The organism is Magnetospira sp. QH-2 (assembly GCF_000968135.1).
GTDB lineage: Bacteria > Pseudomonadota > Alphaproteobacteria > Rhodospirillales > Magnetospiraceae > Magnetospira.
In genome coordinates, this window is record NZ_FO538765.1 from 1 (window position 1) to 55,525 (window position 55,525).

55 protein-coding genes (1 of these 55 cut by a window edge) are annotated in these 55,525 nt (G+C 60.4%); 34 read left to right on the forward strand and 21 right to left on the reverse strand.

From position 1 onward, the window contains the following. Positions 1-148: 148 nt before the first annotated feature. From dnaA to gyrB, 4 genes are all read left to right on the forward strand, one after another. Complete coding sequence (gene dnaA, locus MGMAQ_RS00005) at positions 149-1,540, forward strand: chromosomal replication initiator protein DnaA (protein WP_046019904.1); 1,392 nt, start codon at positions 149-151, stop codon at positions 1,538-1,540. A gap of 154 nt (positions 1,541-1,694) precedes the next feature. Continuing rightward, complete coding sequence (gene dnaN / locus MGMAQ_RS00010; RefSeq protein WP_046019905.1) at positions 1,695-2,813, forward strand: DNA polymerase III subunit beta; 1,119 nt, start codon at positions 1,695-1,697, stop codon at positions 2,811-2,813. 55 nt (positions 2,814-2,868) lie between these two features. Further along, positions 2,869-4,056, forward strand: a complete 1,188-nt coding sequence (gene recF, locus MGMAQ_RS00015) for a DNA replication/repair protein RecF (protein ID WP_046022781.1) — start codon at positions 2,869-2,871, stop codon at positions 4,054-4,056. Positions 4,057-4,059: 3 nt separating this feature from the next. Next, positions 4,060-6,492, forward strand: a complete 2,433-nt coding sequence (gene gyrB / locus MGMAQ_RS00020; protein WP_046019906.1) for a DNA topoisomerase (ATP-hydrolyzing) subunit B — start codon at positions 4,060-4,062, stop codon at positions 6,490-6,492. On the opposite strand, the gene MGMAQ_RS00025 is transcribed toward gyrB, so the two are convergent. After that, complete coding sequence (locus tag MGMAQ_RS00025) at positions 6,476-7,648, reverse strand: MBL fold metallo-hydrolase (RefSeq protein WP_046019907.1); 1,173 nt, start codon at positions 7,646-7,648, stop codon at positions 6,476-6,478. The genes gyrB and MGMAQ_RS00025 overlap by 17 nt on opposite strands. After that, the gene (locus MGMAQ_RS00030) at positions 7,645-7,944 is read right to left on the reverse strand and encodes a helix-turn-helix transcriptional regulator (protein ID WP_046019908.1); all 300 of its coding nucleotides are present in this window, start codon (positions 7,942-7,944) and stop codon (positions 7,645-7,647) included. The genes MGMAQ_RS00025 and MGMAQ_RS00030 overlap by 4 nt, the downstream gene beginning before the upstream one ends. Before the next feature lie 148 nt (positions 7,945-8,092). Between MGMAQ_RS00030 and MGMAQ_RS00035 the strand changes: the two genes are divergently transcribed. The 3 genes from MGMAQ_RS00035 to MGMAQ_RS00045 all read left to right on the forward strand — a co-directional run bounded on the left by MGMAQ_RS00035 (position 8,093) and on the right by MGMAQ_RS00045 (position 10,691). Next, positions 8,093-8,491 carry a pentapeptide repeat-containing protein gene (locus MGMAQ_RS00035; protein WP_052715988.1) on the forward strand — a complete coding sequence of 133 codons (399 nt, stop codon included), beginning with the start codon at positions 8,093-8,095 and terminating at the stop codon, positions 8,489-8,491. 56 nt (positions 8,492-8,547) lie between these two features. After that, positions 8,548-8,784, forward strand: coding sequence for a hypothetical protein (locus MGMAQ_RS00040; RefSeq protein WP_046019909.1), 237 nt, complete (start codon positions 8,548-8,550; stop codon positions 8,782-8,784). Positions 8,785-9,257: 473 nt separating this feature from the next. Beyond that, positions 9,258-10,691, forward strand: coding sequence for a hypothetical protein (locus tag MGMAQ_RS00045; RefSeq protein WP_046019910.1), 1,434 nt, complete (start codon positions 9,258-9,260; stop codon positions 10,689-10,691). On the opposite strand, the gene MGMAQ_RS00050 is transcribed toward MGMAQ_RS00045, so the two are convergent. After that, positions 10,683-11,405, reverse strand: a complete 723-nt coding sequence (locus MGMAQ_RS00050) for a tetratricopeptide repeat protein (protein WP_046019911.1) — start codon at positions 11,403-11,405, stop codon at positions 10,683-10,685. The two genes, MGMAQ_RS00045 and MGMAQ_RS00050, sit on opposite strands and share 9 nt — an antisense overlap. A gap of 293 nt (positions 11,406-11,698) precedes the next feature. Between MGMAQ_RS00050 and MGMAQ_RS00060 the strand changes: the two genes are divergently transcribed. Further along, positions 11,699-12,427 carry a hypothetical protein gene (locus tag MGMAQ_RS00060; protein WP_046019913.1) on the forward strand — a complete coding sequence of 243 codons (729 nt, stop codon included), beginning with the start codon at positions 11,699-11,701 and terminating at the stop codon, positions 12,425-12,427. Positions 12,428-12,449: 22 nt separating this feature from the next. Here MGMAQ_RS00060 and MGMAQ_RS19090 read toward each other — a convergent pair whose 3' ends face one another. Together MGMAQ_RS19090 and MGMAQ_RS00070 are read right to left on the reverse strand one after the other, a co-directional pair. Beyond that, positions 12,450-13,079 carry a tetratricopeptide repeat protein gene (locus tag MGMAQ_RS19090; protein ID WP_052715990.1) on the reverse strand — a complete coding sequence of 210 codons (630 nt, stop codon included), beginning with the start codon at positions 13,077-13,079 and terminating at the stop codon, positions 12,450-12,452. Positions 13,080-13,139: 60 nt separating this feature from the next. Continuing rightward, positions 13,140-13,445, reverse strand: coding sequence for a hypothetical protein (locus MGMAQ_RS00070; protein ID WP_046019914.1), 306 nt, complete (start codon positions 13,443-13,445; stop codon positions 13,140-13,142). A gap of 145 nt (positions 13,446-13,590) precedes the next feature. Between MGMAQ_RS00070 and MGMAQ_RS20550 the strand changes: the two genes are divergently transcribed. Both MGMAQ_RS20550 and MGMAQ_RS00085 read left to right on the forward strand, forming a co-directional pair. After that, the gene (locus tag MGMAQ_RS20550; protein WP_148560765.1) at positions 13,591-14,445 is read left to right on the forward strand and encodes a hypothetical protein; all 855 of its coding nucleotides are present in this window, start codon (positions 13,591-13,593) and stop codon (positions 14,443-14,445) included. 174 nt (positions 14,446-14,619) lie between these two features. Continuing rightward, positions 14,620-14,880 (forward strand): hypothetical protein, encoded by a 261-nt coding sequence (locus MGMAQ_RS00085; RefSeq protein WP_046019917.1) that lies wholly within the window; start codon positions 14,620-14,622, stop codon positions 14,878-14,880. On the opposite strand, the gene MGMAQ_RS20135 is transcribed toward MGMAQ_RS00085, so the two are convergent. Further along, a protein-coding gene (locus MGMAQ_RS20135; protein ID WP_148560766.1) for an IS5 family transposase occupies positions 14,864-15,624 on the reverse strand; the annotation gives its coding sequence in 2 pieces (ribosomal slippage) (positions 14,864-15,301 and positions 15,304-15,624; 759 coding nt in all). The genes MGMAQ_RS00085 and MGMAQ_RS20135 overlap by 17 nt on opposite strands. A 37-nt stretch (positions 15,625-15,661) precedes the next feature. Between MGMAQ_RS20135 and MGMAQ_RS00100 the strand changes: the two genes are divergently transcribed. Continuing rightward, positions 15,662-15,982: a hypothetical protein gene (locus MGMAQ_RS00100; RefSeq protein WP_046019919.1), complete on the forward strand. Its 321-nt coding sequence runs from the start codon at positions 15,662-15,664 to the stop codon at positions 15,980-15,982. A 19-nt stretch (positions 15,983-16,001) separates the two neighbouring features. On the opposite strand, the gene MGMAQ_RS00105 is transcribed toward MGMAQ_RS00100, so the two are convergent. Then, the gene (locus tag MGMAQ_RS00105) at positions 16,002-17,063 is read right to left on the reverse strand and encodes a tetratricopeptide repeat protein (protein WP_158498732.1); all 1,062 of its coding nucleotides are present in this window, start codon (positions 17,061-17,063) and stop codon (positions 16,002-16,004) included. Between the two features lie 177 nt (positions 17,064-17,240). Between MGMAQ_RS00105 and MGMAQ_RS00110 the strand changes: the two genes are divergently transcribed. Together MGMAQ_RS00110 and MGMAQ_RS00120 are read left to right on the forward strand one after the other, a co-directional pair. Then, the gene (locus MGMAQ_RS00110) at positions 17,241-17,771 is read left to right on the forward strand and encodes a hypothetical protein (RefSeq protein ID WP_046019921.1); all 531 of its coding nucleotides are present in this window, start codon (positions 17,241-17,243) and stop codon (positions 17,769-17,771) included. A gap of 287 nt (positions 17,772-18,058) precedes the next feature. Further along, entirely contained in the window at positions 18,059-19,027 is a 969-nt protein-coding gene (locus MGMAQ_RS00120) for an IS30 family transposase (RefSeq protein WP_052715992.1), read from the forward strand. Here the strand turns inward: MGMAQ_RS00120 and MGMAQ_RS00125 are convergent. Beyond that, complete coding sequence (locus MGMAQ_RS00125; protein ID WP_046019923.1) at positions 18,975-19,859, reverse strand: SEL1-like repeat protein; 885 nt, start codon at positions 19,857-19,859, stop codon at positions 18,975-18,977. The two genes, MGMAQ_RS00120 and MGMAQ_RS00125, sit on opposite strands and share 53 nt — an antisense overlap. 147 nt (positions 19,860-20,006) lie before the next feature. Here MGMAQ_RS00125 and MGMAQ_RS20885 point away from each other — a divergent pair, with 147 nt between their 5' ends. Further along, positions 20,007-20,162, forward strand: a complete 156-nt coding sequence (locus tag MGMAQ_RS20885; RefSeq protein WP_158498734.1) for a hypothetical protein — start codon at positions 20,007-20,009, stop codon at positions 20,160-20,162. Positions 20,163-20,178: 16 nt separating this feature from the next. Here MGMAQ_RS20885 and MGMAQ_RS00135 read toward each other — a convergent pair whose 3' ends face one another. After that, on the reverse strand, positions 20,179-20,889 hold the full coding sequence (locus MGMAQ_RS00135) for a tetratricopeptide repeat protein (RefSeq protein WP_046019925.1): 711 nt from the start codon (positions 20,887-20,889) through the stop codon (positions 20,179-20,181). Positions 20,890-21,182: 293 nt separating this feature from the next. On the opposite strand from MGMAQ_RS00135, the gene MGMAQ_RS00145 reads away from it, so the two are divergent. After that, on the forward strand, positions 21,183-21,944 hold the full coding sequence (locus MGMAQ_RS00145; RefSeq protein WP_046019927.1) for a hypothetical protein: 762 nt from the start codon (positions 21,183-21,185) through the stop codon (positions 21,942-21,944). Between the two features lie 380 nt (positions 21,945-22,324). Then, complete coding sequence (locus MGMAQ_RS00150; protein WP_046019928.1) at positions 22,325-22,591, forward strand: hypothetical protein; 267 nt, start codon at positions 22,325-22,327, stop codon at positions 22,589-22,591. Here MGMAQ_RS00150 and MGMAQ_RS00155 read toward each other — a convergent pair. Beyond that, positions 22,583-23,305, reverse strand: coding sequence for a tetratricopeptide repeat protein (locus MGMAQ_RS00155; protein ID WP_046019929.1), 723 nt, complete (start codon positions 23,303-23,305; stop codon positions 22,583-22,585). The genes MGMAQ_RS00150 and MGMAQ_RS00155 overlap by 9 nt on opposite strands. Positions 23,306-23,513: 208 nt before the next feature. Between MGMAQ_RS00155 and MGMAQ_RS00160 the strand changes: the two genes are divergently transcribed. After that, complete coding sequence (locus MGMAQ_RS00160; RefSeq protein ID WP_082085178.1) at positions 23,514-25,517, forward strand: transglycosylase domain-containing protein; 2,004 nt, start codon at positions 23,514-23,516, stop codon at positions 25,515-25,517. Here the strand turns inward: MGMAQ_RS00160 and MGMAQ_RS00165 are convergent. Genes MGMAQ_RS00165 through MGMAQ_RS00180 form a run of 4 tightly spaced genes read right to left on the reverse strand, consistent with a single transcriptional unit; the run spans position 25,495 to position 30,931 of the window. Further along, positions 25,495-26,685 (reverse strand): multidrug effflux MFS transporter, encoded by a 1,191-nt coding sequence (locus MGMAQ_RS00165; RefSeq protein WP_046019930.1) that lies wholly within the window; start codon positions 26,683-26,685, stop codon positions 25,495-25,497. The two genes, MGMAQ_RS00160 and MGMAQ_RS00165, sit on opposite strands and share 23 nt — an antisense overlap. A gap of 7 nt (positions 26,686-26,692) precedes the next feature. Beyond that, positions 26,693-27,298 carry an isoprenylcysteine carboxylmethyltransferase family protein gene (locus MGMAQ_RS00170; RefSeq protein WP_046019931.1) on the reverse strand — a complete coding sequence of 202 codons (606 nt, stop codon included), beginning with the start codon at positions 27,296-27,298 and terminating at the stop codon, positions 26,693-26,695. 6 nt (positions 27,299-27,304) lie between these two features. Further along, on the reverse strand, positions 27,305-28,768 hold the full coding sequence (gene rfaE1 / locus MGMAQ_RS00175) for a D-glycero-beta-D-manno-heptose-7-phosphate kinase (RefSeq protein ID WP_046019932.1): 1,464 nt from the start codon (positions 28,766-28,768) through the stop codon (positions 27,305-27,307). 12 nt (positions 28,769-28,780) lie between these two features. After that, a complete protein-coding gene (locus tag MGMAQ_RS00180) occupies positions 28,781-30,931 on the reverse strand; it encodes a bi-domain-containing oxidoreductase (protein ID WP_046019933.1) in 2,151 nt (716 codons plus the stop codon). A 45-nt stretch (positions 30,932-30,976) separates the two neighbouring features. Here MGMAQ_RS00180 and asnB point away from each other — a divergent pair, with 45 nt between their 5' ends. Continuing rightward, complete coding sequence (asnB, locus tag MGMAQ_RS00185; protein ID WP_046019934.1) at positions 30,977-32,734, forward strand: asparagine synthase (glutamine-hydrolyzing); 1,758 nt, start codon at positions 30,977-30,979, stop codon at positions 32,732-32,734. Positions 32,735-32,802: 68 nt separating this feature from the next. Here the strand turns inward: asnB and MGMAQ_RS00190 are convergent, their stop codons facing one another. Then, positions 32,803-33,183 (reverse strand): co-chaperone YbbN, encoded by a 381-nt coding sequence (locus MGMAQ_RS00190; RefSeq protein ID WP_046019935.1) that lies wholly within the window; start codon positions 33,181-33,183, stop codon positions 32,803-32,805. A gap of 142 nt (positions 33,184-33,325) precedes the next feature. Then, positions 33,326-34,267: a UDP-glucuronic acid decarboxylase family protein gene (locus MGMAQ_RS00195; RefSeq protein WP_046022786.1), complete on the reverse strand. Its 942-nt coding sequence runs from the start codon at positions 34,265-34,267 to the stop codon at positions 33,326-33,328. Between the two features lie 138 nt (positions 34,268-34,405). On the opposite strand from MGMAQ_RS00195, the gene MGMAQ_RS00200 reads away from it, so the two are divergent. The 5 genes from MGMAQ_RS00200 to MGMAQ_RS00220 are packed head-to-tail and all read left to right on the forward strand — an operon-like array spanning position 34,406 to position 40,188. Then, on the forward strand, positions 34,406-35,683 hold the full coding sequence (locus MGMAQ_RS00200; protein WP_046019936.1) for an EAL domain-containing protein: 1,278 nt from the start codon (positions 34,406-34,408) through the stop codon (positions 35,681-35,683). A 10-nt stretch (positions 35,684-35,693) separates the two neighbouring features. Next, on the forward strand, positions 35,694-36,950 hold the full coding sequence (locus MGMAQ_RS00205) for a hypothetical protein (protein ID WP_252508661.1): 1,257 nt from the start codon (positions 35,694-35,696) through the stop codon (positions 36,948-36,950). Beyond that, a complete protein-coding gene (locus MGMAQ_RS00210; RefSeq protein WP_046019938.1) occupies positions 36,951-37,712 on the forward strand; it encodes an ABC transporter ATP-binding protein in 762 nt (253 codons plus the stop codon). It abuts the gene before it with no gap. After that, positions 37,709-38,527: an ABC transporter permease gene (locus MGMAQ_RS00215; protein WP_046019939.1), complete on the forward strand. Its 819-nt coding sequence runs from the start codon at positions 37,709-37,711 to the stop codon at positions 38,525-38,527. Before MGMAQ_RS00210 ends, MGMAQ_RS00215 begins: the two co-directional genes overlap by 4 nt. A gap of 2 nt (positions 38,528-38,529) precedes the next feature. Then, a complete protein-coding gene (locus MGMAQ_RS00220; protein ID WP_158498735.1) occupies positions 38,530-40,188 on the forward strand; it encodes a tetratricopeptide repeat protein in 1,659 nt (552 codons plus the stop codon). On the opposite strand, the gene cobT is transcribed toward MGMAQ_RS00220, so the two are convergent. Further along, complete coding sequence (gene cobT, locus MGMAQ_RS00225; RefSeq protein ID WP_046019941.1) at positions 40,166-41,197, reverse strand: nicotinate-nucleotide--dimethylbenzimidazole phosphoribosyltransferase; 1,032 nt, start codon at positions 41,195-41,197, stop codon at positions 40,166-40,168. The genes MGMAQ_RS00220 and cobT overlap by 23 nt on opposite strands. 98 nt (positions 41,198-41,295) lie before the next feature. On the opposite strand from cobT, the gene cobS reads away from it, so the two are divergent. From cobS to MGMAQ_RS00275, 10 genes are all read left to right on the forward strand, one after another. Next, positions 41,296-42,081, forward strand: coding sequence for an adenosylcobinamide-GDP ribazoletransferase (gene cobS, locus MGMAQ_RS00230; RefSeq protein WP_046019942.1), 786 nt, complete (start codon positions 41,296-41,298; stop codon positions 42,079-42,081). After that, a complete protein-coding gene (locus MGMAQ_RS00235) occupies positions 42,081-42,734 on the forward strand; it encodes a histidine phosphatase family protein (RefSeq protein WP_046019943.1) in 654 nt (217 codons plus the stop codon). Before cobS ends, MGMAQ_RS00235 begins: the two co-directional genes overlap by 1 nt. A gap of 2 nt (positions 42,735-42,736) precedes the next feature. Further along, complete coding sequence (gene cobU / locus MGMAQ_RS00240) at positions 42,737-43,267, forward strand: bifunctional adenosylcobinamide kinase/adenosylcobinamide-phosphate guanylyltransferase (protein ID WP_198409140.1); 531 nt, start codon at positions 42,737-42,739, stop codon at positions 43,265-43,267. Beyond that, a complete protein-coding gene (gene cobW / locus MGMAQ_RS00245; RefSeq protein WP_046019944.1) occupies positions 43,264-44,295 on the forward strand; it encodes a cobalamin biosynthesis protein CobW in 1,032 nt (343 codons plus the stop codon). The genes cobU and cobW overlap by 4 nt, the downstream gene beginning before the upstream one ends. 100 nt (positions 44,296-44,395) lie before the next feature. After that, on the forward strand, positions 44,396-44,773 hold the full coding sequence (locus MGMAQ_RS00250; protein WP_046019945.1) for a hypothetical protein: 378 nt from the start codon (positions 44,396-44,398) through the stop codon (positions 44,771-44,773). Between the two features lie 80 nt (positions 44,774-44,853). Then, on the forward strand, positions 44,854-48,588 hold the full coding sequence (cobN, locus tag MGMAQ_RS00255; RefSeq protein WP_046019946.1) for a cobaltochelatase subunit CobN: 3,735 nt from the start codon (positions 44,854-44,856) through the stop codon (positions 48,586-48,588). Beyond that, on the forward strand, positions 48,589-49,479 hold the full coding sequence (locus MGMAQ_RS00260; protein ID WP_046019947.1) for a DMT family transporter: 891 nt from the start codon (positions 48,589-48,591) through the stop codon (positions 49,477-49,479). It abuts the gene before it with no gap. Between the two features lie 106 nt (positions 49,480-49,585). Next, complete coding sequence (locus tag MGMAQ_RS19095; protein ID WP_158498736.1) at positions 49,586-51,253, forward strand: ATP-binding protein; 1,668 nt, start codon at positions 49,586-49,588, stop codon at positions 51,251-51,253. A gap of 69 nt (positions 51,254-51,322) precedes the next feature. Beyond that, positions 51,323-52,288: an ion transporter gene (locus MGMAQ_RS00270; RefSeq protein WP_052715999.1), complete on the forward strand. Its 966-nt coding sequence runs from the start codon at positions 51,323-51,325 to the stop codon at positions 52,286-52,288. Positions 52,289-52,382: 94 nt separating this feature from the next. Further along, on the forward strand, positions 52,383-52,850 hold the full coding sequence (locus MGMAQ_RS00275) for an SAM-dependent methyltransferase (protein WP_198409141.1): 468 nt from the start codon (positions 52,383-52,385) through the stop codon (positions 52,848-52,850). Here MGMAQ_RS00275 and MGMAQ_RS00280 read toward each other — a convergent pair. Continuing rightward, the gene (locus MGMAQ_RS00280) at positions 52,822-53,214 is read right to left on the reverse strand and encodes a DUF423 domain-containing protein (RefSeq protein WP_046019948.1); all 393 of its coding nucleotides are present in this window, start codon (positions 53,212-53,214) and stop codon (positions 52,822-52,824) included. The genes MGMAQ_RS00275 and MGMAQ_RS00280 overlap by 29 nt on opposite strands. A gap of 4 nt (positions 53,215-53,218) precedes the next feature. Beyond that, positions 53,219-53,470, reverse strand: coding sequence for a DUF1178 family protein (locus MGMAQ_RS00285; RefSeq protein WP_046019949.1), 252 nt, complete (start codon positions 53,468-53,470; stop codon positions 53,219-53,221). Positions 53,471-53,609: 139 nt separating this feature from the next. On the opposite strand from MGMAQ_RS00285, the gene MGMAQ_RS00290 reads away from it, so the two are divergent. Beyond that, the gene (locus MGMAQ_RS00290) at positions 53,610-54,911 is read left to right on the forward strand and encodes a diguanylate cyclase (RefSeq protein WP_065814667.1); all 1,302 of its coding nucleotides are present in this window, start codon (positions 53,610-53,612) and stop codon (positions 54,909-54,911) included. Here the strand turns inward: MGMAQ_RS00290 and MGMAQ_RS00295 are convergent. Both MGMAQ_RS00295 and msrP read right to left on the reverse strand, forming a co-directional pair. Further along, positions 54,892-55,488, reverse strand: coding sequence for a sulfite oxidase heme-binding subunit YedZ (locus MGMAQ_RS00295; RefSeq protein ID WP_198409142.1), 597 nt, complete (start codon positions 55,486-55,488; stop codon positions 54,892-54,894). The two genes, MGMAQ_RS00290 and MGMAQ_RS00295, sit on opposite strands and share 20 nt — an antisense overlap. Positions 55,489-55,498: 10 nt before the next feature. Further along, on the reverse strand, positions 55,499-55,525 hold the 3' end of the coding sequence (msrP, locus tag MGMAQ_RS00300; protein WP_046019950.1) for a protein-methionine-sulfoxide reductase catalytic subunit MsrP. The gene runs 921 nt beyond the window's last position; only the last 27 of its 948 coding nucleotides appear in the window; the start codon falls outside the window, past its right edge — the gene reads right to left on this strand; it ends in the stop codon at positions 55,499-55,501.

Genomic DNA, 55,525 nt, shown 5'->3' on the forward strand with positions numbered 1-55,525 from the left:
CGGACATCAATGAAAGCTTGTGCCATACACAGGCCGGGGTCCGAGACGGAATACAGGCCGGACTATCATGGTAGGACATGATCCCAAGGGGACCCGTAATGGGACCCGCCGGGGACCGAAGGCGCAGCGGTGAAGGGCGATTTTGACGATGAATGCTGACGGTAGCCATTTGGAAGGCCAATGGACGCGGGTCTGTACGCGCATGCGCGGCGAGATCGGTGAGGCGGCCTTTCGCAGTTGGCTGAAGCCCATGGCGGTACATGGTGCCGAATCGGGCATGGTGCGCCTGGCGGCCCCGACCCGATTCATGCGCGACTGGGTGCTGGATCACTATGCCGATCGCCTGCGGGCCTTCTGGGGCGACGAGAATCCAGAGATTCGCACCATTGACGTGGTGGTACAGCAAAGCCGTACGCCGTCGGTGCTCAAGGAATCCAGCGTGCCCGAATCGCCTGCCGCCGGTCGGGCCGAGGCCGGCGCGGCGCGGGCGTTGAATCAGATGCAGGCCGATGACGGCATTTCCGTGCCCTTGGACCCGCGTTTCACCTTCGACCGATTCGTCATCGGCAAGCCCAATGAGTTTGCCTATGCCGCTGCCCAACGGGTGGCCGAGACCAAGAATGTGGCCTTCAACCCGCTGTTTCTCTATGGCGGGGTCGGGCTGGGCAAGACTCACCTGATGCATGCCATCGCCGCCCATATCCGCGACAACGATCCCAATCGCCGGGTGGTCTATCTGTCGGCGGAAAAATTCATGTACCGCTTCATCCGCGCCCTGCGCGAACAGCGGGCGGTGGACTTCAAGGAGCATTTCCGCTCGGTCGATGTGCTGATGATCGATGACGTGCAGTTCATCGGCGGCAAGGAATCGACCCAGGAAGAGTTTTTCCACACCTTCAATGCCCTGGTGGATCAAGGGCGGCAGATCGTGGTCTCCGCCGACAAATCCCCGTCGGACCTGGAGGGCATGGAAGAACGCCTGAAATCGCGCCTGGGGTGCGGTCTGGTGGCCGATATCCATGCCACCACCTACGAGCTGCGTCTGGGCATCCTCGAATCCAAGGCCGAGCACCTGGGCATTCAGGTGCCGCAAAAGGTCTCCGAATTTCTGGCCCACAAGATCACCTCCAATGTCCGCGAGCTCGAAGGGGCACTCAATCGGGTCATTGCCCACTCTCAGCTGGTGGGTCGCGACATTTCGGTGGAAAGCACCCAAGAGGTGTTGCACGACCTGCTGCGGGCCAACAACCGCCGCATTACCATCGAAGAGATCCAGAAAAAGGTCGCCGAGCATTTCAATATCAAGATGGCCGATATGCATTCCGCCCGTCGGGCCCGGGCCGTGGCCCGCCCGCGGCAGGTGGCCATGTATTTGTCCAAGCAACTGACCAGCCGGTCACTGCCCGAAATCGGCCGTAAATTCGGCGGTCGCGACCATACGACGGTGATGCACGCGGTGCGCAAGGTGGATGAGTTATGCGACGGTGATGCCGGTTTCGCCGAGGACGTGGAACTGCTGCGTCGGATGCTGGGTGGCTGATCCCGGAATCTCGCCGAGTCGCCGACGTTTTTGCTTCGGAATTCAGAGCCTTTCCCCCTATAATGGGCCCCCTTTGCCGGTGCGCCGTTCAGGCTGTTGGTGAAGAGGGGTTATCGTCCATTTCTTCAGTTCATAGTCGGATCTTCTGATACCCATGAAAATCACTCTGGAACGCGCGGACCTGCTGAAGGTCTTGAGCCATGTGCAGAGCGTCGTGGAACGCCGCACCACCATTCCCATCCTGTCAAATGTCAAGATAGAGGCCGGAGATGGTCGCCTGGGCCTGAACGCCACCGACATGGATCTGGACATGGTGGAGAGCCTGGAAACCGACGTGGAGGCACCCGGTGCCACCACCGCGCCGGCCCATACGCTGCACGATATCGTCCGCAAGCTGCCCGATGGGGCCCAAGTCTCGCTGGAGACCTCCGGCGACGATTCCGAGCTGACCCTGAAAGCCGGTCGCTCGCGCTTTACCCTGGCCTGCCTGCCGACGACGGATTTCCCATTGATGGCCAGCGGCGATCTGCCCCATACCTTCGCCCTGTCGGCGGGGGAACTGCGCGGACTGATCGACCGGACCCGCTTTGCCATCTCCACCGAGGAAACCCGCTACTACCTCAACGGCATCTATTTGCATGCGGCCCAGCGCGACGGCGTGGATGTGTTGCGTGCCGTGGCCACCGACGGTCATCGCCTAGCCTCGGTCGAGGTGCCGCTGCCGCCCGGGGCCGCGGGCATGCCGGGCGTCATCGTGCCGCGCAAGACCGTCACCGAATTGCGCAAGCTGATCGACGAGACCGGCGACGATGTTTCGATCTCCCTGTCCGAGACCAAAATCCGCTTTGCCTTCGATTCGGCGGTGCTAACCTCGAAACTGATCGACGGCACCTTCCCCGACTATGAACGGGTGATTCCGCAGGCCAACGACAAGCTGGTGGACGTGGATCGTCGTTTGTTGGCCGAGGCGGTGGATCGCGTATCGGCCATTTCGGCGGAGAAATCGCGGGCCATCAAACTGGGCATCGTCGATAGCACGCTGACCCTGGCGGCCTCCAGCCCCGATGCCGGTTCGGCGACGGAGGAAGTGGAAATCGCCTATGGCGGTGACTCGGTGGAGATCGGCTTCAACTCCCGGTATCTGCTCGATATTTTGCAACAGGTCGAGGGCGATTCCGCTCAGATGGCTTTGTCCGATGCGGCTTCGCCGACCATTCTGCGCGATGCCGGGGACGCCAGCGCCATTTATGTGCTGATGCCGATGCGCGTATGAGGCCGATGCGCCCATGACCATTCGTATGGCGGCCGAACCCAGGGAGCGGGACCCCATGTCCGACGCCAAACCCCGGTCGATTCCGGATCCGGGCGAGGGCCGGAACAGGTTGGCAGTGGAACGCCTGACCTTGTCGGATTTCCGCTGCTATGCCTTTCAGCGCTTCGAGACCGGCGGCGACCCGGTTGTGCTCACCGGACCCAATGGCGCGGGCAAGACCAATGTATTGGAGGCCCTGTCCTTTCTGGTGCCGGGGCGAGGCTTGCGCCGGGTGCCGTTGAACGAGCCCAGCCGCGTGGGTGGCAAGGGCAACTGGGCGGTGGCGGCGCATCTGCAAACCCCGGTGGGCGGGGTGGATGTGGGTACCGGCCTGGAAACAAGCACCGAGGGCCGCGAGAAGCGCCTGGTCCGTATCGATGGCGAACCAGCACGCAATCAATCGGCTCTGGCCGAAGTGGTCAATGCCGTGTGGCTGACGCCGCAGATGGATCGGCTGTTCCAGGATGGCCCCGGCGCCCGGCGCCGGTTTCTCGATCGTTTGGTCTTTGGTTTCGATCCGGCCCATTCGGGGCGTCTGACCGGCTATGACCATGCTCTGCGCGAGCGCGGCAAACTGTTGCGCGATTCCCTGGACTCGGGGCGGCGTCCGGACGAGGCCTGGCTGGCGGGGCTGGAAGAGACGATGGCGGCGCGGGCCGTGGCCATCGTGGCGGCGCGCAAGGACATGGTCGAGCGATTGAACGATGCTTGTGCCTTGGCCAGCGGACCATTCCCCCGCGCCGGGTTGAGCCTGAATGGGACGCTGGAAGACTGGCTGGGCAATGCGCCGGCCTTGGACGTGGAAGAGCGATTGCGTCAGACCCTGGTCGGTTCACGCCCCACCGACGGGGAACGCGGCGGCGCCCCGGTGGGGCCCCATCGCTCGGACTTGGAGGTCCGCCACGGGATCAAGGATCTGCCTGCCCACCTCTGTTCGACGGGCGAGCAAAAGGCGTTGCTGATCGCCATTATCCTGGCCGATGCCCGCATGCGGGCCTTCGAGAGGGATGCGGCGCCGCTGGTCCTGCTGGACGAAGTGGGCGCGCATTTGGACGAAGAGCGGCGCGAGGCGCTGTTCGAAGAACTGTTCGGTCTTGGGGCTCAGGCCTGGATGACCGGCACCGATCCGGCCCTGTTCGCGCCCTTGCGCGGTCGGGCGCGGTTTTTTCATGTGGAAGACGGGGTTGCGGCCCCAAAGGATTGAGAGATGAGCGAGACCACCGATACCCCCGAAAACGCCGACGACTATGGCGCCGGATCCATCAAGGTCCTCAAGGGCCTGGAGGCGGTGCGCAAGCGTCCGGGCATGTATATCGGCGACACCGATGACGGCACCGGCCTGCATCACATGGTCTACGAGGTGGTGGACAACGCCATCGACGAAGCCCTGGCCGGTCATTGCGACACGGTGACCGTGACTCTCAACGCCGACGGCTCGGTGACGGTGACCGACAACGGTCGCGGCGTGCCGGTGGATATCCACGAGGAAGAAGGCGTTTCGGCGGCCGAGGTCATCATGACCCAGCTGCACGCGGGCGGGAAATTCGATTCCAATTCCTACAAGGTCTCCGGCGGCCTGCACGGGGTCGGCGTCTCGGTGGTCAATGCCCTGAGCGAAACCCTGGAACTGCGGGTATTCCGCGGCAATCAGGAATACTGGATGCGGTTCCGGCATGGCGATGCGGAAGCACCGCTGAAGATCTTGGGCCCCGCCAATGGCCAGACCGGCACCCATGTGACCTTCCTGCCCTCCAAGGAAACCTTCACCCAGACCGAATTCGACTTTGCCACTTTGGAACACCGATTGCGCGAACTGGCCTTTCTCAATTCCGGCGTACGGCTGTCTCTGACCGACGACCGTCATGTGGAGCCCAAGGCGGTGGATCTGCATTACGAAGGTGGGCTGGTGGAGTTTGTCCGCTATCTGGACCGATCCAAGAACGCCCTGATCCCGGAGACCGTCTCGTCCATGGGCGAAAAGGACGGGGTGACCGTGGAAATCGCGCTGCAATGGAACGACAGCTACCACGAGACCATGCTCTGCTTCACCAATAACATTCCGCAGCGTGATGGCGGCACCCATTTGGCCGGTTTCCGCGGCGCCCTGACCCGCACCATCAACAGCTACGCGACCAAATCGGGGATCACCAAAAAGGAAAAGGTCGGCATCACCGGCGACGATGCCCGCGAAGGCATGACCTGTGTGCTTTCGGTAAAGGTGCCGGACCCGAAATTCTCTTCGCAGACCAAGGACAAGCTGGTGTCGTCGGAAGTGCGCCCGATCGTCGAGAGCGTCGCCGGGGACCGCCTGGAACAATGGTTCGAGGAGCACCCCAACGAGGCCAAGCGGGTCATCGGCAAGATCGTCGAGGCCGCCGCCGCCCGCGAGGCGGCGCGCAAGGCCCGCGAACTGACCCGCCGTAAGGGGGCGTTGGATATCTCCACCCTGCCCGGCAAGCTGGCCGATTGTCAGGAGCGCGACCCGAAGCTCAGCGAACTGTTCATCGTCGAGGGTGATTCGGCCGGCGGGTCGGCCAAACAGGGTCGCGATCGACGGGCCCAGGCCATCCTGCCCCTGCGCGGCAAGATCCTCAACGTGGAGCGGGCCCGCTTCGACAAGATGCTCGGCTCGGCGGAAATCGGCACCTTGATCGCCGCCCTGGGCACCGGCATCGGACGCGAAGATTTCAACATCGAGAAATGCCGCTATCACAAGATCATCATCATGACCGATGCGGACGTGGACGGTTCGCATATCCGCACCCTTTTGCTCACCTTCCTTTATCGTCAGATGCCCGAAGTGATCGAGAAGGGCTATCTCTATATCGCTCAGCCACCCCTTTATCGGGCCAAGCGCGGATCGTCGGAGGTCTACCTCAAGGACGACGCGGCGATGGAGGAATACCTGATGAATACCGCCATTTCCGAAGGCGCTGTGCTGACCCTGGCCGATGGCCAACAGGTGGCGGGCGACGACCTGAAGGTCCTGGTGGAATCGGCCCGGGGCATGAAGAGCCTGCTCAACGGGCTGACCAACAAGGTGCCCCTGGCGGTGGTCGAGCAAGCCGCGATTGAGGGTATTCTGACCGAAGACCTGCTCACCGATCCATCCCGTGCCGCCACGGCCGCGACAGCGGTGGCCGCGCGTCTGGAATTCTTCGCCAGCGAGGCGGAAAAAGGCTGGCAGGGCTCGGCGGATAGTGCCGCTGTTCAGCTTTTGCGTACCCTGCGCGGGGTCACCGAGGTGCATCGTCTGGACAAGGCGATCTTGCATAGTGCCGAGGCCCGGCACCTGAACGAGGCGGCGGATGCCCTGCGTCAGACCTATGGCGCGGCGGCCAAGCTAATGATCAAGGAGCGGGAGCTGCCGGTCAATGGCCCGGTAGACCTGTTCGACGGCATCATGGAGGCCGGGCGCAAGGGCATTTCGGTGCAGCGCTACAAGGGTCTGGGCGAGATGAATCCGGAACAGCTTTGGGAAACCACGCTCGATCCCAATGTACGCTCCTTGTTGCAGGTGCGGGTCAGCCACGCCGACGAGGCCGAGGAGGTGTTCTCCACCCTCATGGGCGACGTGGTCGAGCCGCGCCGGGAATTCATTCAGTCCAATGCGTTGAAAGTGGTCAATTTGGACGTGTGACCGGGTTGAGGCCGCTGGAGATCAGCGGTGCCTGATCCGCTGTCTGCCAGGGGACCGGGGGCCACCAGCGGGTGACCGCGGGAGGCTGGGCGGGCTCGATGCTTTCTCCCGGTCGTGGAACCGCCACAGGCACCCCCGCCTGATCCGCCGCCGCCAGCAGGCGCTCCACCGGTTCCGTCCAGGCGTGAAGCGCCAGGTCAAAGGTTCCCCAGTGCACCGGGATGAACAGGCCGCTCCCCAAGGCACGACGGGCCTCGATGGCCTGTTCCGGGCCGATATGAACATCCGGCCATAGGGCATTGTAGGCCCCGATCTCCATGAGAACCGCATCAAATGGCCCCAGCCGCTTGCCGATCTCGCCAAAGGTCGGGAACATGCCCGTATCGCCGCTGTAGTAGATCCGATGCTTCGGCCCCGCAATGACCCAGCCGGACCACAGGGTTTTGTCCCTGTCCGCCATGATCAGCGAGCGACCGGAAAAGTGACGGGCCGGGGTGGCGGTAAAGGAAAGATCGCCCAGGGAAAATGTCTCCCACCAGTCCCGTTCGATGATCCGCTGCGGCGCCACGCCCCAGGTTCGCAAATGGCCGCCGACACCCAGGGGGACAATGTAGAGCGGGACCCGATCTCCGAGCGCCTGAACGGCCTCTTGGTCCAAGTGGTCGTAATGGTCGTGGGAAATGACCACGGCATCGATCTCGGGCAGGTCCGCCAGTGAAAGCGGGGGGCGGTGAAACCGCTTGGGTCCCATCCAGCGGAGCGGGGAGGCGCGCGTGCTCCATACCGGGTCGACCAGGATGCGGCGGTTTTCCATTTCCACCAGCAGGGTCGAATGACCGAGCCAGGTGATCCGCAGCCCGGTTTGGGGTGGCAGGGCGAAGTCGCTGGCCACACGATCCATCACCGGCAGGGGATCCCGGGGAACGGTATTTTCCGCTCCCCGCATCCATTTGAAGAGCATCTCCAAGAAGCTGGACTCGATGACCGGTCGTTCGTTGACGAATTTGCCGTCCCGCCACTGGGGCGAGGTGGTGATCGCCCCTTGCCCTTGCGCCTGGTCACTCGTGGACCCTTCGGCGCCCAGCCCCAGGGCCAATCCGCTTCCGGCCAAGCCGACCAGGCCCAGCACCGCCGCGAGTTTGGTCTTCCGCTTCATCGGGATCCCTCGATTCCAGCCAACAGGCCTTGCACTTCCGCCAAGGTTTCCTTGTTGATCCGCGCGACGAGATATTTGCCGCGCTTCTCGGTCACAATCAGGTCGGCGTTGGACAGTTCCTTGAGGTGATGGGAGATCGTCGGCGCGCTGAGCCGGAGCATGCTGACGATCTCGCTCACATTGCAGGGCGGCCGCTCAAAATCCGATTCTTCCTGTTTGGCGATTTCCAGATACAGCGCCAGGCGGTTCTCGTTGGATAGGGCCTTCATGATCTTGGCCAAGCGCTTGGCGTCCATGACCGCTTCTTCCTCGATATTTCGATGATTGTCTAATTGTAAAACTATCGAATCAAGTTTGTCAAAGATAATGGTCCGTCGGTGGCCAATTGATTCGGATCCTAGCCCTGTGCCACACTAACGAAGTACGCCAACCCAAGGAGCCCCCATGAAAGCCGAAAAGCTCAATCAGGTTCTCGCCGAGCATCAGCAATGGGGCGCCGATGTGGCCTCCGGGCATCGGGCGATCCTGGTCAATGCGGAGCTGGAAGGGGTCGACCTGCGGGGGGTGAACCTGTCCGATGCGGACCTGCGCGGCTCCAACCTGACCAATGCGGATCTGGCCCGGGCCAATCTTTCGGGCGCCAATCTGTCTTTTTGCAATCTGCGCAATGCCAATCTGCGCGAGGCCAATCTGTCCTATGCCGATCTCACCGAGGCCGACCTGCGCGGCGCCGATCTGAGCAACGTGGATTTCACCGGCATCGAGGTCTGGCGCTGCAATTTCAAGGGCGCGCGCATCCATCCGGAGATGCTGCATTGGATCATCGGCTGTCGCCTGCCATAACATCTAAATTCGTGGTAGAATGGACGACTCGTTCCTTCAATCGAGAGGGTCGTCCCATGCTGACATCCCCCCAGGTTCCCCAGGCCTTTATGCTGGGCTCCGCCGCCGTCAATCTGTCGGTGATCGCCGGTCTGACCGCCACTATGGCCACGCTACGCATCCTGGATGAACAAACTCGGCTGTTCCTCAGCCCGGCCAAGAAACGCCGCACCCATGCGGAGCGTCCTGAAGGCGCCGAGCTGACCGACCACTATGGTCACCGTCACGGCGACGTGGATGTGGAGCATATCTGAGCGGGCGTCCTTCGAGGGCTCCTGATTCGGTCTGGGCTGATGATCGGCTGAATGGGTGACTTTCCGGTCGAGGTCGCCGCCACCCCAACTATTATTCACGGCTCGGACCGCTTCTCCGAAAGGCGGTTCAGACTGCTGACACAGTGTTGTCCGACGGCCCGCGTCACCCTTCGTCCCTCGACAAGCTCGGGATGAGGAAGCTCAGGGTGAGGCTAACAAGTTGAAAATTCGAAGGCCCTCATGCTGAGCCTGTCGAAGCATGTGTCGCCACAGGCTCGAAATCGGACTTTTTCAGCAACCTGGATTTTTTTTCTATTTGAATTCAGCGTATTGCGCAGATCCGCGCCGAATGGTGATCAACAAAAATAGGCCTGTAAACGCACAACATTGTTTTTTTTCCTTGATTTCAGAATGAATGCGCCTTATGTTCTTTTTCTGTTTGTGATTATCCATCTATTTCAGGAGTCAGGACCATGCCTTCCGCTTTCCCTCTTAGCCGCCGGGCGCGTGCCTTCGCCGCCTTCGCCAATCCAGCCGATTACGATTGGGATTGGAGGAAACCCGTATCCAATGATGTGGCGGAAGGGGTGCTGTCCCGACCCATTGAAACCTGGACCACCTCGGACATGGCCCGGGTCATGGGCGCGGACTGCTATCACGAATCCTTTCACCGCAATCACAAACAGGCCACCGAGAAGGTCTATGACTGGTTCAAGTGGGCCTTTCCCGAAGACCCGGCGGAACGGGACCAGGTCAAGACTCATTGGTCTGCCAATCCGCTGTTGGAGGCCGAGGACCGCCGGGAGTTGGATGCCACCCTGGCCGCCCGCCATGCGGCGCGGGCCCTAACGGGCATGGGCCGCTACGGCGACACCATCCTGGCCCACCTGACTCCCGAGGAAGCGCGCTTCCTGCACGAGGTTACCGACGGCGGGTCGATCAATCCAAAGACCGGGCTGCTGGAGTTCTGGCAGCAATCCGATAGCTGGTCCGACAGCGGCGGCTGGAACAACACCGGTGTTGGAAGCTGGCATGATGACACCAACCCCGGTGGCCAGAATGACGGAGACTACAATGGCTCCGCCGTCGAGAGCGACAATGGGGGGCAGGAGAAGAGCGAAGGCGGCAAACCTGCTCGAGATGGTGGGGGCCGTCCCGCTGTTTTGACCGATCAAACCAATCCCAAGGTATCAGCGCCCGTGACGGGAGCCCCGAAAAAAGACCCCGCCGCCGAATTCGCTGATGCCGAGCGCCGCCACCAACGGGCCCTTGCCGCCTGGCAGGCGGAGGAAGAGACAAAACAGAAGCAACGCGAAGAGGCGGAACGCCAGGCCAAAGCCAAGCAGCGGCAGGAGGCCTACGACAAACAGCAGCGAGAAGAAGAGGCCGCTGCCGCGCGGGCCAGGGCCTCGGCCCTGGCCAAGGACTACAAGGTCGCCGAGGACCGGGTCCTGGCGGCGGGTAAACCAGGGCTCAATGCCCTGGAATCCCTGGCCGGACTGCGCGCCGCCAGGACTCCCACGGACCGCAACAAGGCGCGCTCGGCTTCCTTGCAATCCATCCAGTCCCTCTCCCGGACCCATCCAGACCTAGCCCGCGATCTCCACGGCAAGGTGGTCGACAATCTAACTAATCCCACATGGGACATGTCGTTGATGTCGGATGAGGAGCTGATCGAGAGATATAAAGCTTCTGCGAACCCAGCAAACACAGCTATTCCCGCAGCGTTAACCGGTACTTTTTTGGCCTCCAGGCAGGCGCCCCTGCCCCCACAAGCCAAACTGGCCATTGAGGCTGCAGCATTGTCTGCCGATGCGTATGGCCTCTACAAAGCACACGAAGCGGGAGCTCTCGAGAAAGAATTGGACCAACGCGGAATCAAGGTGAAGGATATGCAGCTAAAATAACGCTGAGCACCCCCCAAAATGCCCAAGAAGCACCATCCCCTCGCGAGTGACGAACGGTATGAATGGCAGTCTTACAACGCGAACGGGCTCTTGTTTTTGCGGTTTCCAGGTGTGATGTTGCTCCTGTACCTTAAGGACATCACTTTCAGTGAGGAACCAATCATCGAAAGCCTTTCCGTTGGCGAGTGATTCTTGTGCTGTCGGATCACCCCTTTGGGCAGCTTCCAGGATCCAGTGCAATCGCTGCTTTGCAGACCAGGCCAAGCCGCTGTTCGCACCTCCAGGGCCCCCAAGTTCGTTCGCCAGGCTCACTTGAGCACGGGCGTAGCCCATTCTGGCGGCCTGATCAGACCACTCGACCGATAGGCAATCGTCATGCTCGACGCCAAAGCCTGCCGAATATAGAAAAGAGGTTCGATACTGCGCATCCAGGTGCCCATTCCAAGCCGCACTATGTAGGAATGGAAAGGCCTTCTCATAGTCTTGCCTCTTAAACAATGCCATGCCCTTATCGTAGAGATTCTCGATCTCTGAGTCTGGCAACGTGGCGACGATACCTGCCGGCAACTGGTTGTCTGGAGCTATTATTCCGAAATCGATCAGAGCCGTATATCCGGCGGCCATAAAATTGGTGGCTAAAAACAATTGCGCGATTCGGATCGACCAATCCTGATAGGTGCGCGGTCTCACCATCAATCTGGACAAGAAATGCATGATGTTCCAAGCCAATAGTTACTCTTAGATAAAATATATCATGAAATACAATCATTGAAAGGCCTGGTGATGGATTGCTGCATCGTAGGGACGGTAGTGCATAACCCAGCCCTGATATTCATTTCCCACCAATCTGGAACAACACCGGTGTTGGAAGCTGGCATGATGACACCAACCCCGGTGGCCAGAATGACGGAGACTACAATGGCTCCGCCGTCGAGAGCGACAATGGGGTTCAGGAGAAGAGCGAAGGCGGCAAACCTGCTCAAGATGGTGGGGGCCGTCCCGCTGTTTTGACCGATCAAACCAATCCCAAGGTATCTGCGCCCGTGACGGGAGCCCCGAAAAAAGACCCCGCCGCCGAATTCGCAGATGCCGAGCGCCGCCACCAACGGGCCCTTGCCGCCTGGCAGGCGGAGGAAGAGACAAAACAGAAGCAACGCGAAGAGGCGGAACGCCAGGCCAAAGCCAAGCAGCGGCAGGAGGCCTACGACAAACAGCAGCGAGAAGAAGAGGCCGCTGCCGCGCGGGCCAGGGCCTCGGCCCTGGCCAAGGACTACAAGGTTGCCGAGGACCGGGTCCTGGCGGCGGGTAAACCAGGGCTCAATGCCCTGGAATCCCTGGCCGGACTGCGCGCCGCCAGGACTCCCACGGACCGCAACAAGGCGCGCTCGGCTTCCTTGCAATCCATCCAGTCCCTCTCCCGGACCCATCCAGACCTAGCCCGCGATCTCCACGGAAAGGTGGTCGACAATCTCACCAATCCCACATGGGACATGTCGGTGATGTCGGATGAGGAGCTAGAGTCCAGAATAAAAGCCAACCAAGATCACAGGCCGTCAACCATCGGTGCAGCTTCTGAGCTTGCAGCATTCTCGATGGGTATGGCGAAAACGACTCCCGTTGTGCGCGACGTCCTGGCCGTAATCGGCGCCGCCTTTGCCTTGACCGGTCTCTATAAAGACTATGCCGAGACACCTGCGTTGAAGAATGAAATAAAACAAAGGAATCGGAATGAATGACTTTAAGCCGTACTGCAAATTATCAACACGTACCTACAAATCCATATAATGATGCAGGGCGCGTAATATAGGGTATAAAAGGTATATCTATAATTTGCGCTGGGGTATGTTCTTCAGCTCGCCAGGTTTCATGCGTTTTTCGCGCAGTGAAAGCATCCTTCGCCGACAGGAAAGCATCGTCATAGGCGTCGCCATTTTCGAGAGCCTCGACTGCGGGTGGATATCTGTTTCGAGCTGCTTCGAGGATCCACAATAGCCGAGTAATGGAATCACTGATAACCGAGCGGTTGGCAAGGTAGATCAAGCCCATTTCGTATTGCGCCGGTGGAAAGCCGCCTCTTGCGGAGTGGTCGAACCATTCCGTTGCCAGACAGCGGTCTCTCGAAACGCCCCATCCGTATTGGTACATTTCTGCCACATTGAATTGGGCTTTGGCATGTCCATTTTCTGCCGCTTGTAGCAGCAGAACAAAGGCCTCTTCCCGTTTTCCCTCATCATACAGCTGTGTGCCGTTCCGGTAGAGCGTTTCGATCCGATCATCGGAAATTTGGGCCTTGAAAACAGTGGGCAATTCATTATCGGGTTCAAGGACGCCATACTCGATCAGAACAGACCGACCGGCAAAGGCTAGGTTGATGGCAAGTATAGCCATAGTGATAGGTCGACCATATTTGCGAAGAAATGATCGAGTCCGTTCCCCAACAGCCATTATCTACACCTTAAAATACACCTTTAAATTGATGGTATCGGCTACCACCTCGCAGATCAATAATTTGATTGCGATCTCCAATTTCGCAATCTGGCCAAGGCTCAGGCCTCCTCCCTGGCCAAGGACTACAAAGTCGCCGAGGACCGGGTCCTGGCGGCAGGCAAACCGGGACTCGATGCCTTGGAATTTCTGCAGGTTACGGTAATAGGTTACGGTGACAGCCGGTTGCGGGTCTGGACGGGGGCCACCAAGCCCCCGCCTTGCCAGGCCTAAATGCATCCAGTCCAACAACATATTTTGCACCACCATACGAAAATCCAGACGGATGGAAGGTAACTATTGATACCCCACCGCAATCCGCATACCATGGTAACGAGAGCCCCGCATTCATTAATGCCGAAGTCCCGGCTGGTACTGCGGAATGGCGAGAATCCCGCAATCGTTGAAAAGGTAGATGGCAGCGATCAATAGACATCAATTAACCAGGATCGCACTCCCAGGGGCGATCCTGGTTCTAGCCCTTGTTATTGCAGGCTATTGGCAACGTTTCGAATGCAAGCAGGCATTCGAATCTTGGAAGCCAAGTGTGAGCGGAGAGGTATCCGAAGCACTCCTGCTCCAATCCGTCACTTTTGAACCACGGTACAGCCGACAGAAATGCGGCGCGGTACTGCAAGTGGTATGGAAACAGGAAGAGCGCAACCCAGTCCAATTTTACTCTATTTTCCATGATGAATTGAATAATTTCATAAATACCCGTGAACCAAGATCTACTGGATATTTGACATCATTTCCTGATGGAAGGAGTAATTTAATACATATTGTTTTAATGAATGACTGCCAAAGAAAAAAAGAAATATTAGAAGGTTTTGCATTATATATTAACAATAAATTCGATTGTAATTTTAGTATATCATTGTTTTCTAACTCATTGCCGTCAGATTCACTGGCATACTTTCGAGGCTTTTGGACGGATGATCCCGATTATGACCCTCAAGCCATCGCCTTGTATAAGAGAGCAATGATGGGAGATCTGGAAGCAATCATTGATGTAGCAGTAAAACTGGGTAGCCGAGATTCCTCAGAATACGAATATATTAATGGGAGAGCTTGGCTGAGCATCGCGAAAGACGAGCTGGAGAGAACAGGGAAACGAAACCTGGAAATTGAAGACCTATATGAAAAAATATTACTTGAGCCCCCACTTCGCGGTGGTGTCGATTTTACCAACAATTTTATAAATAAATACAAAGAAAAAATTGAACTTATAATAGAAATACGTTCCCGAGCAGAAACAGGGTTACGGTAACAGTCCACAAAATTAATCGAAGCACGTCCGCATCCTCGCCAAGCCTCTGCATCTCTGGATCGCCATCCCGGTCTCGATGATGAGGGCGGCAGTAACGACAATGGCGCCCCGCAAGGTGGGGGCGGAAGTCCGGCTATTTCGATTCTGGAAACCAATCCCAAGGCGCCGGGCCTTGTGACCCAAGCTCCACCAAAGAACCCCGCCGCCGAGTTCGCCGATGCCGAGCGCCGCCACCAACGGGCCCTGGCCGCCTGGCAGGCGGAGGAAGAGACAAAACAGAAGCAACGCGAAGAGGCGGAACGCCAGGCCAAAGCCAAGCAGAAAATATCCAAAGAGAGAGAAATAGATGATAAGAAGTTTAATATTAATAATTATAAGAGTGTCGTCAAAGGGCTTCAGGTAGAACTAGGCTCAGGACTCATAACCAGAAGATGACGGTTGCGGCGATGCAGATTGCGCTCATGAAGGTATGGGCGCAACGGTCGTAGCGGGTGGCGATACGCCGCCAGTCCTTGAGCCGACCGAACATGCGCTCGATCAAGTTTCGCTGCTTGTAGAGGGCTTTATCGTAAAGGATTTCCTCTTTGCGGTTCGAGCGACCTGGAATGCAGGGCTCGATGCCGAGATCAAGCAGGGCCTGGCGGAAACGGTCGCTGTCGTATCCCCTGTCGGCGATCAGGTCGTCGGCATCAGGGAATGCAGGGAGCATGGTGTCGGCGCCGCGATAGTCGCTGACTTGTCCTTCGGTCAGCAGCAGGATCAGGGGCTTTCCATCGGCATCGCAGGCGGCATGCAGTTTCGAATTCAGGCCGCCCTTGGTGCGCCCGATACGGCGGGGAACAGCCCCTTTTTGAGCAGGCTCGCCGCCGTCCTGTGGGCCTTGAGATGGGTGGCGTCGATCATCACCGTATGGGTGGCCGTGCTTTCGGCGGCCAGGGTGGCGAAGATCCGGTCGAACACTCCGGCCTCGCTCCAACGGACGAAGCGGTTGTACAGGGTCTTGTGCGGTCCATAGGCGACGGGCGCGTCACGCCACATCAAGCCGTGGCGAAGAACATGGATGATGCCGCTGATCACCCGCCGGTCATCGACGCGCGGGACGCCTCTTGTTTTGTTCGGCAGCAACGGTTGAAGGCGTTCGAATTGTTTGTCGGACAACCAGAAATGATGGCTCTGCATCGGCTTTCCCCTCCCTAAAATTCCAGGGAAGGGAATCATGTCCACCGACTATTGGGAATCCCTTTTATGGGTCCTGAGCCTAGGAAAACTTGAAGACCAATACAATAAGGCAAAATTTGCATATGGACAGGCCCAGTATGGCGTTGCCACTTCATCCCATCCGAGCGGTCTATCAAAGATTGTAAGTCGTGGCTTTGGGGCATTGAGTATCGTGAGTAATGTTGGAAACGCTTTGGAAAAAGCAGGTGAGATTGCAGGAATCAGGGACAAGATAAATATAACAAAAAATATTCTAGAAAGATACGATGGTCTTGTAAAAGCTGAAGAGGATAAATTAAAAAACATGGAATTAGAGTAATGATAAGTAGAAAAATTTATTAAAATGGCACTACTGTATCATGATTTTCTATCATCAACTGAATGTGGTGGTGGTCCTCTACGGTCATATCGTCCATTTCCAATAATTTTTCACGGAGTATCATCAAGTTTACAGAAATATCCTGACCATAAACCTCTGCGCGCGACAACCAGATGTAAGCCTTTTTCAGGTCCTTCCCGACGGCCTTTCCATTCAAGTACCGCAGCCCGAGGTCCCGTGCCGCGGCTCCATATCCTTTGGAGGCCGCATCCCAAAGATAGATAAGCCCGGACCGGGGGCTCGTGGGCCCATGGATGCCGTCCAGGTACCAGGTACCAATCATGTACGAGGCTTCCACATGGCCCTTCGCCATGCTCCGCATCATCCAATGGCGACCGATCATCTCATTTTTGGGAATATCCTGGCCCGAAAGGACCTCCAGGGAAGCCGCAAACAACTGCTCCGCCGTTCCATCATTGATCTCGATTGCCTCTATGAGTTGCTCTTGGAAAAGGCGAGGAATGGTTTCCCCGGGAAGCATCAAGGCAAGGATCGTCGTTTCACGGTCGCTTGGTTCCAGAACCACGAGTTTGACGGCAGCTTCTCGAAAATAGGAGCGCGGCGACCGAAAGGCTCTCCGTTGATCGGCATCTAGGCCCTCGGTAATGATACCCATGCGCAGCGCGGCAGCGGGATTGCTGATAGACCGAGCCTGATCGTAAGCCTGCAGAGCCATTCCCTTGTTCACAGGCATACAGATTCCAAATTCATACACAAGTCCGGTGGCATAGGCCGGCAGGCCATCCGTTTCATTGCTCGAATCGAGTACCAATTTTGGAAAGGAGCCGCAGTCCTTAAGGCCAAAAAATTGGAACACATCCCGCTTGACGGCGGTTCTGGTATCTTCGGGTCGGACCGTATCGGCATGGGCCGACCAGGAATAGAAAGCGGCCAGTGTATAGGGTGGCGCCAGTGCCAAAAAAAAACCAAGCGATAGTATCTTGTATACACGCATGACTGAATGGTCCCATACCGCCCCCTTATATTCAAGTCCAGAGCGGCGCTCGATCTTCGCCATCATGGGCACCATCGCACTTATACCCTATCCCGTACTTTTCCCTCAAGCAGGCCTGGGGATCCGCTCGGCAAGGGGCTCACCGACCGGACCCCAGCGCCCAGGACCCCAGCGCCCAGCCCCCCTTCCATGTCCGACCCGCCCCTGCGCGACCCGACAGCCGAGGAAGTGGGTCGGGAGATCATGAATACGCTGTTGGGGCAGGGTAAATTCGGTCCCGGTGGTTCTCCGAGCCGCCCCATGGATGGACCCACGACAACCGGCCAGCCGGGGAATGCGGGCCCTAAATCCGTATTGAAAGATCAAATCGCATACAAAAGAACGGTGATCGAGAACCTGATCAACACCAGCGTGGAACTGTCAAAGACCATTGGTCAGAAAATGGGGCGCGTGAACCAAATCGATGCGGAGCGAGTGGATAGAACAATCGAGTTCGCAAGGGACGTGGGGTTGAATGCCATTCCCTTGGTTGGAAAGGTTGTATCCACGGCTCGCAAAACCGGATCATTGGGGAAAAGCTTGAAAAGCCTGGATGCCCACGACGTACCCACGGTTATCCCGGATATACGCGCTTCGGATGTGATTGAAGAGAGGGGTCGGATTTATGAGGAGGCTCATAAGGCTGCACGACGCGCGGCACGCATGCGGCAAGAAATTGCTCGAGAGCAGCAAGAACTGAATGACCTTCTTGATCAACTCGAGCAATTGGATTAATCAGCGATCTTTCCTGAAAACTGATTCAATGGCATCGTCTGGCTCGAAATAGAGGGGAAATATGGTTTCTTCCTTGACCAAGTACCCAGCAAAATTGCGTTGGGCTGTTGTCAAGTTCGCCTCCAGTTGGGCTAAGGCTTCTTCGACTCCGAGAACACTGCTGTCACGACCTCTAGTCAGAAGTGCGTAGGCGACGGCTTGATTTTTTTCGCCGGACTGTTTCGCCCAAAGGAGGCCCCACCTAGATTCAGACCCCAAGTGCACCACCCAGCTATGCTGGGAACGCTATGGGACAGAAATATGCACACGTCAGCTTGGACGAACGATGCGAGATTTACCGTCTGCATGCAGACGGTAAATCTCAACGGGCCATTGGGCGGCTGATGGGCCGCTCGGCCTCGACCATTGGCCGGGAATTGAAGCGCAACGCGCTGCCCCGGGCCGGATACAAGCCGGCCATGGCCGAGCGCATGGCCTGGGCGCGCAAACGCCGCCTGCCGAAAATCGAGCGCTTGAGCCCTCTGAAAACCCACATCCTGGATGCACTTGCTATGGAACAGAGCCCGGAGCAGATCGCCGGAAGGCTCAAGCTCGAAGGATCAGAGCATACCATCAGCGCCGAGACAATCTATGCCTGGATCTACGGGCCCCACGGGCGGCGGCGGAAGCTCCACCGCCTGTTGCCGCAGGCCAAATCCCGTCGCGGACGACGGGCCCGAAAAGGGCGGCGCGATCCGCCGATCCCCGACCGGATGCCGATCCATATGCGTCCGACCAAGGCCCATCTGCGCGCCGAGCCGGGCCATTGGGAGGCCGACTTGGTGCACTTCCGCAAGCAACGGGCCTGTTTGCTCACCTGTATCGAGCGGCGGTCTCGGCTGCTGCTCACCGCGACCCTTCCAGACAAAACCGCCCGCACCACCGCCGAGGCGCTGGCCAGGCTGCTCAACCGTGCGCCCAAACGGGCCCGGAAAACCGTCACCCTGGACAACGGCGGCGAGTTCTACGACCACAAGAGCCTGCCTGTGCGCGCCTTCTTTTGCGATCCCCATTCCCCCTGGCAGCGCGGCTCCATCGAGAACGCCAACGGCGTCCTGCGCCGCAGCCTGCCCAGGCACATTCGCCTCAATAAATTCTCCGATCAAGACATCGAGGACATCACATGGACCTACAACACAACGCCCCGAAAATGCCTCGGTTTCCTCACGCCAATCGAGGCATTCGCCAAATCAATCGGTGTTGCACTTGAAATTTGAATCCAGCCCAGTTTGCAAGTGCCCAAGTTGATTTGGTTTCCGCAGAAATCATGAAGAGATAATGCGATAAATCATCATATTGTTCATTTCTCAAATCGAAGGACAGGTTCTGGCGGCGCTCCAAAATCCGTTTTGCCTTTTCTATCGTTGCGGGGAGAAAGGATTTGAACGATGCGAGGGTCAAAACCCGATCCGCGGACTCCGGATCAAGGATTTCGCCTTCTCCCGTTCTGAGTTCGTGGGAGAGGTCGAACAGTGCCTTTCCGTCCAGATCCTTCAAGCCCGCGACCCAGACAAGATGTTTGTCCAGGGCCTCGATATGCTCGCTTTCCAACTCGCCGAAGCCAAGCAGGGTGATGCGCGCCATGGTGCGGATATATTCCAAGGACCGATCGGGTTCCCGGAGCCAGACCAACGCATAGCGCCGGAACCAGTAGTCCGCTTCCGTGTCGTCCCGCTCGACGCCCAATCCTTTGCGATAGAGGTATCCGAGCATCAGCGCGCCATTCCTATGGTGCAGCTTGAGGTCCAGGATCATGGCCCAGCGAGCGGCCTGAAGGGGGTCGGGCGCCCGGCAGGCATTTCCCCGAATCAAGGTCACGGCTTCGTCGTATACCTCGCGAATAAAGGTTATCAAATCGGGAGCCCCGGAGGTCGAGCCCGCCCGGTCCTGACAGGGCGGCGTTTCGGGTTCAAGACCGACGGTGACGGGAGACGGGTCTTGGTTTTTCTCGGGTGGTTGAGCCCTGGCAGCGGCGAAGGATGCGACGCTCCCCAAAAGCAAAAAGGCCCAAAACACTGAACGCCGGGTGATCTGCATGAAATCAATCATGGGGCGAGTATGTGCCGAACCTTTTCAGGTTGCAATACTGAGCCTCCACGTCAACTTATGTCGTTGATGTCGGATGAGGAGCTGCAAAAGCGATCGGCCTTGAACAAGGGACACAAAGCCGAAGCTGTGGAATGGTCGGCAAAACTCATGGAGTTGTCAGCCGCACTAGCCCGCCGAAGCGCTTTGACCAATGCGCTGGCTCCGTTGGGATTGGTCTTGGAGTTGACCAACCAATACAAGAAAAATATTGAGACGCCCACCATGGATGCCGAACTCGAACGCAGGGGGCATCGGACCAAGTAAAAAACCCCGGACGACTTTAGCAGGAATAGTATCTCCCGGAGAGGAACAGTCCGAGATCGGTAATCCAGCGCCATGCCGGTGCCCGGGAGATTCGTTCGGGATGTTGCCACTCGACTTTCCATCGCGGGTGACTTTTTTTGATGCGATGGGCGTCCGCCGCAGACAAGAACCAATCATCGTAGGCGGAGCCATCATCCAGCGCTTCCAATGCTCTCGAGTCGCCGTTTTTTGCCGCCTCCAAGATCCAGTGGAGACGCTGTTCGGAATCCGAAGCGGCCCCAGTACGGTCTCTTGCCGCACCCCGCAAGGCTCTACCCATGACATACTGGGCCTCGGGATGACCGTTGCGGGCAGCGGCGTCGGTCCATTCAGTCGCCAGGCAATGATCCTCCTCCATACCTAGACCCTCTGCATATATCTCTGAAATTTGGAATTGTGCCTCGGGATACCCATTCATGGCCGCTTGATGTAACAGCGGATAGGCTGTGGCATAGTCCCCAGCCTTGAAATGGGATGTGCCTCGGGTATAGAAATCCAGGATTTCATCCTCGGGCAACGTGGCGACGATACCTGCCGGCAACTGGTTGTCTGGAGCTATTATTCCGAAATCGATCAGAGCCGTATATCCGGCGGCCATAAAATTGGTGGCTAAAAACAATTGCGCGATTCGGATCGACCAATCCTGATAGGAGGGCGGTCTCACCATCAATCTGGACAAGAAATGCATGATGTTCCAAGCCAATAGTTACTCTTAGATAAAATATATCATGAAATACAATCATTGAAAGGCCTGGTGATGGATTGCTGCATCGTAGGGACGGTAGTGCATAACCCAGCCCTGATATTCATTTCCCACCAATCTGGAACAACACCGGTGTTGGAAGCTGGCATGATGACACCAACCCCGGTGGCCAGAATGACGGAGACTACAATGGCTCCGCCGTCGAGAGCGATAATGGGGGGCAGGAGAAGAGCGAAGGCGGCAAACCTGCTCAAGATGGTGGGGGCCGTCCCGCTGTTTTGACCGATCAAACCAATCCCAAGGTATCAGCGCCCGTGACGGGAGCCCCGAAAAAAGACCCCGCCGCTGAATTCGCCGATGCCGAGCGCCGCCACCGGCAGGCCCTGGCCGCCTGGCAGGAGGAGGAAGAGACAAAACAGAAGCAACGCGAAGAGGCGGAACGCCAGGCGGCGGCCAAAAAGCAGCAAGAGGCGGCCTACAAGACGTGGCAGAAGGAAGAGGAGGCCGCCCTGGCCAAGGCGCGGGCCGCCAATGCCGCCAAGCCACGAACGGCGCGCAAAAGCCAAGCGGAGCTCGGTGTGCCCGCCGGGGCCGACTGGTTGGATGAGGCCGCAAAATTCGTTGGCAATGAGCCGGGAGTCGCCACTTGGGACCAAACCCTGGGTCAAGCCTGGTATGATGGCACGGCCTGGCATTTCGAGGAAAGGGATGCTCGCAACCAGCCCCTGCCGAGCACCATGGAGGAAGCGGAACAGATGGGATTCAATCAATATCCTTCCTGGCAAAACAAGGCCCATGACAATGAAATAGGAAAATCCGAAATCAAATTTGGCCACTCTGACGGACGAGAAGTGATCTTTGACGGTGATACTGGGCAGGTCGTTGATGATCCCAAATTACGGGGGACTTATAATTACGCCTCACCGACCGTCGGCCCTGTTGATCCTGACTGGTGGGACCAGATGAAACTTTACTTTGATGAGTGGGAACATGGTCTCAAAGATGTCGCTCCCTGGTGGGCTTTGGGAAATGACAGGTAGACAGGTGTCGCGATTTTCAATTCGGGAACAAATCAATTGGTTCCAAGCCGTTCGTATCGGGTTCTAATATGCTAAAAACGATATATGTATCCATAAATATTGTTATCTCTTTATATAATATTTCTGTTATATTCGCTGTGGTTAATTTCACGTCTTACGTGAGTATATATTTTATCGATATCTCATTATATTTCATTATTCCATGCATTTTATTTTTATGCGTGAACATTGTTGTGGCATTATTTAAGATTGTCGGATTAGATTTTCTTAGCGTGGCTCTTTACCTGTTTCTCGCTTTCTTAAATTATATTGGGGTTGCGAGCGTTTCAAGCTTGGCTTAGACGCGAGACTATGGGCTACGACAATCTCACCAATCCCACATGGGACATGTCGTTGATGTCGGCGAGGAGCTGATCGAGAGATATAAAGCTTCTGCGAACCCAGCAAACACAGCTATTCCCGCAGCGTTAACCGGTACCTATTTGTCCTCCAGGCAGGCACCCCTGCCTCCACAAGCCAAACTGGCTATCGAGGCCGCAACATTGTTTGCAGACGCGTTTGGCCTTTACAAAGCTCACGAAGAAGGAGCTCTCGAGAAAGAATTGGACCAACGCGGAATCAAGGTGAAGGATTTGCAGCTAAAATAACGCTGAGCACCCCCCAAAGTGTCCAAGAAGCACCATCCCCTCGCGAGTGACGAACGGTATGAATGGCAGTCTTACAACGCGAACGGGCTCTTGTTTTTGCGGTTTCCAGGTGTGATGTTGCTCTTGTACCTTAAGGACATCACTTTCAGTGAGGAACCAATCATCGAAAGCCTTTCCGTTGGCGAGTGATTCTTGTGCTGTCTGATCACCCCTTTGGGCAGCTTCCAGGATCCAGTGCAATCGCTGCTTTGCAGACCAGGCCAAGCCGCTGTTCGCACCTCCAGGGCCCCCGAGTTCGTTTGCCAGGCTCACTTGAGCACGGGCGTAGCCCATTCTGGCAGCCTGATCAGACCACTCGACCGATAGGCAGTCGTCATGCTCGACGCCAAAGCCTGCCGAGTATAGGAAAGAGGTTCGATACTGCGCATCCAAGTGTCCATTCCAAGCCGCGCTATGTAGGAAGGGAAAGGCTTTCTCATAGTCTTGCCTCTTAAACAACGCCATGCCCTTATCGTAAAGATTCTCGATCTCTGTGTCTGGCAGGGTGGCGACGATACGTGCCGGCAACTGGTTGTCTGGAGCTATTATTCCGAAATCGATCAGCGCCGTATATCCGGCGGCCATAAAATTGGTGGCCAAAAACAATTGCGCGATTCGGATCGACCAATCCTGATAGGTTCGTGGCCTTACCAATAGTTTGGACAAGAAGCGCATGATTCTCCAAGCCAACAACCATCACCCACACCTTGAAATACACCTTTAAATTGATGGTATCGGCCGGTAGTTGATGAATCAATCATTGGGTTGAGATGCGCAGACTCGAGATTCTTCAAGATGACGCGGCTTTTCCACACCCTGACAGGCTTGGGCGATCCTCCCCCACTTAAACCTTTCCTAACCGCCCTCGGCCCATACTGCGGTCATGGTCAAAGCATCGAAAAAAGCGACTCCCAAACCTGCCGCCGCGTCTCCTTCAAAGGCGCCGCGCGCGCGCTTGTCGGCTCTATGGAATCGCATCCGCCCCCGCAAACCCTCGCGAGCCCAGGTTCTGCGCGGGCTGAAATGGAGCGCGGTGGTGGGGATCTGGGGCGTGGTGGCGCTGGCCGGGTTGCTGGGCTGGTATGCCTATGACCTGCCCAGCGTCGATCAAGCCCTGATCGCCGACCGTCGCCCGACCATCACCATCGCCGCCGCCAACGGGACCGTGGTCACCACCCGGGGCGACAAGTTCGCCGGGGCGGTGCGGGTGGAGGATCTGCCCCCCGCCTTGCCCGACGCCATCCTTTCCACCGAAGACCGGCGGTTCTACAGCCATTTCGGCCTGGATCCCATCGGTCTGGCCCGGGCCATGTGGTCCAATCTATGGGCCGGTCGGGTGGTGCAGGGGGGGTCGACCCTGACCCAGCAGGTGGCCAAGAATCTGTTCCTCAGTCCCGAACGCAGCCTCAAGCGCAAGATCCAGGAACTAATGCTGGCCCTGTGGCTGGAGCATGAATTCACCAAGGACCAGATCCTCACCATCTATCTCAACCGGGTTTATCTGGGGGCCGGAACCTATGGGGTGGAGGCTGCCGCGCGGACCTATTTCGGCAAGTCGGCGCGCCATGTGACCCTGCCCGAGGCGGCGCTGCTGGCTGGATTGCTGAAAGCCCCGAGCCGCTACAACCCCCGCTCCAGCCCCGAACGGGCTGCCGGACGGGCGCGGCAGGTGCTGCTCAACATGGTCGCCGCCGGAACCCTCGACAAGGCCGCCGCCGACCGGGCGGCCAAACGCATGAGCGCCGTGGTCGGGCGCAAGGCCCCGGCGGCCACGGCCCTGTGGTTCGGTGATTGGGTGGTCGGGCAGCTGGGCGGCTATACGGGCCACGATGCCGGAGACCTGACGATCATCACCACCTTGAACAACCGGCTCCAAAAGGCGGTGGAAAACATCGTTGCCCGGCATATGAACAACGAGGGTCGGCGCCGGGGGGCGTCACAGGTGGCGGTGGTGGTGCTCAACCACGAAGGCGCCTTGCGGGCTCTGATCGGCGGCAAGGACTATGCCCAAAGCCAATTCAACCGGGCGACCCTGGCCAAAAGGCAGCCGGGTTCGGCCTTCAAGCCTTTTGTCTATCTGGCTGGGCTGGAAACGGGCCTGACTCCGGAAACCGTGATGGACGACAAACCGATCAAGATCGGTGACTGGGAGCCGGGCAACTGGGATGACAAGTTCCGCGGAGCCATTACCCTCACCGAAGCCCTAGCGGATTCCGTCAACACGGTGGCGGTGCGGGTGGCCCGGCGCGCCGGTCCCGCCCATGTGACCGAAGTGGCGGAGCGGTTGGGCATTACCACGCCGCTGCCCGATGACCTGGGTCTCGCCTTGGGGAGTGCGGAAGTCACCTTGATGGATCTGGTCACCGCCTATGTGCCCCTGGCCAATGGTGGATTCGGGGTCTTTCCCCACGGCATCACCGAAATCCGCGACCGCGCCGGCCAGCCCCTGTACCGGCGCTCCGGCGGTGGCATCGGCGCGGTGGTACAGGGGCGGCACCTGCAAGCCCTGCGCAAGATGATGATCCAGGTGATGAAAACCGGAACCGGCAAAAACGCCTCTTTCGGCAACTGGTTGGCGGCGGGCAAGACCGGCACCAGCCAGGACTACCGCGATGCCTGGTTCGTCGGCTTCACCGGCGAACTGGTTGCCGGGGTCTGGGTCGGCAATGACGACGGCAGGCCCATGAAAGGCGTTACCGGCGGTGGCCTCCCGGCGCGCATCTGGAAGGATATCATGCGGGCCGGGCACAAAGGCCTGCCCCTTGTGGGCCTCCCCGCGCCCGCGTCCCGCGCTCCCATATCCCGGGAGAGGACCCCGTCGGCACCCGATCCCCAGACCCGGGAGCCGGACCTGTTCGACGCGATCAAGTCCCTGTTTGGCGGATGAAAACCGGATAGATCAGCAAACAGGCACCCCCTGATCCGGCCATGGCCAGCATCATCGGCAGGGCAGTGCCATCATAGGTCTGACCGATGATCACCCCGACGGTGGCGGCGATGGCCATCTGCACGAATCCCACCAAGGCCGAGGCCGTGCCCGCCATGGCCGGATAGGGCCCGATGGCGCCGGCCATGGCATTGGGCATGATCAGGCCGACCCCCAGAGTCATGCCCATGGCGGGGACAACCAGCCCGGCAACGCTGATCTGTCCGGCCAGCACCAGAGCCAGGCCGGCAATGCCAAAGGTGCTGGAGACCAAGCCGCCCCAAAGGATCAGGCGATCATTGCCGAAGCGCTTGTTGAACCGCCCGGTGAAGGTGGAGCCGATCATGAACCCGCCGACACAAAGCCCGAAACACAGGCCATAAAGCCAGGGCGCCATCTCGAGGATCTCAATGAACACGAAGGACGACCCGGAGATCAGCGAAAAAATAATGCAAAAGGCCGCGGCGCTGGCCAACATATAGCCCACATAGCGCCGTGAACGCAGCAGGGCGCCGTAATTGCGCAGCATGCGTCCCGGGTGGATGGCCTCCATGTTCTTGCCCGGCACGGTTTCCGGTAATCCCCAGGCCGTGGCCCCCAAGAGCAAGATCCCGAATCCCAGCAATACCCAGAACACCGAACGCCAGCCCCAGACCTCGACCATCAGGCCGCCGAGGGTGGGCGCCACCAGAGGCGCCACGGCCATGGCAGTCGCCATGTAGGCAAGCATGCGGGCGGCCCCTTCGGCGCCATAGACATCGCGCACCACGGCCCGGCCCAGGACCGGTCCGGCACAAGCGCCAATGGCCTGCATCAATCGTCCGGCAATCAGAATCTCGATGGTCGGCGCCCAGACACAGATCAGGCTGGCGCCGGTGAACAAGGCCACGCCGATGAGCATCAAGGGGCGGCGCCCGAAGCGATCGGCCAGGGGCCCGTATAACAATTGTCCCACCGCCAACCCGGCAATGAACACGCTCAGAGTCAGTTGCACCCCGGCGGCGTCGGACAGCAGGTCGCGGGCCATGTCCGGCAGCGACGGCAGATACATGTCCGTCGACAGGGGCCCGAAGGCCACCAGACAGGTCAGCAGCAAGGTCAGACCGAATGAGCGGGGCGACAGGGGCAAGGGTGGTCTACTCCGTTGACCAGGCGCGTCCTTTCCAGGGCAGGAAAGCCGGGACCCGGCGGCGATAGGCGGCGTAGGGTTCGCCATACAGGCGCAGCAGGCGCCGTTCCTCAAACCCACTGCCGATGATCAAATAGGCCGACCCCCAAAAGGCGGTGGCCAGATGCATCCAATCATGAACCCCGCCCCACAGGATCAGGAACCCGGCGGCATAAAGGGGATGGCGCACATAGCGATGCAGACTGTCCCGCCGAAGAGGTTCGTCGTCCGGCGCGTTCTCACCCCGGCGCGCCGCGGCCACTTGGCTCAGCCCGCCCAGACGTCCCAGGTCATAGCCCGTGAGGGCATAGACCATCAGCCCCCAGCCGGTCATGTGCAAGGCCCAAAGCAGCATGCCAGACCCGCGCGGCCAGTCCAGGGCCGGTGCCGCTTCGAACAACCAGCGCCCCAGGGCATAGACCGCCAGGATGTGCAGAATTGCGATTGTGTTGAACGCCACCCGATACCAGGCCCCGAAGGGTTTTTTGAGCGTTTCCCCCGATAGCAGACTATGCCCGGCGCCAAAGCCGATCCAGGCCAGGCCGTACCAGAGCAGAGCCTCGGTCAGGGACATGACCGGTCAGCCGTTGATGCGGGAGATGGTGCCGGTGGTCGAATGGCCGTCTTCCAGTTTGGCCAGCACCACCCGACCGCCGTAGGATTTGACGAACGGCGCGCCAACCACCGTGTCCTCCGTATAGTCGGCGCCCTTGACCAGCACATCGGGGCGCAGGGCCTCGATCAGGCCTTCCGGGGTATCCTCGGAAAACAGCACCACCATATCCACCGAGGCCAACGAGGCGAGCACCGTGGCTCGGGCCATCTCGCTCTGCACCGGGCGGGTGGGGCCCTTGAGACGCTGCACGGAGTCGTCGGAATTGAGTCCGACCACCAGGCGGTCGCAGGTCGCCCGGGCCTGTTTGAGCAAAGACACATGGCCCGGATGCAGCAAATCGAAACAGCCATTGGTGAAGCCGACGCTGAGCCCGTTGCGCCGCCAGCGTTCCATCCGGTCCAGGGCCGGGTTCAAGGCCAGTACCCTAGCCTCCGCATCGGCCAAATCCTGATGATGCAAAGCAGCGCTCAATTCAGAGGCATAGGTTACCGCCGTGCCCACCTTGCCGACGACAATCCCGGCGGCGGCGTTGGCCAGGGCGGCGGCCTGCTCGGGCGTGGCGCCGGCGGCCAGACCGGCGGCCATGGTGGCGATCACCGTGTCTCCGGCGCCGGAGACGTCATAGACCTCCCGCGCCTCGGCGGACAGGTGGATCACCTCGCCCGATGCGGGAATCAGGCTCATGCCATCCTGGCTGCGGGTGGCCAACAGACCGCCCAGGCCGCAGGTCTCGGTCAGATGCCGGGCGGCGGCAACGATGGCCGTATCGCTGCCGGTTTCCATGGCGCTGGCCTCGGCCAGTTCCTTGCGGTTGGGGGTCAACCAATGGGCGCCGCGATACAGGCCGTAGTCCAGCCCCTTGGGGTCCACCAGAATCGATTTTCCGGCGCGGTTGGCCAGGGCGATGATCTCCGCCGCCAAACCGTCGGCCAGGGTGCCCTTGCCATAGTCCGACAGCACCAGGGCGGCGCAATCGGTCAGCCCGGACGCCACTTCGGCCAGCAACTGGGCGCGGGCGGTGGCGGAAAGGGGCTCGGTGGTTTCGCGATCGGCCCGTAGCATTTGTTGCCCATGGCCCATGAAACGGGTCTTGACGCTGCTAATCCGCCCCGGCGCGGCGATCATGGTCGCCTCGACCCCCGGCAGGCCGGCAAGCAAATCCTGGATCTCCCGCGCCACGGGGTCCTCGCCAAGCGCCGACAGGAACCGACAGGGGACCCCCAGGGCGACCAGATTGCGCACCACGTTGCCCGCGCCGCCGAGCATGGCGTTTTCGTCCTCGATTCGCAGCACCGGGATGGGTGCCTCGGGGGAAATGCGGCTGACTTCGCCTTGGATATAGCGGTCCAGCATCACATCGCCGACCACCATGACCCGGGCGCCGGGCAGAGCCTCCACCAGGGCTGTCAGATGCAAAGGATCGTTCATGAGCCCTGCTCCTTAAAGCTCTATTCTGGAACCGGAACGAAGTGATTCCGTTATCGCAATGGTCGCCAGGCTGGAGTCGATCAGCTCCCCCTCGTTGATCGGTGCCCCGCCGCCGCCCGCCACGGCCTGCACGAAGGCCTCCATGGATTGCCGGAAGCCTTTGTCTTGGTTGCAGGTCTGGTTGGTGGCCTTGCCGTCGGCCACGGTGGTCAGCTTGCGGAAGTTGTCCAGCACCACCACCCGGCCCCCGGCAAAGCCCTCGTAGAGTTCCTTGCTAAAGGCCGTGTCGCCCTGGGCGGTATAGGTGATATTGGCCAGGCTGCCATCGCCGAAGCGCAGGGAAATAGCCAGGTCATCGCAGACCCCGTCGGTCACCTGGGCCGCGTCGGCCTGCACGGTGCGGATCGGTGAGCGCACGAAAAAGCGTGCCAAATCAATGAAGTGGCAAACCTCGCCCAGGATCCGGCCGCCGCCTTCCTCTTTGGCGTTGATCCAGCTTTCCGGCGGCAGGGCGCCGGCATTGATGCGGATAGTCAGCACCTTGGGGCCTTGTGTGGCTCCCAGGGTCTTGCGCATGCGCACCGCCAGGGGGGAGAAACGGCGATTGAATCCGACCTGGAAAAAGCCTTTGGATTCGCTGCGTGCCTCGATAACCCGGGTCAACTGGTCCCGGTCCAGCGCCAGGGGCTTTTCCACCAGCACCGATTTGCCCGCCGCCAGGGCCCGGGCGGTATAATCCGCGTGGGAGCCGTGGCGGGTGGCCACCAGCACCGCATTGATATTGGGATCGTTGAGCACCAGGTCCGCGTCGGTGCCCGCATGGTCGAAACCAAAGGTGCTCTGGGCATGCTCGGCGGTGGCCCCCCGGGTGGTGACGATGGTCCGCAGATCCACATGGCCCATGCCCTTGAGTTCGGGCAGCAGGACGGTGCGGGCGAAATTCCCGGCGCCGAGGACGCCGAGGACACAATGGTCCTTGGGTTCCGCCTTGGGCTCGGGGAACCGGGGTCGCGGCTTGGCGCGTGTCGGTTCCGGATAGGTCAGGATCACGCCCAGATGTGGCTGGCTGCCCGACGTGACCATGGTATAGGCATTCTCCGCCGTCTCCAGGGGAAACTCATGGGTGGTCAGGGCGGCCACGTCCAGGCGGCGTGGCGCGCTGGGGGACATCAGCCGCAGCACCTCGCGCAGGTTCTCGGTCTCGGTCCAGCGCACGAAGCCCACAGGGTACTTCAGGCCGCGGCCTTCGTAGTCCTCGTCATAGCGACCCGGGCCATAGGAGCGCGAGACGGTGACATTGAGTTCCTTTTGCATGAATTCGCGATAGGGGAACTCGGTGCCGGTCATGCCCAGCAGCACCACCCGCGCCCGGTCGCGGGCCACGGCAGCGGCGGTGGCGAAGGGCTCAGAGGACTCGGTGGCGGCGGCGATCAACACGGCGTCGCAGCCCATGCCCCGGGTCATGGTCCGCACCGAGGCCTCCAGGCTGTCGGATTCCAGGCTCAGAGCCAATTCCGCCCCCAGGTCGCGGGCCAGATTGAGGCGGTCCGGGTTATAGTCCAGGGCGACCACCCGAATCCCCGACAGGCTCAACAGTTGGACGGCGATCTGACCCAACAGGCCGGTGCCGACCACGGCCACGCATTCGCCCAGCCGCACATCCAGATTGCGCACCCCATGCAGGGCGATGGCGCCCAGGGTGCCGTAACAGGCCTCCGCGTCGGGCACGTCGTCGGGAATCGGCGCCACCAGGTTTTCCGGTACCACGTTCAGTTCCGCATGGTTGGCGAGACCGGCCCCGGCGATGGCGATGCGTTGACCCACATGGAAGCGGCCTTCCAGACCCTGGCCCACCTCGACCACCGATCCGGCGGCGGAATAGCCCAGGGGCAGCGGCGCGTCCAAGCGGGCCATGACCGCCTTGAAGGTCGAGGCAATGCCGTCGCGTTTGGCCTTGTCCACCACCTTGCGCACCAGATCGGGCCGCGCCTTGGCCTTGGAGGCGAGGTTTTTCTTGGCAAAATCGATGATCAGCTTTTCCGTGCCGGCCGAAATCAACGAGGCATGGGTGCGCACCAAAAGGCTGCCCGCGCTGGCTCGGGGCTCCGGGACATCCTTCAAGGAAAGCTCGCCGCTGCGGGCGCTTTGAATAACTTGCTTCATTTGATGTTCCGCCAAATCCCAGGACGCGCTACTAATACTCCGATCATGTGCGGAATCAACGCCATATTCGCCTACCGCGACGAAGCACCCCCGGTCAACCGCCGGGAGCTGCGCACCGTGCGCGATCGTATGGCGCGACGCGGGCCGGATGGCTCCGGCGACTGGGTGTCGCCGGACAAACGGGTCGGCTTGGGTCATCGGCGGCTGTCGATCATCGATATCACGTCCGACGGCGACCAGCCCATGGGACTGTATGGTGGTAAGTATCGCATTGTTTTCAATGGAGAAATATACAACTACCAGGCCATCCGCGAACGCATGCAGGCGGAAGGACGGCTGTTTCGCACCACCTCTGACACGGAAGTGCTGCTGCATCTTTACGACAAGTACGGACCGGAAATGGTGCATCACCTGCGTGGCATGTTTGCCTTCGCCCTGTGGGACGAAGAAAAACAGGGCCTGCTGCTGGCGCGCGATGGCTTTGGGGTGAAGCCTTTGTATCTGTCCGACAACGGGCGCTGCCTGCGGGTGGCGTCGCAGGTCAAGGCGCTGATGGTCGGCGGCGGTATCGACAAATCCCCCAACCCCGCCGGGCATGTGGGATTCTTCCTGTTCGGCTATGTGCCCGAGCCCCATACCCTGTATCGCGGCATCCGCTCCCTGGGCGCCGGAACCATGTTGTGGCGGGACAAACGGGGCAATAGCTGGGAAAAACGATTCTGGGGTGTTCAGGCCGCCTATCAGACCCGCCCGCCGGTCCGACGCCCGCTGCGTAAATCCCTGCTGGATTCGGTGGCGCATCATCTGGTGTCCGATGTGCCGGTGGGTTTGTTCCTGTCGGCGGGACTGGATTCGGCCACCCTGTGCGGCCTGGCCGCCGAGCAAAGCACGGATCTGAAAACCGTCACCCTGGGCTTCGAGGAATATGCTCAAACCGAAAATGACGAGGCGCCCCTGGCCGAATTGGTCGCCGATCTTTATGGCACCGAGCACCAGACACGGCGGGTGGCCGGGTCGGACTTCGCCAACCATGCCGATGCCCTGTTCGAGGCCATGGATCAGCCGTCCATTGACGGTGTTAATGTCTATTTTGTCGCCAAGGCAGCCGCCGAAGTGGGCTTGAAGGTGGCTATTTCCGGTCTGGGCGGGGACGAATTATTCCGTGGTTACAATACCTTCCGGCAATTGCCTAAATTGGTCAAGCCCCTGAGCGCGGTTCCGTTCGCCCGCCATATTGGAACGATCGGTCGCTTCGCCACAAGCCCCTGGATCGGCCAATATGCCTCCCCGAAGGCGGCTGGATTGTTGGAGTTGGGGACCCGATCAGGGGATGCCTACCTGCTGAGACGGGGGCTTTTCATGCCTTGGGAATTGGCGCGCAATTTGGACAGTGACTTCGCCCGCCAGGGTCTCGACGAATTGGCGCCGCTGACCCGTTTGCATCATACCACCTCGGGCATGACCGATTGGACAGGTCGGGTCACCGCTCTGGAGATGACCTGGTACATGCGCAATCAGCTGCTGCGTGATGCCGACTGGGCCGGCATGGCCCATTCCCTGGAAATCCGTGTGCCCTTTGTCGACCGGCCGCTGTTCGAGGCCGCCGTCCGTCACGGATTCGGCAAACAGGACATGGCGGCAACGCCCGAGCCCGCGCTGCCCCAGGCCGTGCGCGAACGGCCCAAGACCGGGTTCCAGGTGCCGGTGCGGGATTGGCTGAGTGGGCAATCAGAGGCTGGAAACGCCGATGACCGGGGCCTGAGGGGCTGGGCCCGGGAAGTCTACGACCGATTCACCGGGTAGAACGAACAACGGGGCGAATGGCCGTTAATCACCACCCGCCCCGTCGCACAAACTTGCGATCCGACAAATTACTGTGTGTTGGCAGCCGCGGCTTCCTGTTCGGCGGCCTGCTTGCGCACGTCGTCCATGTCCAGCTCGCGGACTTTGCCGATGATCTCTTCCAAAGCGGTCTCGGGCAGGGCGCCCGCTTGCAGGAAAATGAGGATCTGCTCGCGGAAGATACCGATGGTCGGGATGGAGCGGATGCCGAACTGGGCGGCAACCATCTGTTCCTTTTCGGTATCGCACTTCATGAAGGCGAGGTCGGGGTGCTTTTCGGACATGGCTTCATAGGTCGGCGCGAAGCTCTTGCAGGGGCCGCACCAATCGGCCCAGAAATCGATGATGACGATATCGTTGCCCTCGATGGTCGATTCGAGATTTTCGGCGGTCAGTTCCTGGGTGGCCATGGAAAGCTCCTTCGTGGGTCCGGTTCGGGTAAGCAGGCACCCGGGGCACCACTCACCAGTCAATGGTTAGCGGGCGACCTTAAAGGGTTACGCCCGTAATATCCAGGAATTCTAAAATAAGCCGCGGGGCAGGGAGTCCGAATCAGACGAAATCACGGAAATAGGCGATGGTCGGTTCCAATCCCTCGCGCAGAGTGACCGAGGGTTCCCAGCCGATCTTCTCCTGGGCCAAGCCGATGTCCGGCTTGCGCTGCAAGGGGTCATCCGTCGGCAATGGATTATGCACCAGCTGCGAGGAAGACCCGGTCATCTCGATGGCCAACTGGGCCAGTTCCAAGATGGTGAACTCGCCCGGGTTGCCCATGTTCATGGGTCCGGTGAACGCCTCTTCCAGTTCGGTGAAGCGAATCATCAGATCGACCAGATCGCTGACATAACAGAATGAGCGGGTCTGCTTGCCGTCGCCGTAAATGGTGATGGGTTCGTTGCGCAGCGCCTGCATGATGAAGTTGGAAACCACGCGGCCGTCGTTGGGATGCATGCGCGGGCCATAGGTATTGAAAATCCGCCCGACCCGAATTTCGGTGCCGTACTGGCGGTAATAATCAAAGCACAGGGTCTCGGCACAGCGCTTGCCCTCATCGTAACAGGCGCGGGGGCCGATGGGGTTGACGTTACCCCAATAGCGCTCGTTCTGCGGATGGACGATGGGATCCCCATAGACCTCGCTGGTCGAGGCATGAAAGATCCGTGCCCCGGTTCGCTTGGCCAGGCCCAACATGTTGATGGCACCATGGACGCTGGTCTTGGTGGTCTGCACCGGATCGTGCTGGTAATGGATCGGCGAAGCTGGACAGGCCAGATTGTAGATTCGGTCCACTTCCACATAGAGCGGAAAGGTGACATCGTGGCGCATCAGCTCGAAATTGGGGTGGTCGAGCAGGTGAGAAATGTTGTCCTTGGTACCGGTAAAAAAGTTGTCGACGCAGAGCACGTCTTGGCCCATTTCGAGCAGTCGTTCGCAAAGATGGGAGCCGAGAAAGCCCGCTCCGCCGGTGACCAGTACCCTTGTGCGCAGATGCATATGTCCGTATCCGATGCGTTCCCGTGGAAAGGCCGCCAACTTGCCCGCTTTCGTGCCCCGAATCAAGGAGTCGTGAATTCACTCGGACAAGGTCTACCATCTATTGTGTCCTATTGTGTCTGGCGGGGCGCTCGAACTATGATGGGCCAACCCCGGAAGGCCCCGGCGAAAGCGAGCGGCATGGACGATACGGTCATCACCACTTTTAACCCCACTCTGGGCACGTCCGGAGACGAACCTCGATTGGTGGACCATATCCGCCGCATCCGCCATAACCGCGAGGGATCCGTGGCGGTGCATGTGCATCTGTCCCGGCTGCGTCCCTATCATCGCGAATCGACCCATATCCGCATAGCCTCGCGCTCCTTTGACAATCTTTGCAATAACCATGACGCATCGGTCTATGTGATGGCCAATTGCGACCTGGTGCTGATCACCCGGGACGTGAAGGTGTCCGACATCGATACGGTGGTTCTCAAGCTGCGCACCCTGTTTTCCGAAGACCCGGTGATCTTCGCCGACGAGGATATCGGCCATGATCGGTTTTCCAGCTGGTACGATTTGGACAACGATTTCCAGAATTTCTGGATGCTGCTGGAAGACCTGGTGGATGAAGGCAAGCAGGTCACCGAAAAGGGCCGTGATCAGACCCCCGAGGCGTTGCTGGGCAAGCCCATGAACGCCTTGACATTGTCAGCACTCACCGAGCGCCTGCAAAAGACCCGCATCGCCGATCTGATCAGTCGCCAGGGAGCGCTGCATGTGACCGCTGGCAATGGCGGCGGTATGCTGTTTCAGGAACACTTCATGTCCATTGCGGACCTCAAGAAACGAGTGGCGCCGGGGGTTCATATCGTTTCCGATTTCTGGCTGTTCCAGTACCTGACCGAAACCTTGGACAAACGTATGCTGGCGGTGCTGGGACGACGGGATTTCAGCACGCTGAAATGGCCGGTGAGCATGAACATGAACATCTCCACCGTGCGCTCGCCCGAGTTCAAGGTCTTCACCGACCGGGTCGGAGAGCATACGGACAAGGTTGTGTTGGAGCTTCAGCACGTGGATGTGTTCGCCGATATTCAGGCCTATTTCGAGGCCCGGGACCGGTTGCGGGACCAGGGCTATCGCGTGCTCATTGATGGGGTCAACCCTTTGAGTTTGCGATATTTCAATCCCACCGGCCTGGATCCGGACTACATCAAGATAAACTGGTCGGCGGATCTTCGGCCCAGTGCCGAGGCCGGTCGCATGGACCGGGTGCGCGAATTGATGCATGACATCCGCGAGCGGGTGATCCTGGCTCGCATTGATAACGAAGACGCCGTGCGCGTGGGCCTGCAATTGGGCGTGCAACGGTTCCAGGGCCGCTTTATCGACAAACTGGTCGCCGCCATGAGCGGCAAGGGCGGAGACTGAAGCAATGGCCATGGATAGTCAAAAACGTCTGCCCAGTCAGGAAAGCCTATTCCTGGATTACGTCCAGCGTCTGGACGACCACAAGGACGGGCGGATGATGATTCATATCCATATGTCCGACTTGCGCCCCTATAACCGCCGCGACCACCATCTGCGCATCGCCGCCAACAGCTTTGAAAGTCTGGTCAAAAGCCTCCAGGGTCAGCTTTTTACCCTCAGTAATTCCGACATGTTGCTGATCTTCCGCAAGGACGCCCTGCACGAGGTGGAGACCTCGGTGGTCAAGCTGCGTTTCATGTTCGGCGATGATCCGTTGCTGGTGAAGGACGCCGACGACGTGGACAAATTCTGCTCCTGGTATGACGCCGACAGCCAGTATCAGGAGATCCTCGATCTGGCCAAGGGCATGATCGACGAGGAACGCCATCGAGACGACGAAGTGGTGGCCGAGGAAGAGGCCAAGGCCGCCCTGCGCGCCAAACAGGAACGCGGCGAACCGATCACGCCGAAGCTGTTGGCCAGCCTTGAGGAAGGCCTCATGCGCGCCGATTTGTCCAACATGGTGCGGCGGCAATATGCCTCGGCCATTGTCGGGACGGCGGCGCCGCAGCCGGTGTTCAGCGAGATGTTCATTTCCATCCGCGATTTGCGCGAGGCCATGATGCCGGGGGTGGATCTGACCTCGAACCGCTGGCTGTTCCAGCATTTGACCGGCATTCTCGACCGACGCGTCCTGTCATTGCTCAATAAAGCCGACCATATGACCCTGTCGGGGGATATCAGCTTCAATCTGAATATCGCGACCTTGCTGTCGCCGGAGTTCCTGGCCTTTGATGATGCGGTGATCGCCAGCCGCCGGGGCACCATGGTGGTGGAACTTCAACAGATCGATATCTTTCAGGACCTGGGCGCCTTCATGTTTGCCCGAGAATTCATCAAAGAGCGAGGCTATCGCTTGTGCATCGACGGGCTACGGCGCAACACCATCGGCCTGATCGACCGCGAGGGCCTGGGCGCCGATATGGTCAAGTTGATCTGGACCCCGGACATGGCCACGGAGGACCCGGACGAAATGGCCGAGATGAAGGCCATGATCGACAATGTGGGCGGTGACCGGGTGGTGCTTTGCCGCTGCGATACCCGCCAGTCGGTGGACTTCGGTCAGGCCCTGGGAATCGCCGTGTTCCAAGGCCGCCACGTGGAAAACCTGATTGCCGAGGAGCATCGCAAGCAAGAGCTTTTGCAACGCAAGCGGCGGCGCTCCTGAATGGCCGAACCCCCTCCCGTTGCCGAGATTACCCACCTGGTGAAGACTTTCGAGGCGATCACCGCCGTGGACGGTATCTCGTTTTCCGTGCCCGCCGGATCCACCACCGCCTTGCTGGGCGGCAATGGGGCGGGCAAAACAACCACCTTGTCCATGTTGCTGGGCTTGTTGCTGCCGACGTCCGGAGGCATCACCATATTCGGCGAGGATATGTTGCGCGACCGGCATAAGGTATTGCCGCGCATGAATTTTTCCAGCCCCTACGTGGACCTGCCCCGCCGCCTGACCGTGCGCGAGAACCTGACCATCTATGCCCACCTCTATGGTCTGCATGACTATCGAACCCGCATGGCGGAGCTGGCCGGGGATCTGGATATCGCCGGACTGATGAAGCGTCATACGGGCGAGTTATCAGCCGGGCAGCGGACCCGGGTCGCCTTGGCCAAGTCCTTGCTCAACGAACCGGACCTGTTGCTGCTGGATGAGCCCACGGCATCCTTGGACCCGGACACCGGCGATTGGATCCGCACCTATCTGGAGCGCTATCGTGAGCGCACCGGGGCGACCATCTTGCTGGCGTCGCACAATATGGCCGAGGTGGAACGGCTTTGTGATCATGTGCTGATGATGCGCGCCGGGAAGATCGTCGATCAAGGCTCGCCGGATCAGTTGCTGACCCGCTATGGCCAGGAAAACCTGGAAGAAGTATTCCTGGATATTGCCCGCGACCGGCGCGGCGGCCCGTTGGAGGTCGCCTCATGAGCCTTTCCCATGCCGCCCTTTGGTTTTCCTGGCGCCGGGTTGGCGGCATCATGTTGCGCCACCTTTATGTGTTGCGTTCCTCCTGGCCGCGATTGCTGGAACTGGCCTATTGGCCGTTCGTGCAGATGATAACCTGGGGCTTTGTCACCTCCTTTTTCCTCGAGCATTCTTCCTATGTGGCGCAGGCGGCGGGAGTGTTGATCTCGGCGGTATTGCTGTGGGATATCCTGTTCCGCGCCAATCTGGGTATTTCCCTCTCGTTCATGGAGGAAATGTGGTCGCGCAATCTGGGCCAGCTTTACGTCAGCCCCTTGCGGCCCATGGAACATGTGGCGGCCTTGATGAGCATGAGCCTGATCCGCACGGCTATCAGTGTCACCCCGGCGGCTTTGCTGTCTCTGCCCTTGTATGATGTTTGGGTCTTTGCCTTGGGGCCGCCGTTGATCGCCTTTTTCGTCGCTTTGATGATCTTTGGTTGGTCCATCGGCTTGCTGGTCTCGGCGTTGGTGCTGCGATTCGGCATGGGGGCGGAAAGCCTGGCCTGGGTGGCCATTTTCGCCGTGGCGCCCCTGTCGGGGATTTACTATCCGGTGGAGACCCTGCCCGAGTGGCTGCGGCCGGTTTCCTACGCCTTGCCGTCAAGCCATGTGTTCGAAGGCATGCGCGCGGTGTTGCAGGGCGAAGGTTTCCGCATGGACCACTTTCTGTGGTCCTTGGGACTCAATGGAATCTACCTGAGCCTCGCCGGAGGATGGTTCCTGTTCACCCTGCGCGTGGCGCGGATCAAAGGACTGCTGTTGCAACAAGGAGAATGACCTTGGCCGAGCAAGAGGACATCCGGGACTTGCTGATCCAAGGCGCCGAGCGCCATCGGGCCGGGGATATCCTCGGGGCCGCCGAGATCTATCTCCAGGCTCAAGCTCTCGACCCCCGCAATGGCACGGTTCTCGGGAATCTGGGCGTCGCCCTGCGCGGCTTGGGACACCAAGAAAAGGCCCTGTTGGTGCTGGAAAAAGCCGCCACCTTTGCGCCCGGGGATCCGGAAACCCAGTACAATTTCGGCAATGCCCTGCGCGATGCCGGGCGTCTCGAGGACGCGGTGACCTGTTTTCGCCGGGCCATCGCGCTACGCCCGACCCTGCCCGGACCCCATGTGAACCTGTCTTTGATCCTGGGCCATCTGGGTCGGCACGAAGCAGCGGCACAGGCCGCCCGGTTGGGGTTGCTGCACAGGCCGGACAACGGCTCTTTGTGGATGAATTTGGGTGTGGCGCTGTCCAACATGAAGCACCATGAGGCGGCGGTAGCCTGCTTTTACCGGGCCGTGGCGCATCGCCCCGACGATCCGGCCATTCATCTGAATTTGGCCTCGGCCCATTTCACCCTGTCACAAATCGAGTCCTCGGCGGCGGCGGCCCGCGCGGCCTTGAGCCTGCAACCGGATCGGCCTGCCGCCCATGCCCTGTTGGGTCAGGCCTTGACCTCGCAAGGACGGCTGGATGAGGCTTTATCCGCGCTGAATCAGGCGCTGGCCTTGGAGCCGGACAATCTGACCGCTCAATTGGGGCGCGCCCGGGCCCTGTTGCTGGGCGGTCGTTGGGCCGATGGATTCCCAGCCTACAGAGCCCGCTTCCGTCGGGTATCGTTTCTGACCGGCCCTTTGTCCACGCCCGCCTGGACCGGGGAGGAAGCCCCCGACCAGACTCTCTTGCTGCACGCGGAACAAGGGCTGGGCGATACCCTCATGGGCCTGCGATTTGTGGCCGCCGCGCGGGCCCGCGTGGGCCGGGTGGTGATCCAGGTACCGCCGACGCTGATGGGATTGGCGGCCCGGGTGGAGGGAGTGGACGATGTTGTCTCCCTGAGCGATCCGGTTCCGGCCCATGATATTCAGGCACCCATGCTGGACCTGCTGCGATGTCTGGCCATTGATCCCGAGACCGTCCCGGCGGCGATGCCTTATCTGTCCGTGCCCGAAGATTTGGAAACCCCCGCGCGACCCGCTGGCGATGAGCGGCTCTATGTGGGGTTGATCTGGGCCGGGGATCCGCGCCACGACAATGATGTGAATCGCAGTTGCGGTCTGGAACCGCTGATGCCGTTGTTGGCGCTGCCCGGCATTCGGTTTTTATCCCTGCAAGTGGGCGAACCGAGGCAACAGCTTGTGGAAAAGGGCGCCCTGGGTCTGGTCGAGGATATTGCCCCCGCGTTGACCGATTTTTCACAAACCGCCCGCTTCCTCATGGGCCTGGATCTGCTGATTTCGGTGGATACCGGGCCGGTACATTTGGCCGGCGCCCTGAATCGGCCCTGTTGGGTTCTGCTGCCCCATGCGCCAGACTGGCGCTGGATGTTGGATCGCACCGACAGTCCTTGGTATCCGTCATTGACGCTCTATCGGCAACCGACGGTCGGGGACTGGCAAACCGTCGTCGAGCGGGTCAAGGACGATCTCAGAAATCAGACCGGTTGCTGACCGCCGCTTCGTGGAACGTGGCCATGCCGGTGTGACATTCCACCGCGGCGCGGGCCAGACCGACGGCCAAAACCGCGCCCGAGGCTTCGCCCAACCGCATGTTCAGATCCAGCAACGGAGCCTTGTCGATATGATCGGCCAGGTGCCGGTGCCCCGGTTCGGCGGAGACGTGGGCCACTTGGCAATGGTCCAGGGCGCCGGGCTGGAAGACCTGCAGCACGGCGGCGGCGGCGGTACAGACATAGCCGTCCAATAGCACCGGAATGCGCAGCAGCCGGGCGCTGATGACCGCCCCGACAATGGCCGCCAATTCGCGCCCGCCGAGACAGCGCAGGACTTCCAAGGCATCGGTCATGGTCTCGGCGTGCAAGGCGACGGACTGTTCGATGACCTGCGCCTTGTGGGTCAAGGCATCGCCCTCGACGCCGGTGCCCGGCCCGACCCAATGGTTCGCATGACCCCCGAAAAGGGCCTGACAGACCGCGGCGGCGGATGAAGTATTACCGATGCCCATCTCGCCCAGGCACAGAAGGTCGGCCTTGCGGTCGATGGCCTGCATGCCAAAGGTCAGGGCATGGAGCAGTTCCTCCTCGCTCATGGCTGGTTTTTGGCTGAAGTCGGCGGTGGGGCGGTCCAGGGCCATTTCGTCGACCACCAGGGCCACGTCGAACACCCGGCAGAGCTGATTGATGGCGGCGCCGCCAGCCAGGAAGTTGGCGACCATTTGCCCGGTAACCTCGGCGGGAAAGGCCGAGACCCCTTGCGCCGTCACCCCGTGATTGCCGGCGAACACATGGGCGCAGACATTGTCCAGACGCGGCGGGTGGCGCCCCTGCCAGGCCGACAGCCATTTGCTCAGGTCTTCCAGCCGGCCCAGGGATCCGGCCGGCTTGGTCAGTTGTGGTTCCAGGGAGACAGCGCGCTTGGCGGCTTCGTCGTCAGGACCCGGCAGGTCGCGCAGCATGTCGCGCAGCTGGTCCAGGCTGTCGATTCGCGGCAACATAGACATAATTTTCTTCCCCCTGGTGATCCCATGCCCATCTGACCTATAACCCATCCCACAAGTCCTGCATAGAAACCCCGAACGGAAACCCCGAGCCAACGCCCATGAGCACCCCGCAACCCCATGCGCCAAGCGGCAACGATCTGCTGATTGCCGTCGGATTTCTGACCCGGCTGCCGGTCCCCCACCCGGCGGTCCTGGCGCCCGATGCCCTGGCCCGGTCGGTCTGGGCCTTTCCGTTGGTCGGTCTGTTGGTGGGCGGGGCCGCCTCGGTGGTTTGGGTTATGGCCGATTTGTCGCAACTGCCGGGCACGGTCTCGGCCATGCTGGCGGTGATGACGGTGGTGATCCTCACCGGCGCGCTGCACGAAGACGGCCTGGCCGATCTGGTCGATGGTCTCGGCGGCGGCTGGGACCGGGAGCGGCGGCTGGAGGTCATGCGCGATTCCCGGGTCGGTGTATTTGGCGTGCTGGGGCTGATTTTCTCCGTTGCCTTGCGGGTGGCGGTGCTGGCGTCCGTGGACCATGCCGGACAGGCGGTGCCCTTGATCCTGGCCTCGGAAACCCTGTCTCGCGGAGTCATCCCGCAGGTCATGCTACGGCTCTCGCCGGCCCGCGCCGATGGTCTTGCCCAAGGGGCCGGGCGACCGCAGGAAGGGGCCAGCAATCTGGCCTTATTGATGGCTGGGGGACTGGTGATTCTATTGCTGGGATTTCAAGCTGGCGGCGGCGCTTTGGCCGGGGGGCTGGTGGCGGCCTGGGCGGTGGCATCCCTGGCCAAGGCCAAGCTCGGCGGGCAGACCGGCGATGTGCTGGGCGCGGTGCAGCAAGCCGCGTTATTGGCGGCTTTGGTCGGGGGTCTTGGGGCCGGAAACTGGGGGGGCTGGTAATGGGCGAGACAACCCGTTTTTGGTGGATCCGCCATGCGCCGGTGCCCAGGCACCTGCACGGCGGCACCATCTATGGCAATCTGGACCTGTCGTGTGACTGTTCCGACCGGGCGGCGTTCGAAGGCCTCGCCAGACAGCTTCCCAAGCAGGCTGTTTTGGTCACCAGCCACCTCAAACGTACCCATGAGACCGCCCAGGCGATTCGCGATGCCGGACTGGAAGGGCCTGATCCCCTCCAGGATGCGGATCTGGGAGAGCAGGATTTCGGTCGCTGGCATGGCACCACCTGGGATGATCTGCGCGCTGCCAACCAGGCCGAAATGGCGGCGTTTTGGAAAGTGCCGTCGCTCAGCCGTCCTCCCGGGGGCGAGTGCTTTGCCGATGTGATGATTCGCGTCGCCCCGGCCATGGAGCGGCTGTCCGAAAGCCATGCCGGACGGGATATCATCCTGGTCGCCCATGGCGGGTCCATTCGCGCCGCGTTGGGTCATGCCCTGGGGCTGGCGCCGGCCCAGGCGCTGATGTTCAAGATCGATAATCTGTCCATCACCCGCATCGACCATATTCCCTCCGGCCATCTGGGGGGGTACGGTGGAGCCTGGCGGGTGGCGACGGTCAACCGCCCGCCCATCGCCGACGAGGGAGCCCAATAGCCATGTCAGACCTGTTGACCCTGCCGCCCATGACCCTGGTGCTCGGCGGCATCCGTTCGGGCAAGAGCGCTTATGCGGAAAAGCTCATCGAATCGGCGGGCGGCGGTCTCTATCTGGCCACCGCCGAGGCCCGCGACGACGAAATGAAAGCCCGCATTCAACGTCATCGCGAACGCCGGGGACCCTTGTGGGAAACCGTCGAGGAGCCTCTGGACCTGGTCACGGTGATCCACAAGGCCAAGCGTCCGGTTCTCATAGACTGTGTGACCATATGGCTGAACAATTTGGTCGAGGCCCAGGCCGACGTGGCGGTGCAGGTGAAGAAGCTGGGCGCCGAACTCTTGCAGCCGCCGGTGCCGGTGGTCCTGGTCACCAACGAAGTGGGTTTGGGCGGGATCTCCGACAACGCCGCCGCCCGCGCCTTTGCTGATTTACAAGGCGCATCCAATCAAATTTTTGCCGAAGTGGCCCGCCGGGTGGTGTTTGTCGCCGCTGGCCTGCCCATGACCTTGAAGGATATGAGCCAAGCATGAAGCCCCGCATCCCCGCCACCGTCATCACCGGTTTCCTCGGTGCCGGCAAGACCACCTTGATCCGCCACTTGATCGAAACCGCCAACGGGCGGCGATTGGCGCTGATCATCAACGAATTCGGCGACCTGGGAGTGGACAAGGAACTGCTCAGCGGCTGCGGCATCGACGGCTGCAACGAGGACAATCTGATCGAATTGTCCAATGGCTGTTTGTGCTGCACCGTCGCCGATGAATTCCTGCCGACGATCCAGAAACTGCTCGATCAGCCCAGTCCGCCAGATCATATCGTAATCGAAACATCAGGTCTCGCTTTGCCGAGGCCCCTTGTAAAAGCGTTCGATTGGCCGGAGGTTCGGTCTCGTGTGACGGTGGATGGGGTCGTTGCGGTGGTCGATACCCCGGCGGTGGCCGAAGGTCGTTTCGCTTTCGATCCTGACGCTGTTGCCGATGAAGCCGAGGCGGACGGGGCGCTGGCCCATGATGACGCCTTGGAGGAACTGTTCGAAGACCAATTGGCCTGTGCCGATCTGGTGATTCTCAACAAGACCGACCTGACCGATGACGAAACCCTGGGGCAGGCGCTGGCAACCGTGCAAGGCGGCATCCGCCAAGGGGTGTCGCTGATCCGCGCCGACCATGGCCGGGTGGATGGTCAGGTGGTGTTGGGATTGGAAGCGGCGGCCGAGGATGATCTGGCGGCCCGGCCATCCCATCATGACGGTCCCCACGATGATCACGATCACGACGATTTCGAAAGCTTCATCGTCGATCTGGGGCCCATTGCCGATCCCGAAGCCTTGGAGGGCCGGGTGCGGGCCGCTGCCGAAGCCCACGACATCCTGCGGGTGAAGGGCTTCCTGGACGTGCCGGGCAAGCCCCTGCGCCATGTGTTGCAGGCCGTCGGGCCGCGCATCGAGCGCTATTTCGATCGTCCCTGGAAAGCCGACGAAGCGCGGGCCAGCCGCCTTGTGGTGATTGGTCATCATGGCCTCGACCGGCCCGGTATCGCGACCCTTCTTGCGGGTTGATGGAGGCCGGAACTCTCATAGAGAGTCCGCAAGATTGAAAAAAAGCCAAAATAGACGTACCCTGTGGGCATAAAAAACAAAGCATGCTGGGAGATTTGTTATGGGGAGAATACTGATCGGGGCCATAGCCCTGGGCGCCGTTCTGTCGTTACCCGCTATCCCTTCGGCTTTTGCCGAAGAAATGACCATGGACAGCGATGCCACGCAGAAACTGGTTAACGGCAATACGGCGGTGGGCAAGGGAATCATCGCTTTCTACGATCCCGACGGCACGGTTCGGGCGCGCAACAACGAAGGCTACTATTCCGGTCGTTGGTGGGTCAGCCAGGGGGGCAAGCATTGCGTCCACTGGGAAGGCGATCCGCTGGAAGCCTGTTTGGGCATCAGCCAAGGCTCGCCCAATCGATACATGGTCATTGATGAGGGCCGGGTGGTTGGCGACTTCTCGATGATTCCGGGCAATCCGCACGGCTTGTAAAGGGTGCCGTTCGGAATTGGCTTGATTCCTCGGCCATAGGCGCTACCTATGCAGCCTTCCTGCCGCATGGGAGTTCCTGAATGCACCTGCTCGCCGCGACGCCTGGCGAAATTACCGACGGATCGGAAGCCATCGACCTGGGCCAGACCCCGGGCGATATCATCGTGCTGAGCGCGGCGGATACCGAGATCGCTTGCCTGGCCCGCGCCAACCGCCAAAGATTGGCGGACAATGTCCAAATTCCCAGCTTGCGCCTGGCCTCCTTATTGCACCTGGGTCACCCCCTTTCCGTGGATCTCTACGTGGAAACCATCATCGCCAAGGCGCGTTTGGTGGTCATCCGGCTGCTCGGGGGGCGGGCCTATTGGGCTTACGGGGTGGAGCAGATCATCGAATGCTGCCACAGACACCAGATTCCCCTCGCTTTGTTGCCCGGCGACGATCAGCCGGACCCTGATCTGTTGGAATCATCCACTTTGGACGCCGCTGCGGTTCATCGGCTTTGGCAATATCTAGTATACGGAGGCCTGGAAAACAGCCAGATGTTCCTTGCGTATGCCGAATCGCTGCTGGGGAGCGAGACGATCTGGGCTGAACCGGCGCCGCTTTTGAAGGCCGGGCTCTATCAATCGGCAACTTTGGACGACTTGAGGCGGAATTGGGTCGCCAATGGCCCCATCGCGGCGGTTGTTTTCTATCGGGCGCTGCTGTTGTCGGGCAATACGGCCGGCATTGATGCAATAATTAATGAATTAAAACAAAGACATATAAATGTTTTGCCAATTTTTGTCGGTAGCTTAAAGGATTCCGTGGCCCAAGGGGTCCTGGCCGATATATTTGAACAAGCAGTACCAAATATCATTCTCAACGCGACGGCCTTTGCGGTCGCCGCGCCAGGGGGTAAATCGCCTCCATCGCCCCTGTCGGCGCCCGGTTGTCCGGTGTTGCAGCTGGTGGCTTCGGGCGGGACCGTCCAAAATTGGCGTGACGGCACCCGGGGCCTGTCGGCGCGGGATATCGCCATGAATGTCGCCCTGCCGGAAGTGGACGGTCGCATCCTGGCGGGGGTAATCAGTTTCAAGGGCCCGGCGGAGCGCGACGAGGCGACCCAATGCGATCTGGTGGCCTATGAGCCCGAACCCGACCGGGTGCGCTTTATCGCGGATCTGGCGACCAATTGGATCAATCTGGGCGAGACACCGACGGAAAATCGGCGGGTGGCTCTGATTTTGGCCAATTATCCGACCCGGGACGGGCGCTTGGGCAATGGGGTGGGGCTGGATACCCCGGCAGCGGCTGTGGGCATCCTGAGAGCGCTGAGGGCCGAGGGCTACGAAAGTGACGAAATCCCATCCGACGGCGACGCCCTGATCCGGCGATTGCTGGAGGGCCCGACCAACCAGCGGGATCGTGACCGACAGACCCGTGCCAAGCTTTCTCTTGCCGACTACGAGGCCTGGTTCCATCGCTTGCCTCTGGAGGCCCGTCGGAAGATCCTGGCTCGCTGGGGCACCCCGGAAGCCGATCCGCGTTTTGCCGACGATGGGGGCTTCCAAGTGGCGGTGTTGCCCCTGGGGAATGTGGTGGTCGGCATCCAACCGGCGCGCGGCTATGACATTGATCCCCAGAGCAGCTATCACGACCCGGACCTGGTCCCGCCGCACGGCTATTTGGCCTTTTATGCCTGGCTCAGCCAGCAGTTCGGTGCCCAGGCGATCATTCATCTGGGCAAGCATGGCAATCTGGAATGGCTGCCGGGCAAGTCCCTGGCCTTGTCCGATGAATGCTATCCCCAGGCCATCCTGGGGCCGTTGCCGCATCTTTACCCTTTCATCGTCAACGATCCGGGGGAAGGCACCCAGGCCAAACGCCGCACCCAGGGGGTGATCATCGACCACCTGACCCCACCCCTGACCCGCGCCGAGAGCTATGGCCCTTTGCGTGATCTGGAGCGGCTGGTGGACGAATACTACGAGGCCGCCGGGGTCGATCCGCGCCGCCTGCGGCTGTTGCGCGACGAGATTCTGTCCCTTTGCCGGGTCACCGGCCTGGATACGGACTGTGGTATCGCCGAAGGAGAGGGAGAGGACGAAGCTCTGGGCAAGCTCGACAACTACCTGTGTGAACTCAAGGAATTGCAGATCCGAGACGGCCTGCATGTGTTCGGTGAAAGCCCGTCGGGGGATCTGCGGACCCATCTTCTGGTGGCCCTGGCCCGGGTGCCGCGTGGCGACGGCAAGGGTGGACGGGCCTCGTTGCTGCGCGCCCTGGCCGATGACTTGAGCCTGGGGTTCGATCCTTTGGACTGCCAACTGGGCGACCCCTGGCTGGGACCGCGCCCGCAAATCCTGGCGGGTGACGATCCTTGGCGCACCATCGGCGATACGGTGGAACGGCTGGAAATCCTGGCCGCGGATCTGGTCGGCGGGAAGAGGCAGGCCGAGGCGTCTTGGCCCCGCGCGGAGGCGGTCCTCGAGGCCATCACCAATCAGATCGGCCCGGCCGTGGCCGCCTGCGGCGAGGCGGAAATGAATGCCTTGCTGCGCGGGCTGGACGGAAAGTTCGTCGACCCCGGCCCCTCCGGCGCCCCGACCCGGGGACGCCCCGACGTGCTGCCCACCGGACGCAATTTCTATTCCGTGGACGTGCGCGCCGTCCCGACCCAGGCGGCCTGGTCCCTGGGCTGGAAATCGGCGACCCTGCTCATCGAGCGCCATGCCCAGGAACAAGGGGATTGGCCCCGACGTCTGGCGCTCACCGCCTGGGGCACGTCCAACATGCGCACCGGCGGCGATGACATCTCCCAGGCCCTGGCCCTGTTGGGGGTCACGCCCACCTGGGACCGGATCTCCGGCCGGGTGACGGGGTTTGAGATCCTGCCCGCGACGGTTTTGGGCCGTCCTCGGGTGGATGTGACCCTGCGGGTATCCGGATTCTTCCGCGATGCCTTTCCCGGGCTCATCGATTTGTTCGATTCGGCGACACGGGCGGTGGCCGATCTGGATGAACCCGCCGAGGAAAATCCCCTGGCCGCCCGGGTGCGCGAGGAGCGCGCCGGACTGATGGCCGAGGGCGCCTCCGCCGATCAGGCCCGCCGTCGCGCCGGAACCCGCGTCTTTGGGTCCAAGCCGGGAGCCTATGGGGCCGGATTGCAGGCCTTGATTGATGAGAAGGGCTGGGATAGCGCCGATGATCTGGCGCGGGCCTATGTGGCCTGGGGCGGCTGGGCCTATGGCGCCGGGGCCGAGGGGGATCAGGCCCACGATTTGTTCGAAACCCGTCTGGGCGCCGTGGAAGCGGTGATCCAGAATCAGGATAACCGCGAACACGATATTCTGGATTCAGACGATTATTACCAGTTCGAAGGCGGCATGACGGCGGCGGTGCGGATGTTGTCGGGCCAACAGCCAACGGTTTATCACGGCGATCACTCACGGCCCGAAACACCGGTAATCCGCACGCTGGACGAAGAGGTCGCGCGGGTGGTTCGCGCCCGGGCGGCCAACCCCAAATGGATCGCGGGCGTCATGCGCCATGGTTACAAGGGGGCTTTCGAGATGGCCGCCACCGTGGACTATCTATTCGCCTTTGCCGCCACGGCGCGCTGTGTGCGCGACCATCATTTCGATGCTCTGTTCGAGGCCTATCTGGGTGACGACCAGGTGCGCCAGTTCATCGCCGACCATAATCCGGCGGCATTGAATGAAATGGCCGAGCGGTTCCAGGAAGCCCTGGACCGCCATCTTTGGCGCCCGCGCCGCAACTCCACCCCCGACCGCCTTGCCGGAATTCTGGCGCCGGGCGAGGACAGGTAGATGCTGAAATCCATCTATGGACAACCCTATCTGGTTTTGACCCTGGCGGTATCCTTCTGGTCAATCAATTTCATCGTCGGGCGGGCGGTGCATTTGGATGTGCCGCCGGTGGGCTTGGCCTGGTGGCGTTGGGCCGGGGCGCTGATTCTGCTCACCCCCTTTGCTTGGCGGCACCTGCGCGGTGACTGGCCCGCCCTGCGCGCCGGATGGCGGGTCACCTTGCTTTGTGCCCTGACCGGCATCGCGGTTTTCAATACCCTTGTGTATATGGGTCTGCATCATACCCAAGCCATCAACGCCGCCCTGTTGCAGTCGGCCATGCCGTCGCTGATCGTGCTGCTGGCTTTTGTCTCGGCGGGGGATCTGTTCCGGCCCGTGCAACTGATGGGGCTGCTGCTGTCCACCGTCGGCGTGCTGACGGTGGTGACCAAGGGCGACCCGGGGGTGTTGATCAACCTGTCTCTCAACAAAGGCGACCTGATGGTGCTGGTGGCGGTGATCTGTTACGCGGTCTATTCCGTGGCGGTGCGCAAACGTCCGGCGGTGCATCCGTTGAGCTTTCTGTGGGTCATTTTCGCCCTCGGCCTGGGCATGCTGACGCCGTTCTATGTCCAAGAGCATCTTTCCGGTCTGGTGATGCGGTTCGACAAGACCGTTACGCTGGGCGCGGTGGCCTATGTGGCGGTGTTTCCTTCCATCCTGTCCTACCTGTTTTTCAATCGCGGCGTGGAACTGGTGGGACCGGGCCGGGCCGGGCTGTTCATCCACCTCTTGCCGGTGTTCGCCAGCCTGCTGGCGGTGGCGATCCTGGGAGAGACCTTCCGCTGGTACCACGGCGCGGGTCTGGCCTTGATCCTGGGCGGGATCGGACTGGCCAACCGGAAAGGGTGAGTGAGGCGGTTTTCGCCGGAATGGGGCCCCCAATGTGACGCCCGTCACAGATCCCCATGACAAAATGGAATATATCCTTTCGGTTCATTCCGGTAGGCTGAATCCCATGCGGGTCATCCAAATCTTTGCCATCATATTCTGGGGCATTCTGGTCATCCTTGGGCCCAGGGCCGCCGCCGCGGCCAGCTTCATGGACGGGTTTCTCAGGCAGAACGCCGTGATGCTGCTGATCGATCCGGATACCGGCGCCATCGTCGAGGCCAATCCCGCCGCCGCGGAATTTTATGGCCATGACCGTGACAAACTGAAGGCCATGAAAATCCAGGACATCAACATGTTCACCGCGGAGCAGGTGGCCCATGAGCGCAAGCTGGTGGCAACGGAAGGCCGCAACTTTTTCATTTTCCGCCACCGTCTGGCCGACGGCAGCGCGCGGACGGTAGAAGTCCACTCGGTGCCCTTGGATTTCGACGGGCGGCGGCTTCTTTACTCGTTGATCCGCGATATCTCCCACGAACGGGCCCTTCAAAAGGATCTCTGGCACTATCAAAGCCGTCTGGAACAGATGGTCGACCGGCAAACCGAAAGCATCCGCCTGAAGTCCCGCGACAATCTGATTACTCTGAGCGTCGCCACCTTTGGCCTGTTCCTGGCCTTGGTTTTTGCCATCCTGGTCCTGTTCCGCCGCTGGCAAGCGCAGAAAGAGCTGAAAGCAGAGCGCCAGAAGTACCAACGGCTGATCAACGGCCTGACCCGACACTTCATGTATACCCATGACGCCGAGGGCGTCTTTCAATATGTGAGCCCGTCCATCACCGATGTGCTCGGGTACCCGCCCGAGGCGTTCTTAACGAACTTCGACAAGTACCTGACCGACAACCCCATGAACCAGGGTGTGATCCGCTTCACCGAGCGGAGTATCCAGGGCCTGCAGCAGCCTCCCTATGAAGTGGAAATCCATCATGCGGACGGACGGGTGCGTCGCCTCGAAGTGGTCGAATCACCGGTATTCGCGGAAAACGGCGCGGTGGTGGCGGTGGAGGGCATCGCCCATGACATCACCGACCGCCACTTGGCTCATGAAGCCTTGCAACGCTCCAATGAAGACTTGCAGCGGTTCGCCTATGTGGCCTCGCACGATCTTCGGGAGCCCCTGCGCATGGTCGGCTCCTACCTGGGGCTGTTGGAACGGCGCTATGCGGATTCCCTGGACGAAGAGGCAAGGGAATATATGGATTTTGCCGTTAACGGGGCCAAGCGCATGGATGACCTCATCAATGCCCTGTTGCAATACTCACGGCTGCAGAGCCAGGGGGAGCCCTTCGCCGAAACCAATCCCGGCAATGCCCTGGACGAGGCCCTGAACCATCTACAACCCGTGTTGGCCGAAACCGATGGAACAGTGGAGGCCGACCTGCCGCCCAAGGTCAAGGCCGATGCAACACAGCTCGTGTTGCTGTTCCAAAATCTCGTCGGCAATGCCTTGAAGTACCGGCACCCCGATCGTCGGCCCCAGGTGCGGATTACCGCCTCGGTCAGGAACAACAAGGTCTGTTTCACGGTTCAGGATAACGGGATCGGCATGGACCCCGAATTCTTTGACCGGGTTTTCATCATCTTCCAACGTCTGCACACGGATGACTCCTACGAAGGCACGGGCATCGGCCTGGCCATCTGTAAACGGATCGTCGAACGCCATGGCGGTCGGATCTGGGTGCAAAGCGATGTGGGCAAGGGCAGCCGGTTTTCTTTCACGCTGCCCGTCGCGCCGTGATTCGACCGGATGGGGGCAAGGGGTCATTAACATCTTACCGATAGAGTATAGCGGCTAAGGAGTGCGCCCATGTTCTCGATAAACCGCCAACGCATTCATGAAATCCTAGATATTGCCAAGCCCAACGACCAAATGAGCCGTTGGTTCGACATTTTCATGTTTACCTTGATCAGCCTGAACGTGCTGGCTGTGGTTCTCGAATCCGTCAACTCAATCGGCCATAGGTTCGAGGGGGCGTTTCGAGTCTTTGAGATATTCTCTGTCGGGGTCTTCGTTATCGAGTACCTTCTGCGTATCTGGGCTGGGACCGAAGATTCCCGCTTCAAGGAAATGGGCGCCTTAAAGGGACGCCTTCGCTACGCCATGACGCCATTACTTTTGATCGACCTCATGGCCTTTTTGCCGTTTTTCCTGCAGTTCATCGTGCCCATTGACCTTCGTTTCATGCGGGCGATGCGTTTGTTCCGTATCCTCAGGCTGACCCGCTACAATCCGGCCATGGCCTTGATGCTAAAAGTCTTGAAGCACGAGGCTCCGGCGATGCTATCGAGTATCTACATCATGGGAATTCTCATCGTGGTGGCATCGAGCTTCATCTATCTCTTTGAACAGCATGCTCAGCCAGACAAGTTCAGTTCCATCCCGGAGGCCATGTATTGGTCGATCATCACCATGACCACGGTAGGCTTCGGAGATGTGACTCCTGTATCCGGCATGGGCAAGGTCTTTGCCGGGCTGGTGGCGGTGCTTGGCGTGGGGATGGTGGCCCTGCCCGCGGGTTTGTTGGCATCAGGATTCGCGACGGAAATTGGCGGTCGGCGTGCTCGGTATCGCCGCTTGGTGGAGCAGGCCATGCGCAACGGAGCCCTCGACCAGGGGGCGATGAATCTATTGGCGACGATCCGCGAGGATCTCGGGCTGAGCGATCTTGAGGCGCGAGAAATCACCGACGATGCCTTAGGTGAGGCAGTTGTACCACCGCGCAGTTGCCCTGCCTGTGGTCATGATTGGATCGGCGATCCTACCAACCAATGATATACGGATATTGCCGCTCTCTCTTTGGAGCAGGTATCATCGCATGGAGCGTGCTTCGTCATTTGTTTGTCGATGACCAAATGGAGACCCCGGAATGCGATCTTCTTCCGCGATGACCGTCGCCACCGCCGTGTTTGCGCTATTCCTGGCCATTGGAACACCTTCCCGAGCCGACGACGGCGTCAACGCGGTTGAGTTCAAGGTCCATCCTATCGGCTATGTGAGAAAGGCGGAGGGTAAGACGACCATTGTCCTGGACAAAAAATACCAACCGGCCCTTCTGGGTATGGAAAAGCAGCATGATATCTGGGTGATCTGGTGGTTCGACCGGAACGATACGCCCGAGATGCGCTCCATTCTTCAGGTGCACCCCAGAGCCAACCCGGACAATCCCCTGACCGGTGTGTTTTCCACCCGCGCGCCGGTGCGGCCCAACCTGATCGCCTTGACCCGCTGTAAGGTATTATCGGTGATGGACAACGTGATCGAACTCGATAGCATCGACGCCTTTCCGGATACGCCGGTGCTGGATATCAAGCGCGTGATCGAGGCCGCGCGTTGACAAATCCTGCCGCCGCCAAGGCGATCCAGCCGCCCATGAGCAGGAAGCCGCCCACCGGCGCCGCCCCGGCCACGGGCAATTCCCCGGTCAGGGACATGGCATAGAGGGTGCCGCAAAACAGGATGATGCCGCCCTGGAACCCCCAACCGGCGGCCATCACCAGCCTGGAGCCCGGCCATTGGTGCGCCATCCAGGCAACGCCGAGCAAGGCCAAGGCATGTGCCATCTGATAGCGCTCGCCGATCTGGAAGATGGGCAGATAGGAATCGGCCCCGTCCTCGCCTTGCATCATGTGCCAGCCATAGGCACCGGCGGTCAAAGCGATCAGGGCGTTGAGCGCCGCCAGGGTCAGCCATAGGCGCATGAAATCAAAGGCCGCACATGCCGGTGCCGCAGCCGCCCATGCCGCACATGGGACCAGCGGGTGCCGGTGCCGGTGCGGGCTCACTGTTTTTGGATCCGGCCACATTGGGGGCCATGATCGCCTTGGTCACGTCCGAATCGCCGCATTCCTTGCAGCTCAGCTTGCTTTCGGCCTTGAGTTCTTCGTATTCGTTGCTGCTCTTGAACCACTGCTCGAACTGATGCCCGTGGGAGCATTTCAGATTGTAGACCATCATTGTCCGGGTTTCCCTTTTTCCGGCTGTGCCATATGCGTTGGTCCTTATATAGCCGTCTCGGTGGAGTTCGCCAAGGGTGGCTCCGGAATTAACCGTTTATTGAGGCGAAAGTGATTGATTCGGACTCGCATCGAAGACGATGGAGAGTCCCTTGCCCACCACACCCTTTAATTGGGGTCGCGCCCAACATATCCTGTCCACCTTGGCCCTGCCCCTGGCGCTATTGATGGGGGCTGCCTGGATACAGGGCAGCCTGAGCGGGATGGCGCCCTCCATGGCTCAATTGCTGGTGATCATGCCCTATGGCCTGGCCGCCGCCGGAGCGCTGGTGGCCTGGCGATTCAACTCATCGCGCACGGTGTTTCTCATGATCATGCTGGTCCTGGGTCATGGGTTGTTGCAAGGACCCCTGGCGGCGGGACCCTTCACCGGGCCCGGGGTGGGCGTGGTCTATACCGCCTTCGCCCTGTTGGTGCCCTTGAACATGCTCTATTTCGTGCTCACCCCGGAGCGCGGCCTGGCCACCGGCGGCGGGTTGGCGCGGGTCGGGGTATTGGCGGCTCAGACCGCGGGAGTCGCGGCGATCGTTTTCGCCGCACCGGCCGGGATCGAGGCGGCGGCCATTCAGGAATTCCAGCAGGGCATCTGGTCCTTGTTGCGTACCCGTATTTTCCCCCCGGAAATGGACCGTTGGACGGCCCTGCCGCAACCGGCGATGATCGCTTTTGCGGTCTCGACGCTGATCGTTCTGGGCCACGGTCTGGTCAAGGACCGCCCGGTGGATCTGGCCACGGCGGGCGCCCTGGGCGCGCTCTGGGCCGGGTTGCATGGGGTGGGTCAAGGGGCCGGGTCGGCCCTGTGGTTCACCGCCGCCGCCATTGTCGCCATCGTCGGGGTGTTGCAGGAATCCTACCGCATGGCCTTCCTGGACGATTTGACCGGCTTGCCGGGGCGACGGGCTTTGAACGCCGAATTCACCAAACTGGGACGGCGCTACGCGGTGGCCATGCTGGACGTGGATCATTTCAAGAAATTCAACGATACCTATGGCCATGACGTGGGGGATCAGGTGCTGCGCATGGTCGCCGCCCGGATGATGCGGGTCAGTGGTGGCGGCAAGGCCTTCCGCTACGGCGGCGAGGAATTCACCGTGCTGTTTCCAGGCAAGGAATCCGAAGACGTGCTGGTCCATCTGGAGGCCCTGCGCGAGGACATTGCCCGGTCGAGTTTTTTGCTGCGCGACGAGGATCGACCGGAAGAAAAACCCAAAAGGACCTCGAAGAAAGGGTCGGCAAACGATCGGGTATCAGTGACCGTTAGCATGGGCGTGGCCGATCACCTGGTATCCGACGCGCCGGAGGAAGCCATCATCGCCGCCGATCAGGCGCTCTATCAGTCCAAGGAGGCCGGCCGCAACAAGGTCACGGCCTTTGAAGCATAGGTAGCAGTCCGCGCCGCGCCGCCCAGACCCGATAGCCCAACAGCGCGCCCAATAGGACCGCGTGGATCAAGACCTCGGTGTCCCGCGCTCGGGTCATCATGTAAAAATGGATGACCACCAAAATGGAGGCCGGATAGACCAGCCGGTGCAGCTTGCGCCAGCGGGCCCCGCCGATCCTCTGGATCATGCCCTTGGTGGAGGTGGCGGCCAGCGGCAGGAGCATCAACAAGGCGCCCATGCCGATGGTGATATAAGTGCGCTTGATCAGATCGGCCCAGATGGCGGCCCAATCAAAGAACTGATCGAGCACCACGTAGCTGGTCACATGCAGCACCGCATAAAAAAAGGCGTACAGCCCCATCATGCGGCGGAAGCGGCCGAACTCGCCGCGCCCGGTGATCTTGCGCAGGGGCGTGAGGGCCAGGGTGACAAGCAGGAACCGCAGCGCCCAATCGCCCAGAAAGCGGTTGGCGGCCTCGGCGGGATTGGCGCCCAGGGTTCCGTCCGCCAGACCCCAAATCAGCCAGGCCAGCGGCCCCAGGGCGGCGGTGAAGACAATGACCTTGAGGATCTTCAAGCCAATGTCCTCAGAACAGGGTCTTGGGATCCATGCC

What these genes read in the sequence shown, in the direction of transcription:
- dnaA (WP_046019904.1), top strand. Translation starts at nt 149, where the DNA reads ATGAATGCTGACGGTAGCCATTTGGAAGGCCAATGGACGCGGGTCTGT.
- dnaN (WP_046019905.1), top strand. Translation starts at nt 1,695, where the DNA reads ATGAAAATCACTCTGGAACGCGCGGACCTGCTGAAGGTCTTGAGCCAT.
- recF (WP_046022781.1), top strand. Translation starts at nt 2,869, where the DNA reads ATGTCCGACGCCAAACCCCGGTCGATTCCGGATCCGGGCGAGGGCCGG.
- gyrB (WP_046019906.1), top strand. Translation starts at nt 4,060, where the DNA reads ATGAGCGAGACCACCGATACCCCCGAAAACGCCGACGACTATGGCGCC.
- MGMAQ_RS00025 (WP_046019907.1), bottom strand. Translation starts at nt 7,648, where the DNA reads ATGAAGCGGAAGACCAAACTCGCGGCGGTGCTGGGCCTGGTCGGCTTG.
- MGMAQ_RS00030 (WP_046019908.1), bottom strand. Translation starts at nt 7,944, where the DNA reads ATGGACGCCAAGCGCTTGGCCAAGATCATGAAGGCCCTATCCAACGAG.
- MGMAQ_RS00035 (WP_052715988.1), top strand. Translation starts at nt 8,093, where the DNA reads ATGAAAGCCGAAAAGCTCAATCAGGTTCTCGCCGAGCATCAGCAATGG.
- MGMAQ_RS00040 (WP_046019909.1), top strand. Translation starts at nt 8,548, where the DNA reads ATGCTGACATCCCCCCAGGTTCCCCAGGCCTTTATGCTGGGCTCCGCC.
- MGMAQ_RS00045 (WP_046019910.1), top strand. Translation starts at nt 9,258, where the DNA reads ATGCCTTCCGCTTTCCCTCTTAGCCGCCGGGCGCGTGCCTTCGCCGCC.
- MGMAQ_RS00050 (WP_046019911.1), bottom strand. Translation starts at nt 11,405, where the DNA reads ATGCATTTCTTGTCCAGATTGATGGTGAGACCGCGCACCTATCAGGAT.
- MGMAQ_RS19090 (WP_052715990.1), bottom strand. Translation starts at nt 13,079, where the DNA reads ATGGCTATACTTGCCATCAACCTAGCCTTTGCCGGTCGGTCTGTTCTG.
- MGMAQ_RS00070 (WP_046019914.1), bottom strand. Translation starts at nt 13,445, where the DNA reads ATGGTGGTGCAAAATATGTTGTTGGACTGGATGCATTTAGGCCTGGCA.
- MGMAQ_RS20550 (WP_148560765.1), top strand. Translation starts at nt 13,591, where the DNA reads ATGGCAGCGATCAATAGACATCAATTAACCAGGATCGCACTCCCAGGG.
- MGMAQ_RS00100 (WP_046019919.1), top strand. Translation starts at nt 15,662, where the DNA reads ATGTCCACCGACTATTGGGAATCCCTTTTATGGGTCCTGAGCCTAGGA.
- MGMAQ_RS00105 (WP_158498732.1), bottom strand. Translation starts at nt 17,063, where the DNA reads ATGATGGCGAAGATCGAGCGCCGCTCTGGACTTGAATATAAGGGGGCG.
- MGMAQ_RS00110 (WP_046019921.1), top strand. Translation starts at nt 17,241, where the DNA reads ATGAATACGCTGTTGGGGCAGGGTAAATTCGGTCCCGGTGGTTCTCCG.
- MGMAQ_RS00120 (WP_052715992.1), top strand. Translation starts at nt 18,059, where the DNA reads ATGGGACAGAAATATGCACACGTCAGCTTGGACGAACGATGCGAGATT.
- MGMAQ_RS00125 (WP_046019923.1), bottom strand. Translation starts at nt 19,859, where the DNA reads ATGATTGATTTCATGCAGATCACCCGGCGTTCAGTGTTTTGGGCCTTT.
- MGMAQ_RS20885 (WP_158498734.1), top strand. Translation starts at nt 20,007, where the DNA reads ATGGAGTTGTCAGCCGCACTAGCCCGCCGAAGCGCTTTGACCAATGCG.
- MGMAQ_RS00135 (WP_046019925.1), bottom strand. Translation starts at nt 20,889, where the DNA reads ATGCATTTCTTGTCCAGATTGATGGTGAGACCGCCCTCCTATCAGGAT.
- MGMAQ_RS00150 (WP_046019928.1), top strand. Translation starts at nt 22,325, where the DNA reads ATGGGACATGTCGTTGATGTCGGCGAGGAGCTGATCGAGAGATATAAA.
- MGMAQ_RS00155 (WP_046019929.1), bottom strand. Translation starts at nt 23,305, where the DNA reads ATGCGCTTCTTGTCCAAACTATTGGTAAGGCCACGAACCTATCAGGAT.
- MGMAQ_RS00160 (WP_082085178.1), top strand. Translation starts at nt 23,514, where the DNA reads ATGGTCAAAGCATCGAAAAAAGCGACTCCCAAACCTGCCGCCGCGTCT.
- MGMAQ_RS00170 (WP_046019931.1), bottom strand. Translation starts at nt 27,298, where the DNA reads ATGTCCCTGACCGAGGCTCTGCTCTGGTACGGCCTGGCCTGGATCGGC.
- rfaE1 (WP_046019932.1), bottom strand. Translation starts at nt 28,768, where the DNA reads ATGAACGATCCTTTGCATCTGACAGCCCTGGTGGAGGCTCTGCCCGGC.
- MGMAQ_RS00180 (WP_046019933.1), bottom strand. Translation starts at nt 30,931, where the DNA reads ATGAAGCAAGTTATTCAAAGCGCCCGCAGCGGCGAGCTTTCCTTGAAG.
- asnB (WP_046019934.1), top strand. Translation starts at nt 30,977, where the DNA reads ATGTGCGGAATCAACGCCATATTCGCCTACCGCGACGAAGCACCCCCG.
- MGMAQ_RS00190 (WP_046019935.1), bottom strand. Translation starts at nt 33,183, where the DNA reads ATGGCCACCCAGGAACTGACCGCCGAAAATCTCGAATCGACCATCGAG.
- MGMAQ_RS00195 (WP_046022786.1), bottom strand. Translation starts at nt 34,267, where the DNA reads ATGCATCTGCGCACAAGGGTACTGGTCACCGGCGGAGCGGGCTTTCTC.
- MGMAQ_RS00200 (WP_046019936.1), top strand. Translation starts at nt 34,406, where the DNA reads ATGATGGGCCAACCCCGGAAGGCCCCGGCGAAAGCGAGCGGCATGGAC.
- MGMAQ_RS00205 (WP_252508661.1), top strand. Translation starts at nt 35,694, where the DNA reads ATGGATAGTCAAAAACGTCTGCCCAGTCAGGAAAGCCTATTCCTGGAT.
- MGMAQ_RS00210 (WP_046019938.1), top strand. Translation starts at nt 36,951, where the DNA reads ATGGCCGAACCCCCTCCCGTTGCCGAGATTACCCACCTGGTGAAGACT.
- MGMAQ_RS00215 (WP_046019939.1), top strand. Translation starts at nt 37,709, where the DNA reads ATGAGCCTTTCCCATGCCGCCCTTTGGTTTTCCTGGCGCCGGGTTGGC.
- cobT (WP_046019941.1), bottom strand. Translation starts at nt 41,197, where the DNA reads ATGTCTATGTTGCCGCGAATCGACAGCCTGGACCAGCTGCGCGACATG.
- cobS (WP_046019942.1), top strand. Translation starts at nt 41,296, where the DNA reads ATGAGCACCCCGCAACCCCATGCGCCAAGCGGCAACGATCTGCTGATT.
- MGMAQ_RS00235 (WP_046019943.1), top strand. Translation starts at nt 42,081, where the DNA reads ATGGGCGAGACAACCCGTTTTTGGTGGATCCGCCATGCGCCGGTGCCC.
- cobU (WP_198409140.1), top strand. Translation starts at nt 42,737, where the DNA reads ATGTCAGACCTGTTGACCCTGCCGCCCATGACCCTGGTGCTCGGCGGC.
- cobW (WP_046019944.1), top strand. Translation starts at nt 43,264, where the DNA reads ATGAAGCCCCGCATCCCCGCCACCGTCATCACCGGTTTCCTCGGTGCC.
- MGMAQ_RS00250 (WP_046019945.1), top strand. Translation starts at nt 44,396, where the DNA reads ATGGGGAGAATACTGATCGGGGCCATAGCCCTGGGCGCCGTTCTGTCG.
- cobN (WP_046019946.1), top strand. Translation starts at nt 44,854, where the DNA reads ATGCACCTGCTCGCCGCGACGCCTGGCGAAATTACCGACGGATCGGAA.
- MGMAQ_RS00260 (WP_046019947.1), top strand. Translation starts at nt 48,589, where the DNA reads ATGCTGAAATCCATCTATGGACAACCCTATCTGGTTTTGACCCTGGCG.
- MGMAQ_RS19095 (WP_158498736.1), top strand. Translation starts at nt 49,586, where the DNA reads ATGCGGGTCATCCAAATCTTTGCCATCATATTCTGGGGCATTCTGGTC.
- MGMAQ_RS00270 (WP_052715999.1), top strand. Translation starts at nt 51,323, where the DNA reads ATGTTCTCGATAAACCGCCAACGCATTCATGAAATCCTAGATATTGCC.
- MGMAQ_RS00275 (WP_198409141.1), top strand. Translation starts at nt 52,383, where the DNA reads ATGCGATCTTCTTCCGCGATGACCGTCGCCACCGCCGTGTTTGCGCTA.
- MGMAQ_RS00280 (WP_046019948.1), bottom strand. Translation starts at nt 53,214, where the DNA reads ATGCGCCTATGGCTGACCCTGGCGGCGCTCAACGCCCTGATCGCTTTG.
- MGMAQ_RS00285 (WP_046019949.1), bottom strand. Translation starts at nt 53,470, where the DNA reads ATGATGGTCTACAATCTGAAATGCTCCCACGGGCATCAGTTCGAGCAG.
- MGMAQ_RS00290 (WP_065814667.1), top strand. Translation starts at nt 53,610, where the DNA reads ATGGAGAGTCCCTTGCCCACCACACCCTTTAATTGGGGTCGCGCCCAA.